General features: G+C 36.3%; 49 protein-coding genes and 2 rRNA genes. 21 read left to right on the forward strand and 30 right to left on the reverse strand.

Annotation, left to right across the window (positions count from 1 at the left end):
- Both L1967_RS17580 and rrf read left to right on the forward strand, forming a co-directional pair.
- Positions 1-112 (forward strand): 23S ribosomal RNA (locus L1967_RS17580); the annotation flags it as partial.
- A 149-nt stretch (positions 113-261) separates the two neighbouring features.
- Positions 262-370 (forward strand): 5S ribosomal RNA (gene rrf, locus L1967_RS17585).
- 283 nt (positions 371-653) lie between these two features.
- Here rrf and L1967_RS17590 read toward each other — a convergent pair.
- The 9 genes from L1967_RS17590 to L1967_RS17630 form a co-directional block, all read right to left on the reverse strand.
- Positions 654-875 carry a DUF6095 family protein gene (locus L1967_RS17590; protein ID WP_249602814.1) on the reverse strand — a complete coding sequence of 74 codons (222 nt, stop codon included), beginning with the start codon at positions 873-875 and terminating at the stop codon, positions 654-656.
- A 78-nt stretch (positions 876-953) separates the two neighbouring features.
- On the reverse strand, positions 954-2,159 hold the full coding sequence (locus L1967_RS17595) for a multidrug effflux MFS transporter (protein WP_249602815.1): 1,206 nt from the start codon (positions 2,157-2,159) through the stop codon (positions 954-956).
- Positions 2,160-2,336: 177 nt separating this feature from the next.
- Complete coding sequence (locus tag L1967_RS17600) at positions 2,337-4,559, reverse strand: NADP-dependent isocitrate dehydrogenase (protein WP_249602816.1); 2,223 nt, start codon at positions 4,557-4,559, stop codon at positions 2,337-2,339.
- Between the two features lie 196 nt (positions 4,560-4,755).
- The gene (rplS, locus tag L1967_RS17605; protein ID WP_013073002.1) at positions 4,756-5,109 is read right to left on the reverse strand and encodes a 50S ribosomal protein L19; all 354 of its coding nucleotides are present in this window, start codon (positions 5,107-5,109) and stop codon (positions 4,756-4,758) included.
- Between the two features lie 118 nt (positions 5,110-5,227).
- Positions 5,228-5,908, reverse strand: a complete 681-nt coding sequence (gene trmD, locus L1967_RS17610) for a tRNA (guanosine(37)-N1)-methyltransferase TrmD (RefSeq protein WP_249602817.1) — start codon at positions 5,906-5,908, stop codon at positions 5,228-5,230.
- A 58-nt stretch (positions 5,909-5,966) separates the two neighbouring features.
- Entirely contained in the window at positions 5,967-6,557 is a 591-nt protein-coding gene (locus L1967_RS17615) for a hypothetical protein (RefSeq protein ID WP_249602818.1), read from the reverse strand.
- 133 nt (positions 6,558-6,690) lie between these two features.
- Positions 6,691-7,785 (reverse strand): DUF748 domain-containing protein, encoded by a 1,095-nt coding sequence (locus L1967_RS17620; RefSeq protein ID WP_249602819.1) that lies wholly within the window; start codon positions 7,783-7,785, stop codon positions 6,691-6,693.
- A gap of 109 nt (positions 7,786-7,894) precedes the next feature.
- Positions 7,895-9,343: a glyceraldehyde-3-phosphate dehydrogenase gene (locus L1967_RS17625; RefSeq protein WP_249602820.1), complete on the reverse strand. Its 1,449-nt coding sequence runs from the start codon at positions 9,341-9,343 to the stop codon at positions 7,895-7,897.
- A 126-nt stretch (positions 9,344-9,469) separates the two neighbouring features.
- Positions 9,470-10,867, reverse strand: a complete 1,398-nt coding sequence (locus tag L1967_RS17630) for a trypsin-like peptidase domain-containing protein (protein WP_249602821.1) — start codon at positions 10,865-10,867, stop codon at positions 9,470-9,472.
- Between the two features lie 138 nt (positions 10,868-11,005).
- Between L1967_RS17630 and dapF the strand changes: the two genes are divergently transcribed.
- From dapF to L1967_RS17650, 4 genes are all read left to right on the forward strand, one after another.
- On the forward strand, positions 11,006-11,797 hold the full coding sequence (gene dapF / locus L1967_RS17635) for a diaminopimelate epimerase (RefSeq protein ID WP_249602822.1): 792 nt from the start codon (positions 11,006-11,008) through the stop codon (positions 11,795-11,797).
- Positions 11,791-12,324 carry a GNAT family N-acetyltransferase gene (locus tag L1967_RS17640; RefSeq protein ID WP_249602823.1) on the forward strand — a complete coding sequence of 178 codons (534 nt, stop codon included), beginning with the start codon at positions 11,791-11,793 and terminating at the stop codon, positions 12,322-12,324. Before dapF ends, L1967_RS17640 begins: the two co-directional genes overlap by 7 nt.
- Positions 12,314-13,357: an endolytic transglycosylase MltG gene (gene mltG, locus L1967_RS17645; protein ID WP_249602824.1), complete on the forward strand. Its 1,044-nt coding sequence runs from the start codon at positions 12,314-12,316 to the stop codon at positions 13,355-13,357. The genes L1967_RS17640 and mltG overlap by 11 nt, the downstream gene beginning before the upstream one ends.
- A gap of 212 nt (positions 13,358-13,569) precedes the next feature.
- Positions 13,570-14,247, forward strand: a complete 678-nt coding sequence (locus L1967_RS17650) for a peptidoglycan-binding protein LysM (protein WP_249602825.1) — start codon at positions 13,570-13,572, stop codon at positions 14,245-14,247.
- A 9-nt stretch (positions 14,248-14,256) separates the two neighbouring features.
- On the opposite strand, the gene L1967_RS17655 is transcribed toward L1967_RS17650, so the two are convergent.
- Genes L1967_RS17655 through dnaA form a run of 3 tightly spaced genes read right to left on the reverse strand, consistent with a single transcriptional unit; the run spans position 14,257 to position 16,934 of the window.
- A complete protein-coding gene (locus L1967_RS17655; RefSeq protein WP_249602826.1) occupies positions 14,257-14,982 on the reverse strand; it encodes an SAM-dependent methyltransferase in 726 nt (241 codons plus the stop codon).
- A complete protein-coding gene (locus L1967_RS17660) occupies positions 14,982-15,452 on the reverse strand; it encodes a low molecular weight protein-tyrosine-phosphatase (protein WP_249602827.1) in 471 nt (156 codons plus the stop codon). Before L1967_RS17660 ends, L1967_RS17655 begins: the two co-directional genes overlap by 1 nt.
- Before the next feature lie 54 nt (positions 15,453-15,506).
- Positions 15,507-16,934 (reverse strand): chromosomal replication initiator protein DnaA, encoded by a 1,428-nt coding sequence (dnaA, locus tag L1967_RS17665; protein WP_228252236.1) that lies wholly within the window; start codon positions 16,932-16,934, stop codon positions 15,507-15,509.
- A gap of 206 nt (positions 16,935-17,140) precedes the next feature.
- On the opposite strand from dnaA, the gene L1967_RS17670 reads away from it, so the two are divergent.
- Positions 17,141-17,533, forward strand: a complete 393-nt coding sequence (locus L1967_RS17670) for an acyl-CoA thioesterase (RefSeq protein ID WP_249602828.1) — start codon at positions 17,141-17,143, stop codon at positions 17,531-17,533.
- A 370-nt stretch (positions 17,534-17,903) separates the two neighbouring features.
- Here the strand turns inward: L1967_RS17670 and L1967_RS17675 are convergent, their stop codons facing one another.
- From L1967_RS17675 to ribD, 3 genes are read right to left on the reverse strand one after another with little or no spacing between them, the layout of a single operon-like run.
- Entirely contained in the window at positions 17,904-18,515 is a 612-nt protein-coding gene (locus tag L1967_RS17675; protein ID WP_249602829.1) for an IMPACT family protein, read from the reverse strand.
- 34 nt (positions 18,516-18,549) lie between these two features.
- A complete protein-coding gene (locus L1967_RS17680) occupies positions 18,550-19,161 on the reverse strand; it encodes an HAD family hydrolase (RefSeq protein ID WP_249602830.1) in 612 nt (203 codons plus the stop codon).
- Complete coding sequence (gene ribD, locus L1967_RS17685) at positions 19,154-20,194, reverse strand: bifunctional diaminohydroxyphosphoribosylaminopyrimidine deaminase/5-amino-6-(5-phosphoribosylamino)uracil reductase RibD (RefSeq protein ID WP_249602860.1); 1,041 nt, start codon at positions 20,192-20,194, stop codon at positions 19,154-19,156. The genes L1967_RS17680 and ribD overlap by 8 nt, the downstream gene beginning before the upstream one ends.
- Before the next feature lie 29 nt (positions 20,195-20,223).
- On the opposite strand from ribD, the gene L1967_RS17690 reads away from it, so the two are divergent.
- The 8 genes from L1967_RS17690 (at position 20,224) to L1967_RS17725 (ending at position 27,490) form a co-directional block, all read left to right on the forward strand.
- The gene (locus tag L1967_RS17690) at positions 20,224-20,709 is read left to right on the forward strand and encodes a GNAT family N-acetyltransferase (protein ID WP_249602831.1); all 486 of its coding nucleotides are present in this window, start codon (positions 20,224-20,226) and stop codon (positions 20,707-20,709) included.
- A gap of 360 nt (positions 20,710-21,069) precedes the next feature.
- On the forward strand, positions 21,070-21,921 hold the full coding sequence (prmC, locus tag L1967_RS17695) for a peptide chain release factor N(5)-glutamine methyltransferase (protein WP_249602832.1): 852 nt from the start codon (positions 21,070-21,072) through the stop codon (positions 21,919-21,921).
- 14 nt (positions 21,922-21,935) lie between these two features.
- On the forward strand, positions 21,936-22,544 hold the full coding sequence (locus tag L1967_RS17700; RefSeq protein WP_249602833.1) for an LOG family protein: 609 nt from the start codon (positions 21,936-21,938) through the stop codon (positions 22,542-22,544).
- Entirely contained in the window at positions 22,544-23,194 is a 651-nt protein-coding gene (locus L1967_RS17705; protein WP_249602834.1) for a VOC family protein, read from the forward strand. The genes L1967_RS17700 and L1967_RS17705 overlap by 1 nt, the downstream gene beginning before the upstream one ends.
- Before the next feature lie 15 nt (positions 23,195-23,209).
- Positions 23,210-23,575 carry a DUF1304 domain-containing protein gene (locus L1967_RS17710; protein ID WP_249602835.1) on the forward strand — a complete coding sequence of 122 codons (366 nt, stop codon included), beginning with the start codon at positions 23,210-23,212 and terminating at the stop codon, positions 23,573-23,575.
- A 22-nt stretch (positions 23,576-23,597) separates the two neighbouring features.
- Positions 23,598-26,036 carry an NAD-dependent DNA ligase LigA gene (gene ligA / locus L1967_RS17715; RefSeq protein WP_249602836.1) on the forward strand — a complete coding sequence of 813 codons (2,439 nt, stop codon included), beginning with the start codon at positions 23,598-23,600 and terminating at the stop codon, positions 26,034-26,036.
- Positions 26,033-26,890 (forward strand): exonuclease domain-containing protein, encoded by an 858-nt coding sequence (locus tag L1967_RS17720; RefSeq protein ID WP_249602837.1) that lies wholly within the window; start codon positions 26,033-26,035, stop codon positions 26,888-26,890. Before ligA ends, L1967_RS17720 begins: the two co-directional genes overlap by 4 nt.
- Positions 26,891-27,073: 183 nt before the next feature.
- On the forward strand, positions 27,074-27,490 hold the full coding sequence (locus tag L1967_RS17725) for a hypothetical protein (protein ID WP_249602838.1): 417 nt from the start codon (positions 27,074-27,076) through the stop codon (positions 27,488-27,490).
- A gap of 513 nt (positions 27,491-28,003) precedes the next feature.
- Here the strand turns inward: L1967_RS17725 and L1967_RS17730 are convergent.
- The 14 genes from L1967_RS17730 to L1967_RS17795 all read right to left on the reverse strand — a co-directional run bounded on the left by L1967_RS17730 (position 28,004) and on the right by L1967_RS17795 (position 42,552).
- Positions 28,004-28,726 carry a LytR/AlgR family response regulator transcription factor gene (locus tag L1967_RS17730; RefSeq protein ID WP_249602839.1) on the reverse strand — a complete coding sequence of 241 codons (723 nt, stop codon included), beginning with the start codon at positions 28,724-28,726 and terminating at the stop codon, positions 28,004-28,006.
- 10 nt (positions 28,727-28,736) lie between these two features.
- A complete protein-coding gene (locus L1967_RS17735) occupies positions 28,737-29,063 on the reverse strand; it encodes an Hpt domain-containing protein (protein WP_249602840.1) in 327 nt (108 codons plus the stop codon).
- Positions 29,064-29,069: 6 nt separating this feature from the next.
- A complete protein-coding gene (locus L1967_RS17740; protein ID WP_249602841.1) occupies positions 29,070-30,116 on the reverse strand; it encodes a sensor histidine kinase in 1,047 nt (348 codons plus the stop codon).
- Position 30,117: 1 nt separating this feature from the next.
- Positions 30,118-31,254: an FIST signal transduction protein gene (locus L1967_RS17745; protein WP_249602842.1), complete on the reverse strand. Its 1,137-nt coding sequence runs from the start codon at positions 31,252-31,254 to the stop codon at positions 30,118-30,120.
- Positions 31,251-33,620 carry a PAS domain S-box protein gene (locus L1967_RS17750; protein WP_249602843.1) on the reverse strand — a complete coding sequence of 790 codons (2,370 nt, stop codon included), beginning with the start codon at positions 33,618-33,620 and terminating at the stop codon, positions 31,251-31,253. The genes L1967_RS17745 and L1967_RS17750 overlap by 4 nt, the downstream gene beginning before the upstream one ends.
- Positions 33,598-34,158 carry a heme NO-binding domain-containing protein gene (locus L1967_RS17755; protein WP_249602844.1) on the reverse strand — a complete coding sequence of 187 codons (561 nt, stop codon included), beginning with the start codon at positions 34,156-34,158 and terminating at the stop codon, positions 33,598-33,600. The genes L1967_RS17750 and L1967_RS17755 overlap by 23 nt, the downstream gene beginning before the upstream one ends.
- Positions 34,159-34,164: 6 nt before the next feature.
- Entirely contained in the window at positions 34,165-34,578 is a 414-nt protein-coding gene (locus L1967_RS17760) for a response regulator (RefSeq protein WP_249602845.1), read from the reverse strand.
- Between the two features lie 196 nt (positions 34,579-34,774).
- The gene (locus tag L1967_RS17765; protein WP_249602846.1) at positions 34,775-36,370 is read right to left on the reverse strand and encodes an MDR family MFS transporter; all 1,596 of its coding nucleotides are present in this window, start codon (positions 36,368-36,370) and stop codon (positions 34,775-34,777) included.
- A gap of 3 nt (positions 36,371-36,373) precedes the next feature.
- Entirely contained in the window at positions 36,374-37,456 is a 1,083-nt protein-coding gene (locus L1967_RS17770) for an HlyD family secretion protein (protein ID WP_249602847.1), read from the reverse strand.
- A 13-nt stretch (positions 37,457-37,469) separates the two neighbouring features.
- The gene (locus L1967_RS17775) at positions 37,470-38,798 is read right to left on the reverse strand and encodes a TolC family protein (RefSeq protein WP_249602848.1); all 1,329 of its coding nucleotides are present in this window, start codon (positions 38,796-38,798) and stop codon (positions 37,470-37,472) included.
- Entirely contained in the window at positions 38,788-39,408 is a 621-nt protein-coding gene (locus tag L1967_RS17780; protein ID WP_249602849.1) for a TetR family transcriptional regulator, read from the reverse strand. The genes L1967_RS17775 and L1967_RS17780 overlap by 11 nt, the downstream gene beginning before the upstream one ends.
- A gap of 104 nt (positions 39,409-39,512) precedes the next feature.
- Positions 39,513-39,929, reverse strand: a complete 417-nt coding sequence (locus L1967_RS17785; RefSeq protein ID WP_249602850.1) for a hypothetical protein — start codon at positions 39,927-39,929, stop codon at positions 39,513-39,515.
- A 144-nt stretch (positions 39,930-40,073) separates the two neighbouring features.
- On the reverse strand, positions 40,074-40,793 hold the full coding sequence (locus L1967_RS17790; protein WP_249602851.1) for an energy transducer TonB: 720 nt from the start codon (positions 40,791-40,793) through the stop codon (positions 40,074-40,076).
- Positions 40,794-41,070: 277 nt separating this feature from the next.
- Positions 41,071-42,552: a S41 family peptidase gene (locus tag L1967_RS17795; protein WP_249602852.1), complete on the reverse strand. Its 1,482-nt coding sequence runs from the start codon at positions 42,550-42,552 to the stop codon at positions 41,071-41,073.
- Between the two features lie 426 nt (positions 42,553-42,978).
- On the opposite strand from L1967_RS17795, the gene L1967_RS17800 reads away from it, so the two are divergent.
- From L1967_RS17800 to L1967_RS17810, 3 genes are read left to right on the forward strand one after another with little or no spacing between them, the layout of a single operon-like run.
- On the forward strand, positions 42,979-46,203 hold the full coding sequence (locus L1967_RS17800) for a hypothetical protein (protein ID WP_249602853.1): 3,225 nt from the start codon (positions 42,979-42,981) through the stop codon (positions 46,201-46,203).
- Positions 46,204-46,223: 20 nt separating this feature from the next.
- Entirely contained in the window at positions 46,224-50,540 is a 4,317-nt protein-coding gene (locus tag L1967_RS17805; RefSeq protein WP_249602854.1) for a DUF6443 domain-containing protein, read from the forward strand.
- A 4-nt stretch (positions 50,541-50,544) separates the two neighbouring features.
- Positions 50,545-50,976: a DUF4265 domain-containing protein gene (locus tag L1967_RS17810; protein WP_249602855.1), complete on the forward strand. Its 432-nt coding sequence runs from the start codon at positions 50,545-50,547 to the stop codon at positions 50,974-50,976.
- 46 nt (positions 50,977-51,022) lie between these two features.
- Here the strand turns inward: L1967_RS17810 and L1967_RS17815 are convergent, their stop codons facing one another.
- On the reverse strand, positions 51,023-51,355 hold the full coding sequence (locus L1967_RS17815; protein ID WP_249602856.1) for a helix-turn-helix domain-containing protein: 333 nt from the start codon (positions 51,353-51,355) through the stop codon (positions 51,023-51,025).
- A gap of 159 nt (positions 51,356-51,514) precedes the next feature.
- On the opposite strand from L1967_RS17815, the gene L1967_RS17820 reads away from it, so the two are divergent.
- The 3 genes from L1967_RS17820 to L1967_RS17830 all read left to right on the forward strand — a co-directional run bounded on the left by L1967_RS17820 (position 51,515) and on the right by L1967_RS17830 (position 54,967).
- Positions 51,515-53,035 (forward strand): hypothetical protein, encoded by a 1,521-nt coding sequence (locus L1967_RS17820; protein WP_249602857.1) that lies wholly within the window; start codon positions 51,515-51,517, stop codon positions 53,033-53,035.
- 118 nt (positions 53,036-53,153) lie between these two features.
- Positions 53,154-54,071: a tyrosine-type recombinase/integrase gene (locus L1967_RS17825; protein ID WP_249602858.1), complete on the forward strand. Its 918-nt coding sequence runs from the start codon at positions 53,154-53,156 to the stop codon at positions 54,069-54,071.
- Between the two features lie 2 nt (positions 54,072-54,073).
- Complete coding sequence (locus tag L1967_RS17830; protein WP_249602859.1) at positions 54,074-54,967, forward strand: tyrosine-type recombinase/integrase; 894 nt, start codon at positions 54,074-54,076, stop codon at positions 54,965-54,967.
- The last annotated feature ends 143 nt before the right edge of the window (positions 54,968-55,110 follow it).

Consider the following 55,110-nt stretch of genomic DNA (forward strand, 5'->3'; position numbering starts at 1 on the left):
AAGATGAGATTTCTTTAAAGGACCGTGGGAGACGACCACGTTGATAGGCTACAGGTGTAAAGGCAGTAATGTCATAGCCGAGTAGTACTAATAATCCGTATAGCTTGATGCAACGTTCCCCATGGGGTGGATAACCTCTTGGGGACGGCCAAATGCTAATTTTTGTAGAAAGGTTTTACAGTATTTTTTATTTCTTAATCATGTCAACCTATTAGACCGCTGATCATCTATAACAGATAGGTGATGCAGTAGGTAACGACTTAAGGTGGTTATAGCGACGGGGCTCACCTCTTCCCATTCCGAACAGAGCAGTTAAGCCCGTTAGCGCAGATGGTACTACTATTTGTGGGAGAGTATGTCGCCGCCTTGCTTTTTAAAACCCTTACCAGAACTGGTAAGGGTTTTTTTCGTTTTTAGAGATTTTGGTTTTGTATAGCATCTGCTCTTTAAAACACTTCCTAAATAATTCAATAGATTATATTGGTACACTCTTTATAGCGATGTCTTATATTTAGAAGGATACTGTAAAGTATCAATGGGTCTGATAGTCATTAAAACAATATAATGAACACATAAATCAAAGCCTCTCAAATCTAATTGAGAGGCTTTTGTTATATAAGTGTTTATTTAATGTTATAGATCTTAAGCTTCGGCTAGTCGAAAATCGCTTTCATAACGATCATAATCCCGCGGAAAATAAGATAAATCGCTGAAAACATGGCTATAATGCCAAGTATTAAAATAGGAATAAATAGTGGCTTATCTTGATTTTGGAAAGAACTGGATATGATCACTGGGCCAGCGATGGCAAGTGGTAAGGATCCAGCTAAATGCTTTATACCTTTAGCTAATACTGTTCGGTTTGTATGTTTCATTGATGGAGTTTATATCGAATACTTACAATGGCAAAATTAAGGATTAGCAGCGGTTTATTTTGATATTTTTGTAAGAAACTAATGTTTGTTCTTTACACTGTATTGAAGTAATAACAGGCTGCTTATACTAAGGGAAACCAATAAAATGATTCCTAAAGGAACTATGCTGTCACTGTGGAATAAACTTACCACGAATGAAGCCAAAGCCCCTAAAATCATTTTCATACTTCCTATTAAAGCTGATGCTCTTCCTGCGCGTTTCGTAAAAGGTGTAAGGGACAATGCTGTGGTATTAGGATTCTGAAAGCCTAATAGAAATAAGATTAGAAATATAAGAATTACAATTATATAAAAGTTGGGTTGAAACGTCCCGGCGATTAAAAATAGAAGTGATAGGATCACCAAGATTATGCTATTGATAAGCGTTATTTTTAGGATGCCGAATTTTTTCAATACAAAACGGTTAATTTGACTGCCTAAAATTAATCCTCCGGCATTTATCCCAAATAGAATTCCGAATTCACTCTGACTTAAATCAAAAATGTTCATAAACAGTTTTGGGGCCGATGAGATATAAGAGAACATTGCGCCAATCGCAAAACTTCCGGCAAAGGCGAAATTCATAAATTTTGGATGAATCAGGATGCTATAGTAATTCTTCAATACACTTTTAGGTGTTAATTGAACTTTAGCATCTGGGGTGATACTTTCTGGTAAGAAACTGGAGACACTTATAAGCATTAATAATGCAAAACTTCCCATAAACAGGAATACGATAGGCCATCCATAAGATTGTATAATAAACCCACCAATTGTGGGGGCTATAATAGGTGCTCCGCCCATAATGAGCATTAAGATAGAAATTGCACCGGCAACTTCTTCTACAGGGAATATATCCCTAACAATTGCTTTAGAAGCCACCATACCGGCCGATGCTCCCAATGCAAGGAAAAACCTTGCAACAATTAGAGAGATTAAATTTGGAGCAAAATAACAGGCCAGTGCCGCGACAATATAAATGATTAAACCAATTTGGAGAGGTCGCTTTCTACCAAACTTATCCATGATAGGTCCATAGGCCATCTGGCCCAGTGAGATCCCGATAAAATAGGAGGTAAGCGTTAATCCTACTCTTGCAACAGTGATATTAAAATCTTGGGCTATATTTTCAAATCCCGGCAGGTAAGAGTCTATGGAAAATGGCCCCAGGGCAATTAACGTTCCTAAAACCAATAAAATAATATATTCCTTTTTCTTGTTTCTTTCTCCAGGGGTATAATTCATTGTGCAAATTTCGGTAAGAAAATAGTTTTTAAACCTATGAGAATAAGGTTTAACCTAAGATTAATAGATTTGATGTTTTATTTTGAACCCTTAAATCTTATGAGTGGGGTAGAATAAAAAAAAGAAAGGTCGAAATTGTACAATTTCGACCTTTCTTTTTTTATTCTTTCTAAAAAATTAATTTCCCAGAATCTTATTTAAAGTTTCACTAGGTAGCATTGCACTGCTTGTTTTTTGATCGTTCATTTTATAATATCCACCGATATCTTGAGGGGATCCCTGTGCGCCATTCAGTTCTTCAATAATTTTGGCTTCATTTGCTTCAAGTTCAGAAGCGATTTTGCCAAAATGCTCTTTTAAATCGGTATCTTTATCCTGATTAGCTAAAGCTTCAGCCCAATAAAGTGCAAGATAGAAATGACTTCCGCGGTTATCAAGTTCATTTACTTTTCTAGACGGAGATTTGCCATTTTCCAAGAACTTTTCTGTAGCCTTATCTAAAGTATCTGCTAAAAGCAAAGCTCTTTCGTTATTATACTTATTTCCTAAATGCTCTAAAGAAACAGCTAAAGCAAGAAACTCGCCTAAAGAATCCCATCTTAAATGCCCTTCTTCAACAAATTGTTGAACGTGTTTAGGGGCCGATCCGCCGGCACCGGTTTCGAAAAGTCCACCACCATTCATTAACGGTACGATAGAAAGCATTTTTGCACTGGTTCCTAATTCTAAAATTGGGAATAAATCAGTTAAATAATCTCTAAGTACGTTACCGGTTACAGAGATGGTATCTTTCCCTTCTTTTACTCTTTTTAGTGTAAATTCAGTTGCTTTTAACGGAGACATGATCTCGATCTGAAGTCCTTCGGTATCGTGTTGTGGAAGATACTTTTGTACTTTTTCAATCAATTGCGCATCATGGGCCCTCTCATTATCTAACCAGAATACAATTGGCATTCCGCTCTCTTTAGCACGAGTTACTGCTAATTTTATCCAATCCTGGATAGGAGCATCTTTTACCTGGCACATTCTCCAGATATCACCCGCTTCAACGTCGTGCTCAATTAAAGTTTCTCCTTTAAGATCTATAACTTTAACGGTACCCGCTTCTGGAATTTCAAAAGTTTTATCGTGAGAACCGTATTCTTCGGCTTTTTGAGCCATAAGCCCTACGTTAGGGACAGTTCCCATTGTCGTAGGATCAAAAGCACCATGTTCTTTACAGAAATCGATAGTTGCCTGATAAATTCCGGCGTAACTACTATCTGGGATTACCGCTTTAGTATCTTGAGTTTTATTGTTTTTATTCCACATTTGGCCAGATGTTCTAATCATTGCTGGCATAGAAGCATCGATAATTACATCACTTGGTACATGTAAGTTGGTAATTCCTTTGTCTGAATTTACCATTGCCATATCAGGGCCGTTTTCAATATCAGCCTGAATAGCATCGCTTATTTCTTTTCTTTTGTCTTCTGGTAGATTTTCGATAGCGCTTAAGATATCTCCAAGTCCGCTGTTTGGATTTCCTCCAGCTTTCTTGATATCTTCACCGTATTTTTCAAATACATCAGCAAAAAATACCTTCACGGCATGTCCAAAAATAATAGGATCTGAAACCTTCATCATGGTCGCTTTCATGTGAAGAGAGAAAAGTACACCTTTATCTTTAGCATCCTGAATTTGCTCTTTTAAGAATTTTTCTAATTGAGCAATATGCATTACTGTACCGTCGATAATTTCACCAGCAAGTAATTTTAAACCTTTTTTAAGAATGGTTTCTTCTCCAGAAGTGGAAGTAAAAACGATATCTACGCTATCATCTTCATTTAAGGTGACCGATTTTTCATTATGGTAAAAATCACCGCTATCCATAGTTGCTACATGAGATTTAGAGTCTGAACTCCATTCTCCCATTGAATGAGGATTTTTCTTTGCGAAATTCTTTACCGCTTTTGGAGCTCTACGATCTGAGTTTCCTTCTCGTAATACCGGGTTTACGGCACTACCTTTTACTTTATCGTATTTTGCTCTAATTTCTTTTTCCTCGTCTGTAGCTGGTTCGTCTGGATATTCAGGAAGTTTGTATCCTTTTTCCTGAAGTTCCTTAATAGCCGCTTTTAACTGCGGAATAGAAGCACTAATATTAGGAAGTTTAATAATATTAGCTTCCGGTTTTTTTGCCAATTCACCAAGTTCAGCAAGCGCATCAGCAACTTTTTGGTTGTCTTCTAAAAATTCAGGAAACTGAGAAAGAATACGCCCTGCAAGAGAAATATCTTTTGTTTCTAAGATTACATCTGCTGCTTTGGTATAGGTTTGTACAATTGGAAGTAATGAGTATGTGGCTAAAGCCGGAGCTTCATCTGTTTTGGTATAAAAAATCTTGGTGTTGTCTGCCATTATTCAATTTTTTTGATTTGTCAATATTCGCAAAAACCCTGCAATGACACAGGGTTTGATGCATTCGCAATATACTATTTTTTAGGCATTTTAGCTAGCGATTTGCGGCTAAAGCCTGTTAAGAAATACTAAAAATAGCGCATAAAAAAACTCCGTTTTAAACGGAGTTTTTAAATTGTATTTTAAAAAGTAAAAATTAAGCTCTTTTTGCTTCTTTAATACGAGCTTTTTTACCAGTAAGTTCTCTAAAGTAGAAAATTCTAGCTCTTCTAACGCTACCTCTTTTGTTGATTTCGATCTTTTGGATCGCAGGAAGGTTTACCGGGAAGATACGCTCTACACCTACAGTTCCACTCATTTTTCTAATAGTGAAAGTTTGTGAGCTACCTGTTCCTCTTTTTTGGATTACAACTCCACGGAAGAACTGAGTACGGGTTTTTTGACCCTCTTTAATTTCGTAATAAACAGTAATAGTATCTCCGGCTGAAAATTCAGGAAGATCTTTCTTAGTAACGAATTCGTCTTGAACGTATTTAATTAACGATTCCATAGTTAAATATTTAAGATACAAGCTAAAACAACGTTCACGGTTCTCGCCAGAGGTTATTTTAGAACGGATGCAAAATTATAAATTTTATTTTTATAATTAGATGTTTTATTAAAGAATTTTAATCTTCGTCTAAAAGATCTGGTCTAAGCTTTTGTGTGCGCTTAAAAGCTTCATTTTCACGCCATTCTTCTATTTTAGGGAAATTACCTGTAGTTAAAATTTCAGGAACTTTCCAGCCCTTATATTCAGCGGGCCTGGTGTACACTGGAGGTGCTAATAAGTTATCCTGAAACGAATCTGTTAAGGCTGAAGTCTCATTCCCCAAAACCCCAGGGATAAGCCTGATTACCGCATCACATAAAATAGCTGCACCTAATTCGCCGCCAGAAAGTACATAATCACCTACTGAAATCTCTTTGGTAATAAAATGATCACGCACGCGCTGATCTACACCTTTATAATGACCACAAAGAATGATGATGTTTTCCATCATCGATATTCTATTTGCCATTTTTTGATTTAAGGTGGCACCATCAGGTGTCATATAAATGACTTCGTCGTAATCTCTTTCAGATTTCAGCTTAGTAATGCATTTATCGATAGGCTCGATCATCATCACCATTCCTGCTCCGCCACCAAATTGATAATCGTCAATTTGTTTGTAGTTATCGGTTACATAATCCCTTAAATTATGTAGATGAATTTCTACGTGTCCTTTTTCTATAGCTCGTTTAAGGATAGAAGCTTCAAACGGACTTTTAAGAATATCAGGAACAACGGTGATAATATCTATTCGCATGGCATTTTAATTTAAGAATGCAATTTTAGGACTGCAAAGATGCGAATAATTGCACAATTTAACTGTTCATTCGGTTTACCTTATTTTTTTCATCCTGAAGAAGGCGGCCAAGACGCTGCTCCTTTTCTAGTGCTTTTTTCTTGTAGTCATCAAAATCTCTTTCTGTATCATCAAGACGTTTTTTTGCTTCTTTGGTAACTGCGTTAGAGTTTTTGAATTTATAAATAAAGAAAAGTAAGGCTAAAATAAGAATGGCAACAATTCCCCACATCATCGCCATGTAGGTTCCTTTGGTTAGAGGCATCCCTAAAAAAACGATGTTGTCTTTCTCTTCAGTAACTTTTTGAAGATTTTGCTGCGTGGTTTTTAATTCCTTTTCTAAATTAGCAATTTCTTCTTCCTGTTGGTCTGCTGTATTTTTGCCAACTGTAATCTGGTCTTTTAATTCCTGGATATAATCGTTGGTGTTGTCTCTTAGATCGATAAGATCGTCATAGTTCACCACTTTATATTCCTGATAATTGTTAGAAGACTCAATTAGTTCCTGAAATTCTTGTTGAATGGGATTTGTTTTAGAAATACTGTCCTGTGCATTACTTTTTAAAGTAAATGCGGTAAAAATTAATAGTGTAATTAGTAGCTTATTCATTTTAATAATGAAGTTTTCGTGTTTGTTAGTACCAACGTAACCTTTAAAATGTTATTTTATTGTATGGGGCTTCGTTTTTTTGGCCTGCAAATTTCTGAAGAAACTAGCTTCAAAACAACCAATATTGATTAAATTAATCTTTTCGCTTAGCGTCTTCAAAATTTATTTCTTCATTCACGCTATTTTTAAACGCATTGATCCACGCATTTTTGAAAATATTAAAAATAGTAGGAAAGAGCCCACTTTTTACATCGTTAAGATCCCCTTCCAGCGGAACTTTGGTTGCTAAAGTATCGGTACCCTGGTTTTTTAGAATAAATTTAAAAACTCCCACAAAGCCTTCCCATAACTTTTTAAATAGTCCGCCCTTATCTTCTTTTCCAAGAAGTTTAGTGTTAATAAACATTGGTTTAATATACCCTTTTAAATACGCATCATTTATGGCAATTTCGCTATAGAGCTCAAAAGTTCCACTTTCAAAATCAACACCGGCATAGCGGCGTGTAAGATCATTAATTCCGGTAGCATTTGCCTTTTGTAAAGAGAAATCAAGATCCATATCGGGTATTTCTTTTAATAAGTTCATGTTTCCGTTAAGTTTTACATTGCCGTCACCAATAGAAACTGCTGTGGCCTGAATGTTTGAGGGCAATTGCTCTTTGGTGTTTATTACATTGCTAAGATTGGTGGCTTTGAGGTCTATTTTTTGCATAAACATATCGATCTGAGGATCAGACGAAAGTTGAACAAAGTTTGCCGTACCATTGTAAATCTGAAGGTGATTAATATCAATAGGCACCAGATCGGTTAAAGCTTTTGTCCAATCTTCTGTATCTGGATTTTCTACTGAAGTGGTATCCTGCTGATCTTCGAAAATGTAGTTAAATTGAGGATGATGCATCTCAATTTCACTTACCACTTTCCCTTTTAAAAGGGATTTCCATTCTATTGAAATGTCTGTTTTTGGAAAATCGAGTAGTGGAGTTTCAGTTTCTGCATTTTCTTTTATTAAAACTAAAGAATCTATGGTGTAAGCACCTCGCCATAATGCCAGATCAATATCTTCTACATGGCCACGATAACCAGGGATGTTATTCAACGTTTTGTTTACATAATTTTTAACGATAAGTGGCAGGAATAGACGAAAAATAATAAGCGCTCCTATAATTGTTACCGGAACGATATAGCGTTTCTTTTTAAGATGTCGTCTTTTTCTTTTAGAATTCATGCCTCATTTTTTACAAAATTGCATAAAGCCCTTAAATCAACGGGTTAAGTTTATCACAAAAAAAGATACCCGCCATTGGCGGGTATCGGGGATTGGAAAAAATACAGGTTTAGTAGTAAGTATATCGCCTAACTTTTGCAATATACTTCGCTAGCCTGATTACCTGGTGGCTATAGCCATACTCGTTATCGTACCATACATATAACACGATGTTTTTTCCGTGATTGGCAACAATAGTTGCTTTACTGTCATAAATAGCGGGAGCTGAAGAACCAATAATGTCTGATGATACCAGCTCGTTATCTATAGAAAACTTAATTTGCTCCACCAAATCACCTTCCAGTGCATATTTTTTTAAGATAGAATTTACGCCTTCGACAGAGGTTTCATTTTCTACTTCTAAATGTAGAATAGCTAAAGAGCCGTTAGGAACAGGAACACGTATGGCATTAGAAGTTAATTTTCCTGCTAATTGCGGGAGACATTTTGCCACTGCTTTACCGGCGCCGGTTTCCGTAATGACCATATTTAAACTGGCTGCTCTGCCACGGCGATATTTACTATGCATATTATCAACCAGATTTTGATCGTTGGTATAGGCATGAATGGTTTCCAAATGCCCGTTAACAATCCCCAGGGATTCGTCTATAGCTTTTAGAACCGGAGTGATCGCGTTTGTGGTACAGCTGGCAGCGGAATAAATATGATGTTCCTCTGGCTTAAATAACGTGTGGTTTGCCCCGTGGACGATATTCGGAATTCCCTTTCCCGGCGCGGTAAGCAAAATTTTTGTAGCTCCTTTTGATTTTAAATGTCTTTGTAGTGCTTCTTTATCTCTAAAAGCACCAGTATTGTCAATAATTAAAGCATCACTGATTCCAAATTTTGTGTAATCGATATCCTCGGGTTTAGAGGCGCTAATTACATGCACGGTGGTATCATTAATAATTAATGCCGATTTTTCAAGATTATAAGAAACTGTTCCGGCAAATTCACCATGAACAGAATCATTCATTAAAAGAGATGCTCTTTTGGCTAAGACTTCTTCAGAAATTGTGTCCCTGGTAACGATTGCTCGTAGCCTAAGCTGGTTGCCTTTTCCGGTTTTAGTCATTAATTCCCGTGCAACCAATCGGCCAATTCTTCCAAAGCCATATAGCACCACATCTTTAGGAGTTACTGCTTCTACTTCTTTGGCTCCTTTTAATTTTTCTGATACAAAAGCCATAGCATTTGTATACTCTTCGTCTTCTAAATGATACTCGTAAGTAAGTTTCCCTATATCTAATTTGGCAGGAGGAAGATCAAGGTCTTTAATCGCTTTGGTAATTTCAACCGAATCGAAGATAGAGATTGGTTTTTGTACAAAAGCACCTGCATATTCATGAAGGTTTAAAATGTCGCTCACATTTTTGTTGATAAGCTGATTTCTAAAAAGGACGAGCTCGATAGATTTATCATACCATAAGTCACTTACGATATTAATAAATTCTACGGTGGCGCGTCTTCGATCTGCCTGAAATGCAAGTTCTCTTTCGTAAACTTTATTTAAGCTCATTTTGTTTAAATGTGTGATTAAATTTAATACAAAAGTATGGATTTCAAACGTTTTCGTAAAACAATTAAGATATAAAAAAACTCCTGTAAACACAGGAGTTTTAAGTGTATTTTTAACTTTTATTTGTTATCTAAAGATTACACGTTGTTTTTGACCGGTTTTATCGATAAAAGTCATAGTTATGCCTTGTCCTCTTTCTAGAGATTTAAAAGCTTCCTCTGCATCCCGAATATCATAGATTTTCTCACCGTTAATTTCAGTAATAATTGCTCCCAAAAATTCTTCTTCAGGATATTGATCACTCAATGTTTTACTGATTTTTACACCATTTTCGGTTTGATAGAATTTCAATTCGTCTTTAGTGGCATTGGTTACTTCTAAACCAATTGGGAGCTGTGTAACACTAAGCTTGGTTAATTTTACGGCAATTTCTTTTTCAACGCCATCTCTTAATACCGTTACATTTACGGTATCATTTGGTCGTTTAGTGTTGATGTAACCGGTAAGATCTGAGAATTTGTTAACGTTAGTATTATCAATTTTTCTAATTACATCTTTCGCTTTGATTCCCGCTTTTTCAGCACCGCTTCCAGAAGTTACTTCACTTACATAAACTCCTTGTGAGGTTCCATATTCTTCAATAAGCTCTGGAGTTCTGTTAAAGTCACTTCCTCTAATACCAAGAATTCCCTGTTGGATATCTCCATATTCCATAATATCCTCAACGATTTTTCTGGCGTTGTTAGAAGGTACAGCAAAAGCATAACCAACATAACTACCGGTCATCGAGGTGATCGCAGTGTTAATTCCTATTAATTCACCATTAATATTTACAAGTGCACCACCACTGTTTCCAGGATTTATCGCAGCATCGGTCTGGATAAATGATTGTCCTGTCGCGTTGGGATTTAAGTTTCTGGATTTTGCACTTACGATACCAGCGGTAACGGTAGATTTTAAGTTAAAAGGGTTACCAACAGCCAATACCCATTCCCCAACTTTTACATTATTGGAGTTTCCAAAAGGGATATATTCCAGTTCTTCTTCAGGTTCAACTTTAATTAATGCAATATCCGAAATGGCATCGGCACCTATAACTTTCGCCTTATACGTTTTGTTATTATTTAAGGTAACTTCTAATTCGTTAGCACCATCAATTACGTGATTGTTGGTCACAATATAGCCATCTGGAGTGATAATGACACCAGATCCGGTTCCACGTAAGGCTTTGCTGGACTCGGTTCTTCCCTGCATTACATCTGCCCAGCTTCTTGGGCCATTGTATACCGCTACATTTTTAACATGCACGACCGCATGAACTGTTTTCTCTGCGGCTGCCGTAAAATCTACATTGGTACCGTACGTTCGATTGGCATCGTAATTTGCTTGAATAAGGCTTTGGGTAGCATCTTGCTTTTCTTGCAAGAAGGAAACATTTTCTTCTTCAAAAAACAGCTTGTAGCTACCTAATGTTAATGCTCCACCAAGGATGGAAACAATAAGTAAACTTGCTAATTTTCTCATCTTCTTCTCAAAAATTTTATTTATTAAACTTTTAATTTATACTAATTAGATTCTATTTTCCTGTTTGTCAGCTAATAGTTAAAAACGTAGAAGTCAGTTCTAAAATTGTATATTTGAGCCGTTAAAATCTGCTAAAATATGAGACTTCAGTTTTTCAAATATCAGGGGACAGGAAACGATTTTGTAATGATCGATAATCGTAATAACATAGTATCCAAAAACGATACCAAATTGATCAACAGACTTTGTGACCGCAAATTTGGCATAGGAGCAGATGGATTGATCCTTTTAGAGCATCCCGATGCTGAAGGTGATGATTTTAAAATGGTGTATTTTAATGCAGATGGTAATGAAAGTACTATGTGCGGTAATGGTGGGCGATGCCTGGTAGCTTTTGCCAAAATGTTGGGAATTATTGAAACCGAAGCGAACTTTACCGCTATTGATGGACCTCATAAAGCTTCTATCGATAAAAACGATATCGTGAATTTACAGATGCAAAATGTATCTGATATTTACCAATCTGGAAACATTGCTTTTTTAGATACCGGATCACCACATCACATAGTTTTTACAGATAACGTAAACGAGCTTGATGTAAAAGAAGAAGGTGCTGCTATACGATATTCTACCGATTATAAGGAAAAAGGAACGAACGTAAATTTTGTAGAAAAGACAGAAGCAGAGGATACTTTTATCGTTAGAACTTACGAGCGGGGAGTAGAAGATGAAACCTTAGCTTGCGGTACTGGTGTTACTGCTGTGGCTATTGCGGCACATCATAGTAATCGTACTAAAGCCAGTGAGGTGAAATTGCAGGTTCCGGGAGGGAGTTTATCGGTAAGTTTTAAAGCTGATGGGAATAATTATCAAGATGTTTGGCTTAAAGGCCCTGCGAAACTTGTTTTTAAAGGCGAGATAGCATGTTAACACTAAAGGGAGAAAAATTATATCTGCGAGCATTAGAGCCTGAAGATCTCGAATTTCTGCACGAGTTAGAAAATAATGAAGAATTTTGGGAAGTAAGTGCGACACAGGCTCCTTTTTCAAAATTTCTATTGAAGAAATATCTGGAAAATTCGCATCTGGATATTTATGAAATAAAACAATTACGCCTGGTTATTTGTAATTTAAAAGATCAGCCTATTGGTTTGATCGATATTTTTGATTTTGAACCAAAAGATCGAAGAGCGGCGATAGGAATTCTTATTGCAAACCCAGAAGAACGCCAAAAAGGCTTTGGAGCTGAAAGTTTATCACTGGTTTGTAAATATTGCTTTAAGCATATGGGATTGCATCAGGTTTATGCCAATATTACGGCAGATAACGAGCGTAGCCTGCGCTTATTCGAAAATCGCGGATTCACACAGGCGGGGTTAAAAAAGGAATGGACGTTTGTAAATGGTCGTTTTAAAGACGAATATTTATATCAACTAATTAATAAGAATGTACATTAAAAAAATAGTAGTAGCCATCGCAGTTTTAGGATTGGTGGCCGTAGGCGGATTTAGTTATTATATCTATCAAACGATATTTGGAATAAACACTGCTTTTTCTTCAAACGAAAAAGTGGTTTTAATTCCAACCAATTCAGATTACTTAGCTGTAATTGATAGTTTGAAGCCACTCATTAAAGACATCAATAGTTTTAATATTGTGGCTGAAAAAAAGCAATATCCTAATAATATAAAAGCAGGAAGGTTTATTCTTAAAAAAGGAATGAACAACAACGAAATTATTAATGTGCTGCGCAGTAAAAATGCGCCTGTAAACGTAACTTTTAATAATCAGGAGCGTATTGAGGATTTAGCAGGACGTGTGGCTACGCAAATTGAAGCAGACAGTCTTAGTTTATTAGAGGCCATGCAGAGTAAGGATTTTCTTGCTGAAAATAATTTTGATGAGGCTACTGCTTTAGGGATGTATATTCCTAATAAATATGAGTTCTTCTGGAATACCTCGGCTGAAGAGTTTAGAGATCGGATGAAGAAAGAATACGATCGTTTTTGGACGAGCAATAGATTAGAAAGGGCCAAAGAGATTGGTTTAACACCAGCGCAGGTAATTACTATAGCTTCTATTGTTCAGAAAGAAACTGCAAAGGTAGACGAACGTCCAAGAGTAGCCGGAGTGTATATGAATAGGTATAAAAATGGTTGGAAACTTGATGCCGATCCTACGGTGATTTATGCCATCAAACAGAAAACACAAAATTTTGATACAATTATAAAAAGAGTTCTTTATAAGGATTTAGAACTGGATTCCCCTTATAATACCTATAAATATGCTGCCATTCCGCCCGGGCCAATCAGTATGCCCGATATTTCTTCTATTGAAGCAGTATTAAATTATGAGGATCATGATTACTTCTATTTTGTAGCCAATGTTGAAAATTTTGGTTATCACAAATTCGCTAAAACCCTTGCCCAGCACAACCGTAACAAGCAGGAATATGTTCGCTGGATTAATAAAAAGGGGATAAAGAGATAGAAAAAGACTAAAACAGGGAAATCGTAATTACTTGATTGTCTTAATGTTACTATTTTTGTGGAGTAGTGGGATGCTTTACGAAAGGTTTAACAGTCTGTTATTCAGATTATTAAAAATTGTTGTACATTTGCATCCGCAAATTTGAAGAGAAATCAATTCTATAAAAATAGGAATAAATATTGATTTAACAAACTCTTCAGAAAAAAAATGTAATGAGTAAGAAAATTGTTAAACTTTCCTGGCTGCCAGTACTTGCTGGATCGGTATTTTTTAGTTTTAGCACAAAGAAAGCAGCAGATTTAGAGATTGAAGGTTTTACTACTCCAAATCTTGAATTAGATTATACGGTATCTCCAGAAACGGTACCGTTAAAAGCTACAGAGGTGCCTTTAAAAGCGCTTCCAAGGTTAGGGAAGTCGTACATTGGGTTTAAAGAGGCTATTGGCTTTAAAGAATCCGGTGGAGACTACAAGAGCATTAATGAGTATGGATACATGGGGAAATACCAGTTTGGTAAAGGAACCCTTAATTTATTAGGGGTATACAACACACAAGAATTCCTTAATAATCCAGAACTCCAGGAGGCCACTTTTTATACCAATGCTTCTCGTAACAAATGGATCTTGATTCGTGATATTAAACGTTTTGTGGGTAAAACCATAAATGGCGTGGAAGTTACAGAATCTGGAATACTGGCAGCTGCGCATCTTGCAGGGCCTGGTAGTGTGAAAAAATATTTAAGAAGCTACGGAGCACAAATGTTTAACGATGCATTTGGAACCAGTATTAAATATTATATGAAACGTTTTGCAGGTTATGATACATCATTCATTAAACCCGTTAAAAATCCAAGAGTAGATTTTTCAAAAATAAACGCTGTTAATTCCTAATTTTAAGAATCAGTCTTTTTGAATGACAAAAATGGTAGGTCTTTTATGAAGGTCTACCTTTTTTTGTTTCCATTCATTTATAGATAGTGTAAGGATAAACTCTGTGGGTAGTGTAAGATCGCATGCAATACATAAACGTGTTGTTGGATGTAAGACTTGGATAAGATCCTCTAAAAGTTTGTTATTGCGATACGGAGTTTCAATAAAAACCTGAGCCATTTTTTTTTCAGAAGAAATACGCTCAAGGGTTTTTAACTCCTGTTTCTTTTCTTTTTTATCGATAGGTAAATAGCCATTAAAACTAAATGCCTGGCCGTTCATGCCGCTACCCATCATGGCGAGTAAAATAGAGGATGGACCAACCAAGGGCACGACCTGAATTCCATTTTGATGCGCTAATTTTACAATTTCAGCACCGGGATCGGCAACACCAGGTACACCAGCTTCACTAATAAGACCAACATCAAGGCCTTCTTTGCAGGCGTCCAGAAAGTTTGGGATTTCGGTAACTTCAGTAAATTTATTTAGGGTTTTAAACTTTAAAATTTGTTGTTTTTTCTGCGGAACAAGTTTTTTTATCGCTCTACGGGCGGTTTTTTCATTTTCAGCAATGTAATGGTCTATTCGCTCTACGTGTTTTTTTACCGTTAATGGCAAAACATCTATTGGATTAGATTCGCCAAGCGTTGTTGGAATTAAATATAGTTTTCCAGAAAATGAAAAGTGCTTTGCCATTAGTATGTTCCGTTTTTTAATTTTTCTACAATTTTTGCCGTAGCTTCATCCAACATTTGGTATACGTTTTCGAAGCCCTGATCACCACCATAATAAGGATCGGGAACATCTACATTTTCACCAGGGAAAATCTCGTTTAAAATAAGCTTTATTTTTTCTTTTTCCGCTTCAGATTCAGCTAGAGCAAGCGCATCACGATAATTAGAATTATCCATCACAAAAATATGGTCAAAATCTTTTAAATCCTGCCTGGTAAGCTGTCGGCCACGTTGGTCGGTAATATCAAGACCGTGTTTCCTCGCGGTAGCAATAGATCTTCGATCGGGTAGATCGTTAATATGATAGTTGCTGGTTCCGGCAGAGTCTACATAAACTTCGTTAGTGTTTACTTTTGCTTTTAAAACTCCTTCAGCAAGAGGGGATCGGCAAATATTGCCAAGGCAAACCATTAGGATTCTTTTCTTTTCCATAGTTTAGCAGCTATTTTAAAGTAAAAAAGCTCTTTAAAAAGAGCTTTTTGAAACTTAAATCGTTAATTTTTTATTGAGATCCTCTACAAATTTCTTGAATTGCTTATCTGTAGAAGCAAGATTATCTACTGTTTTGCAAGCGTGTAATACCGTGGCGTGATCACGACTTCCTATTTGTGAGCCAATACTCGCTAAAGAAGCTTTGGTGAACTTTTTGGCAAAGAACATTGCCAATTGCCTGGCCTGTACAATATGGCGCTTTCTGGTTTTAGATTGTAAGGTCTCTACATCCATCTGAAAGTAATCACTTACTACTTTTTGAATGTAATCGATGCTTACTTCCCGCTTGGTATTTTTAACGTAATTATCTACGATTTTTTTAGCAAGCTCTAAGGTGACATCCTTTTTATTGAAAGAAGAGTGAGCGATCAAAGAAATAATGGCTCCTTCTAATTCACGAATATTCGCTTTAATATTATTCGCTAAAAACTCCACAATCTCTTCCGGCATTTCTACACCATCGCGATAAAGTTTGTTTTTAATAATAGAAACGCGGGTTTCAAAATCAGGGTGCTGCAATTCAGCTGAAAGTCCCCATTTAAATCGAGAAAGTAAACGTTGCTCGATATCCTGCATATCCACTGGAGCTTTATCACTGGTAAGGATTACCTGCTTTCCGTTTTGATGCAGGTGGTTAAAGATGTGGAAAAATACATCCTGAGTTCCTGCTTTACCCGATAATAATTGAATATCATCTACAATTAAAACATCAATAATCTGGTAAAAGTGAATAAAGTCGTTTCTATTGTTCTTTTTAACAGATTCGATATACTGCTGTGTAAATTTTTCCGCAGAAATGTAAAGCACCGTTTTCTCTGGATATTTGTCTTTAATTTCTACCCCGATGGCATGAGCCAAATGTGTTTTTCCAAGACCAACGCCTCCAAAAATAAGAAGCGGATTAAAAGACGTTCCTCCCGGTTTATTCGCAACGGCCAAACCAGCAGATCGTGCTAATCGGTTGGAGTCACCTTCAAGAAAATTCTCGAAGTTATAACTTGGGTTTAATTGCGATTCAATCTTTACATTTCTAATGCCCGGGATCACAAAAGGATTCTTTAATTCCGGGTTTTTATTCTTCACAGGAACATCTACCTCCTGAGAAGTCATATTAGCTCGTTGTGTACTAGGAATTTTTTCGGTAAAAGGTAATTTATTACCGTAGGTGTTTTCCATTTTTATAACGTACACCAATTTTGCTTTTTCTCCTAGTTCTCTAGTTAAACTAACTTTTAAAAGTTTAACATAGTGTTCTTCCAACCACTCGTAGAAAAACTTAGACGGTACCTGTATGCTTAATGCACAATCGGTAAGCTTTACTGCTTGTATTGGCTCGAACCAGGTTTTATAAGCCTGTGGCGAAATGTTATCTTTTATAAAAGCTAGACAGCTATTCCAAACTGATTGCGCAGTTTTCGACATGCTACGTGTGACGTTATTTGTTTGTTATTAGATTGTTTGATTTACTCCTGATAAGAGTGCTCCTTTCCAAAAGAAGGGCAACAAAGATGTGAACAAAATATGTAAAAAAAAAACTGTTTGGGTATTGAATTTTTGGAATATTTTATTCATACTTATAATGACTCAAATCTCAAAATTTATTTTAGTTCAAGTTTTAAAATCCGACAATGAAAGACCATTTATCTATACTAAAAGTACGATATGCAGAAACAGACCAAATGGGTGTTGTGCATCACGGTAATTATGCTCAGTATCTGGAAATTGCACGAATTGACTGGCTTGAAAAAATTGGTATTTCCTATAAAAGTATGGAAAAAAACGGTATTATGCTACCAGTTTATGAAATGAATTTTAAGTTTAAGAAATCGGCTTTTTTTGACGATCAATTAAAGATCCTTACCAGTCTTAGACAGACGCCCGATGTAAAAATAATTTTTGATTATAAAATTTATAATCAGGACGACGAATTGTTAACAACTGCCACCACCGTTTTAGTGTTTATGGATGCCCAAACAAGACGCCCAATTCGATGTCCAAAATATGTGTTGGAGAAGCTTTAAATTAGCTCGTTTTGCTGTTAGGAATTAGATAATTTGACGATGTGTTAATTCGACAATTTGAAAATGAATTAATGTAGTTTTTGAAATGTCATTTGGACATTGTGTTAAATTAGAAATTGAGAAATAAAGAAGAGAATAAGGACTTACGAACCAAGAATCAGGATTATTATTTTAAATGCTGAATATGGTTTATGTTTTTTTGGTCGAAATAAGTTTATTATTAAAATAATGTCATTTCGACCGAAGCGGAGAAATCTTTATTCTCGTTTGAAAGAGATATTCTCGACCCGTGCCTCGCACTGCCAACTGCGACTGTCCACTGCTGCTCACTGTTACTGCCCACCGCTTACTGAGATTACTCAATGAAACCTTATTCCACTTTCTTAATACCTACCTTATAAGTACTGTCGAATTTATCGAATATGGCCTCGGCTTCTTTTTTACGAACAGAAAGATAGATTTTGCAATCTAATTCCAATTTTTGTTCGATAATATTCAGGTTATTTTCTTTGATAAGCCGCATAACGATATTCATTTCGGGATAATCAAAATGAACTTCAAAAACTTCATCGATGGTACGCTCTACGATATTCGAATTCTCTAGCGCCATTTGCGCTGTGGATTTGTAAGCATTTATGAGTCCGCCTACCCCTAATTTCACACCGCCAAAATATCGCACCACCACAATTAAGACATTGGTAACTTCAAAAGACTGAATTTGTCCGTAGATAGGCATTCCGGCCGAGTTAGATGGTTCGCCATCGTCATTGGCGCGATAATAAACATCCTGTTCCTCTTTACCGGTTTGCCAGGCATAACACCAGTGCCGTGCTTTGTGATGTTTCGACTTTAATTCTTCTAGGTGAACATTGGCTTCCTCTTCATTTTTAATAGGGAAAGCATAGCCAAAAAACTTCGAATTTCGGTCTTTAAATAAAACTTCTTTAGAGGCTTTGGTAATGGTTTTATAGGTGTCCTTCATTTTGGCAAACTAAGGATTTTTTGACGGAATCGCCCTAAGAGAATAATTCTTTCTTAGTAGTAAACAAATCAATCACATCTTCTCGTGTGGGTTCAAGATTCCATACATTGATGCCTAAAGCAGCGGCAGCATCGGTATTTTCCTTCGTATCATCTATAAAAAGACATTCTTCAGGTTTTAAATCGTGCTGTTTTAGTACATATTTGTAGATATTGGCATCTGGTTTTCTAAAATTGATTTCGTAAGACAGATAAAACGCATCAAAACATTGCTGAAATTCGTTAAAAAAAGGTACATTTTCTTTAACCCAATCGATATGAATTTCGTTAGTGTTGCTTAAAAGTATAAGCTGGTAATCTTTCGCTGCAGCCAGTTTTTTAATGAATTCTAATCGGTATTCGGGGAAATCGACCAGTATGGCATTCCAGGCTTCAAGAAATTTTTCTTGCTCAATCGCACTAAATTCGTTTTTGTAGGTATTGAAAAATTCTTCTGAAGAAATTAAGCCCTTTTCGTATTCCTGATTGATTGTAATGATAGACTCTGGTAAATTTTTAAGGCCAAATTTCTCTAATTGTTTTGGGGTAGCCGATTTATCTAAATTGATAAAAATATCGCCAAAATCGAAAATGATGGTTTTAATCATTTAAATAGGTCTTTAATAAATTGTCTTCTATTTTTTCTTCGGAAATTAACTTTCCCTGAAATTCAGGTGCTGAAATTCCTTCTTTAAGCTGAATATTTCCGGTAAATACCCGGGCTTCATCCCATAATTCAGCATCGATAAAACTCTGAAGCGTTTGCAAACCACCTTCAATTATGATCGATTGTAAATTTTCCTGAAACAAGATATTTCCAATTTGCTGTGGTAAATTTTTGCTAAAATCAGCTTGCCGATATTCCACGTTTTCCAGTGCTTTTTCCTGAATATCTTCAGCAATAACAATGGTTTTTATACTTCCGTCGAAAATAGCCGATTCCGCCGGGATTTTTCCAGAGCGATCGATCACCACGCGTACAGGATTATTCCCGGCATGCAATCTGGTATTTAGTTTAGGATTATCGTTAATGGCGGTTGTGGTTCCTACAAGAATCGCCTGTTCTTCTGCACGCCATTTGTGCACCAGTTGTTTGGAGTAGCGGTTACTGATCCAGACCGGCGCGCGATCTTCACGTTTTAGCGGAGCGATAAAGCCATCTTCACTTTGCGCCCATTTTAGTATAATATAAGGATGTTTTTTATTGTGAAAAGTAAAGAATCGCTTGTTGAGGTGTTGCGCTTCTTTTTCTAAAACCCCCAGCATTACATCGCAACCAGCTTCCATGAGTTTTTTAATGCCTCGCCCGGCAACCTCAGCAAAAGGATCTACCGTGGCCACCACCACTTTTTTAATGCCTTTGGCGATGATGAGATCGCTACAAGGCGGAGTTTTCCCAAAATGGCTGCAAGGTTCTAAACTTACATAAATGGTAGATTTCTTTAAAAGCTCTGGATTTTTAACCGAATTTACCGCGTTAACCTCGGCGTGAGCTTCACCTGCTTTTTGATGCCAGCCTTCGCCAATGATCTTGTCTTCGTAAACGATAACGCTACCCACCATGGGGTTTGGATAAGTGCTTCCCAGTCCGTTTTCGGCGAGTTGCAAACAGCGTTTTATATATTTTTCGTGTATATTCACAGCCACAAAAATAGGATTAATTCGTAAGAATGAGCACGCTTAAAATAAGGGAAATTCAGCAGCAAGACAATCAGCAGGTTAAAAAAGTTATCCGGGATGTTTTAATAGAAATGGGGGTTCCAAAAGAAGGAACTGCTTACGAAGATAAAGCTTTGGAGGATATGACTGCGGAATACAATGCCGAACGAAAAGCTTATTTTGTTATCGAAGAAGATAGCAAGATCATTGGCTGTTGCGGTATAGGCCCGCTACCAGGATTTGAAACCGAAATTTGCGAATTACAAAAGATGTATTTTTTACCCGAAGCTCGTGGAAGAGGTCTTGGCGCCCAAATGATGGAAACCTGTTTGAAGTTTGCCAAAAATCAGAACTATAAAAAGTGTTATATCGAGACATTGCCTTACATGAAAGATGCCTGCAAATTGTACAAAAAGACCGGCTTTAAGGAATTAGAAAAACCTTTGGGCAGTACAGGACATTATAATTGTACGGTTTGGATGATTAAGGATCTATAGCTAGACATTAGATGTTAGATCGCTTCGCTGTTAGAATTTAGGGAATAGACTTTTTTTATTTTGAATTTTAAATGTTGAATTTTGATTGAGATTGGAATCAAGAACCTAGAAACTAGAGGCAAGAAAGACTATTTAAAATTTAGTTTTAAACATTAAATATTAACAGAAGCTGAATAAGATTTCTCGACTCGTACCTCGCTCGAAATGACAAATTTCTTTCTATGGTCATCTCGACTTTATGGAGAGATCTTTTTGATTTTTGAGATTAGAATCAAGATTCAGGAATCAAGAATTATTTTAAATTTTGAATTAAATGTTCCCCCTTCGGGGGGTAGGGGGATAAAACTGTAAACTACCAAAATGACCACCACGCAACTCAAAAATCAATTCTTAGAAGATCTTGGAGATCACTATCCAAAAGAAGAAATCCTTTCCTTTTTCCATTTATTGGCGGAGCATCATTTGAAGTTAAGTAGGTTACAGATCGCTTTAGAACCTAATAAAGTGCTTAGCGAGACTGAAATTATTGAATTTGAGTTGGCTTTAGGCAAACTCGGTTCTTTTGAACCTATTCAGTATATCATCGGGGAAACCGAATTTTTTAGTCTGAATTTTAAAGTTGCCCCCGGAGTTTTAATTCCGCGACCGGAAACGGAAGAATTAGTCCAGTGGATTTTAGATGAGGTACTGCTTCAGCAAAAATCAGCTGTAAAAATCCTCGATATCGGCACGGGAAGCGGATGTATCCCCATCAGCTTAAAAAAACATTTACCGGAGGCTCAAATTTCAGCCATAGATATTTCAGAAGAAGCGCTAAAAATCGCTAAAATCAATGCTGAAAATAATAAAGTTGCGGTCGATTTTATGCAGCAGGATATTCTTTCCGCAGAAAAATTTCCCCAACAATTCGATATTATAGTGTCTAATCCGCCTTATGTGCGAGAATTAGAGAAAGCTGAAATGCAGCAAAATGTGTTGAGGTACGAGCCAGAAACTGCCCTTTACGTAAAAGACAAAAATCCTTTACTTTTCTATAATAAAATCACGAAATTAGCACAAGAAGGGCTTTCAAAAAATGGATTGTTGTTTTTTGAAATTAATCAATATTTGGCAGAAGAAACGGAAACCATGGTTAAAGCGCATGGTTTTAAAACGGAACTTCGAAAAGATATGTTTGGTAATTTTAGAATGCTGAAAGCCCAAAAACGCTAAAAAAAACTGCTATTTTGGAAGAAAAGAAAACACAAAATTCCCTAAAAAGTATCGCTGTATTTTGTGCCAGCAGCGATGGGGTCGATTCAGAAATCATAGAAACCGCTAAAAAACTGGGAGCCTTTTTGGCTAAAAACAATATTCGTTTGATTTATGGCGGAAGTAAACTTGGTTTAATGGGGCATGTTGCGACCGGGGTTAATGAAAACGGAGGGAAAGCCACTGGTGTAATTCCTGAATTTTTAAAAACCAAAGAAGTGGTGCATACAGGATTGGACAAGTTGATTACCACCCAGGATATGCACGAGCGAAAACTCACTATGCATAAACTAAGTGACGGTTTTATTGCGCTTCCCGGAGGTTTTGGAACTTTCGAGGAGCTTTTTGAAATTATTACCTGGGCGCAACTGGGCTTACATCAAAAACCAATTGGATTGCTAAATATCAATGGTTTTTACGACGATTTGGTAGCCATGCTCCGTAAAATGGTAAAAACAGGTTTATTGAAAAAAGCCAATTACGATTTGCTTATTATTGCTGAAACCATCGAAGAGTTATACGAAAAGATGAAGTTTTTTAAACCACAGCCCACCCCAAAGTGGATTACTAAAAGTCAGACGTAATGAAGATAGAATATTTAGAAGTTTATACTTCGGCGATAAAGGAGCAATTAGGCTTTTATCGTGATGTGCTTGGGTTTTCCATAACCGAAGTGGCTGAAAATAGCTTTAGGCTTTCTACGGGCTTTACTGAAATTTGTTTTAAGCATAAAGAAGATGCAAAACCTTATCATATTGCATTTCATATTCCTGCTCATAATGAAAATCTGGCGTTACAGTGGTTAAAGAAACGCGTAAAGATTGAAAAAAATGACACCGAGGAAATTATCGATTTTAGTAACTGGAAGGCAAAATCGATGTATTTTAAAGATCCCGATGGCAATATCCTGGAATTTATTTCAAGGAAAAACCTATACGAGTGGGGCGATACTGTTTTTAATATCAATTCTATTGTAGGAGTTGCCGAAATTGGTTTGGCGGTAGACATCATTGAACCTTATTATAACTATTTGCATCGACAATTCGATTTAGCTATTTATGATGGTAGTTTAGATCGTTTTTGTGCTATTGGCGATGACGAAGGACTTATCATTGCGGTTAATCGCAATAATAGAGATTGGTTTCCTACCAACCAAACGGCATTTGAAGCCGATTTTAAAATTAATTTCACTCATCAGGGGTCAGCATTTAATTTTACATCTAAAGAGGTATAAGCATTAAAATTAGATATGGGGGCAATAATTGTTATTTTAAAGGTCATTATAGTGATAGAACATTTCTATATCCTTTGGTTTGAAATGTTTGCCTGGGAAACCGTCGGAAAAAAAACTTTTAGATCCCTGCCTGCAGATCTTTTTCCAAAAACTAAGGCTCTAGCGGCTAATCAGGGTTTATATAACGGTTTTTTAGCGGCCGGTTTGGGATGGACTTTTTTTATAGAAGATACCTATTGGCAACACAATATTTCCATCTTTTTTCTATTATGTATAGCCATAGCAGGGATTTATGGCGCCTTAAGTGCCAGTAAAAAAATATTCTTTGTTCAGGCGCTACCGGCCATACTTACGCTTTTATTAATTTTTATAGAACAATAAGCTTCTTTTAATTTCAATATAAATGGATATCGAAAATAAAATATATACCCTTCGGGAAGAATTACAGCATCATAATTATCAATATTACGTATTGGATAATCCTGAAATCAGCGATTATGATTTTGATATGAAGCTGAAAGAGCTTCAGGAATTAGAAGAGAAGCATCCTGAATTTGACGATCCTAACTCGCCAACGCAACGTGTTGGGGGGGCGGTAACCAAGAATTTTGCGACGATTGTCCATGATTATCGTATGTACTCGCTTTCTAACTCGTATTCTAAAGAAGAACTGCAAGATTGGGAAACTCGTATTCGGAAGTTGGTAGACGGTGATATAAAATATACCTGTGAGCTAAAGTACGACGGTGCATCGATGAGTCTTACGTATGAAAATGGCCAATTGGTACAGGCGGTGACTCGTGGTGACGGATTTCAGGGGGATGATGTAACAAATAATGTAAAAACCATTCGGTCGGTACCTTTAAAATTGCGGGGTGATTATCCCGAGAAATTTCATATTCGGGGAGAGATTGTATTGCCTTTTGAAGGTTTTGCAAAATTGAATGCCGAGCGTGTGGAAAATGGAGAAGAGCCTTATGCCAATCCTCGTAATACCGCTTCTGGAAGTTTAAAATTGCAGGATAGTGCTGAGGTATCGAAACGGCCGCTGGATTGTTTACTGTATAATATTGCGGGTGAAAATCTACCAATTTCGTCCCAGTTTGAGAGTTTAGAGAAAGCTAGGGATTGGGGCTTTAAAGTTCCGGCAGAATCAGAACTTAAAAATAACATCGATGAAGTTTTAGACTATATCAATTACTGGGATATTCATCGTCATGATTTGCCTTATGAAACTGATGGTGTGGTGGTAAAAGTGAACGATTTTGGCCAGCAGGAAGAGTTAGGCTATACCGCAAAATCACCGCGATGGGCGATGGCTTATAAATTTAAAGCCGAACAGGAAACGACCAAACTCCATAAAATCACTTATCAGGTTGGTCGAACAGGTGCGATTACCCCGGTTGCTAATTTAGAACCGGTACAACTGGCAGGAACGATTGTAAAACGTGCCTCTTTGCATAATGCCGATCAGATCGAAAAACTGGATATTCGAGAAGGTGATAAAGTTTTTGTAGAAAAAGGTGGAGAAATTATTCCGAAGATCGTTGGAGTAGATTTTAAGCAACGCGATCCAGAATCTGAACCTACAAGTTACGCTACACATTGCCCGGAGTGTGGAACTGAATTACAACGAAATGAAGGCGAAGCGCAACACTTTTGCCCAAATTATGTAGGCTGCCCGCCGCAGATTATCGGTAGGATGGAACATTTTGTTTCCAGAAAAGCGATGGATATTGATGGTCTTGGAAAAGGAACCATCGAAATTTTATATTACAATGGCATTATTAATAATTACTCCGATTTCTATTATCTCACTTACGACGATATTATCGGTCAGGAACGCTGGTTAGATAACGAGGAAGCCGGTATTAAAAAAGATGGCGAACTTCAGGTAAAACTAGGTCAGGCGATCTATGCTTTAAGTCAGGGTTGGGGGAGTATAACCAGGGCAGATTCTGAAAGAATAGGAAATGAAATTGTACAATTAGAGGAGCTTTTTAGTTTAAATATTGCTGAGATTGAAGGTGCCGATGAAAAGAAATTCAAGCGATTTCTAAGTGAATTGAATTCGGCCATGCAGCGTGTAGATGTTTCAGCATATACTTCGATGGAAGATTGTGTTTCAGTAAATTTATTGATCGACCTAAAATTTCCCGATCATCAGGAAAACCAGCCGGCAAAAGAAGCATTAAAAAATGCGGATTATATCGATGAATTGCTTCGTAATGAAAGCTTTCAGCATTACCCGAAATTCGATGATTTTATCACTAAAATTTCAGATCGAAGCCGGATTAGTATTCAGAAGAAAACCACTGAAAATATATTGAATTCCGTAGAGGAATCTAAAAAACGAACTTTCGATAAAGTGTTATTTGCGCTTGGAATTCGTGATGTGGGAGAAGTAAGTGCCCGTAAAATTGCCGAGCATTTTGGGAATATCGACAGTCTTATGGCAGCAAGTACTGAAGAACTTATCGAACTTCGTGATGTTGGAGAGCGCGTTGCTGCAAGTATCACCGAATTTTTTACCGATAAAGAGAATCTTGAAATTGTAAATCGCTTACGTGAAAAAGGCTTACAGTTTGAAATGGAAGAAAAAGAAACCGCTTCGAATAAATTGGATGGCCTAAGTTTTGTGGTTTCGGGGACTTTTTCTATTTCCCGAAATGAACTGAAAAAGCATATTGAAGACAACGGAGGTAAGAATTTAGGCTCTTTGTCTAAAAGTACATCTTACCTGATTGTTGGGGAGAAAATGGGGCCGAGTAAAAAAGTGAAAGCCGAGAAAGAAGGTATAAAAATGATTAGTGAGGAAGAATTTTTTAAAATGATTGAATGATAGAGGATTTTGTGGCTTTTGATTTTGAAACCGCGAGTGGGAAAAATCCCTGTTCGTTGGGAATGGTGGAATATAAAAATGGTATAAAATACCGCGAATTTTATGAATTAATAAATCCTGAAGTCGCTTATTTTAATCCTTTTGCGGTACAAATTCACGGGATTACTTACGAAGATGTACAGCACGAAAAGAATTTTGCCGAGCTCTGGGAAGAAATGCTTCCTTTTATAGAAGGCAAAACTTTGGTCGCGCATAATGCGAAATTCGATAATGCCGTATTGCTTCATTCGTTACAGCGTTACGGTATTGAATTACCACAATATACCAGTTTTTGTACGCTGCAACGATCAAGAAACCTGATACGATTACCCAGTTACAAACTAAGCTCTTTGGCGAATTTTTTTGAAGTACCACAATTTCATCATCACAATGCTTTAGAAGATGCATTTGTTTGCGGTGAATTATTTTTAAAACTAAACCGGGTAGAGGAGGAGTTACAACTACAGGAAAAGCACGGTATAGATTTTCCTTCAAGTTATCTAGACTGGATTGCAGAAAAGCAGGGTCAAAACGTGCAAATTCGGCGCAAAGCGCTGGCAGGTTTTAGTGAGTCATTTAATGGGTTACGATTTGTGATATCGGGGAATTTTCAGAATTTTTCCAGAGCGGAAATGCAGAAAATCATTATGCAGCATGGCGGTCGCATTACAGGGGCGGTTTCAGGGTTAACCAATTATCTGGTTTGTGGTACCGAACCTGGGCAGGCAAAACTAAGCAAAGCTAAATTAACAGGCACCCGGATAGTTTCGGAAAACGACTTGTTGAAAAAGATGAAAATAAGTGACCATTTATAAAATGATAAAATAAAATGGATTACTATTTTTTTAATTTCTTCGTTACTAAATTATATTTAAGTTAATCATCTTGTGTGAGTTGGTTAATTATTTGGTGTTGCGTAAATTTGGCTTCCCCCGTACTATACTCTCTACTTAATTTTTTGGTATTGTTTTTTATAAAAATCCTCACAATAGTACCAAATGAAATTATATTATTCCGGTAATCATACCAAAATTAGACGTTTAGTCCACCGAGCGAATCAATTAATTGTAAGTCCGTTTTACCTTTCTGAACTTAAGAAGTACCTGGTTGCAAAAGGCAAAGAAGATAAGTTTGATTTATTTAAAGGCTTATTGGATAAAGATCAGGAAATTTTGGTTAAAACTTATTTACGCATTTTTTCTGGAACGTGTATAGAACTTAAACATCATGTTATTGCTGTAAATACATTTAGATTAAATAAGTCACATCGCGATTTATTAGCATTGCTTACAGAAAACATGTATAGGGAAATGGATGCGCAACTCGAAATTTCAAATCTTCTAAATTTAAATAGTAAACCAGAAAAGGAAACTTTCTTTAAAGAAATAGGGGCGATCTCTAAAAGTTATATTTAGGTTGTGGATATATAATAAAAGAGAATGCCGGGTAACCACTCCCGGCATTCTCAACCTAACCTAACCAACTAACTAACCAATCTTATAATCAATCCAACTATGTATAATGTATTAGCCTAAACAATTTTTAAAATTCCCTTTTCTTTTATTTTGAAAAGGGAATTATTATTCCAATCCCAATCTTTTCAATAAAGGCAGTAATGCGGTCGCACCAATTCTTTTATCATTTATCTACCAAGGAAGCTTGTATCCCGGACCGTTTAATGCCTGCTCAGTACCAAACCTAGAGACTTAATTAGTAGGGCTCTTAGTCTTTTAGGAACAATGCTGAGCTGTTAACTCAAAAACAAAAAATTATGTAAAACATCACGTAGTTTTCTGATATCATTATCACTTAACTACATGACAAATATAGGGCAGCAATAAAGCTGAAATTAGAAGAAATCGTCGAGGATTTTTAAAGTGTAGATGGGTGGTAAATAAGTGCCGTTGAATTGTAATTTAAAGATCTTTTTACAAAAGATTTAAACGTTTCATGAGTTCTGGGCGGTTAGAACGGCTTACAGGAATTACATCTTTCTCAATTAAAACACTATTATCTTCTATATCAATAATTTTGTCTACGTTTATGATGAAAGATCTGTGAATTTTTAAAAATAGATTCTCGGGTAACTTTTCTTCAATTTTTTTCATTGTAGAATGTACCGTGTAATTTTTTCCTGATGTTTTTATCAAAATATAATCACCTCTTGCTTCTATCAGGTAAATACTGGGGATATCTATTTTTATTAATCTGCGATCAATATTTACGTAAAGATCATTTCCTGATTCTTTAGGGTTTGCTTCTACTTTTTCTGAAGCTATATCTTTTGTGTGCTCCTTTGGGGCAAAGTTTAGTGCCTTTTTAATGGCCTTATCAAATCGTTCCTGGGTGATGGGCTTTACAATGTAATCTACAATACAATCGTATTCAAAAGCCTCGATCGCAAAATTTCTATCTGAAGTTGATAATATTATTTTTGGAGGGTTTTTTACAGTTTGAATAAAATCGAAACCGGTAAAATCTGGCATGTGTATATCTAGAAAGATAAGATCGACCTCATTTTGATTAAGATGTTTGATCGCCTGGATAGCATTAGAAAATTCTGCCTGTATTTCTAGATTATCATTATTGGATGCAAGTTTTTTTAATATTGTTCTTGCTGCTGCTTCGTCATCAACAATTATACACTGCATAGGTTAGATTTTAGGCTTTTTGAATAAACGTGGTCATTGCGTTAAGAATCTCTTCAAATTGGCTAAATAGATCTGCATCAACAACCCCTTCTCGAAGTTTGTCTTCATGATCTATAGCAACCTGATAACTCTTTTCTAAGCCTAAAATACTAATTTTATGTTTAATTTTATGAACATCGTCTCCTGCTCTCATAAAATTATCTGTTTCTAAATGATTTTTGTAGCTTTCTATTTCCTGCGGAAGTTCTAGACGCACTACATCGAGCAGTTGTTCTTCAAATTCTTTGTCGCCACCAGATAGCTGGCTTATGTAAGAGTAGTTAGGTTTCTCTTCCATGTTTATTTATTTAGGTAAAGTAAAGTAGAAAATGGTGCCTTTTGATAACTCACTTTCTAACCAGATTTTACCCCCATAAAAATCAATAATCTTTTTTACGATGGATAAACCAATTCCGGTAGAATTAAAATCATTATCAATCTTTTCAAATATCTGAAAAATTTTCTGAAAATGATCTTTATCGATGCCTTTTCCGTTGTCTTCAATAGAAAATTCCCAATAATTATCATTTTCTCTAACGTCGATTTTAATAATGCCTTCAGGTTTATCAATGCTTTTCACCGCATTTTGAATTAAATTCTGAAATAATTGCTGAAGTCTAAATTTATCACCGTGCACCACGGGAAGCTGATCTGAAATTTCAATTTTTATATGCTCAGATTTGTAAATAATCTGTATGATTTCGTCTACCAGATGTTTTGTGTCTACATCGTAGGTGTCTAAAATTTCCTGATCTATGGTAGAGTAATTAAGAATTCCACCAATCAGGGCATCCATTTTTTCTACACTTTTAAGCACCATGTTTAACTGGGTAATTCCGGTTTCTTCAATTTTTTCGGCGTAATCCTGTTTTAACCAGGTTACTAAACTATTGATACTTCTTAAAGGCGATTTTAGATCGTGAGAAACCATGTGCGCATAATCTGATAGGACCTGATTTTTCTTTTCCAGGTTTAACAAAAGTTCCTTTTGTTCTTCGTGGATTTTAGCTATTTCCCTGGATTGTTCTTCGATATAGGTGGCAAGATCAGAGACATTAAGTTCTTCTTCAGGTTCGTTTTTGCTTGCTGAGTTTTTAATATCTAAAGTGGTAATGACAGCCCTTAAACGGTCTAAGATTTGCTTTTGGCTTTGTGCTTCTAACTTTAATTTTCGGTTAGCACTAAATAATTCGTCTGAGCTTATTTTCATAGCACGTTGGATCATGCTTAGCTGCTCATCGTTGTTTTTATAAGATTCCTCTACCGCATTAAAAAAATCTTTGAACCTATCATCCTTTGCTAATTTTTCAGGAAAATATTTTCTTATTTGTCGGCTTAGTAGAGGATTCATGCTATTCGCTAATTAGGGTTAGTGTCATGGTTTGATTGTGCAGGTTACATTCGGTACTCGTAAAAAATGGCGCTATTTCTCCGTAGGAGTAAAAACCGGCTATAGCAGCTTGTTCTCCTAAAGTTTCAGAAACTTCTTCAATTTCTTCTTCTACGCGTTGGTCCATCACCAGTTTACGGCCAATACAGCTTACCAGTAAAGCAAGTTGTGGCGGTCTGGAATGTTTTTTAAGGGCCATTGCGGCAGCGGTGGCAGCTCCTTCGGTAATGCCATCTACCGTTGCCATCATTAACTGAGCGCTAGAACCTTCAGGAACATCGCCGGCTAAAATCATCGATTTATTTTCGATGTCGATATTCAAAATGGTACGTACCAAACTTTGTTCTTTACCTTCCTCTTTAATATTTAAAGGATAAAATAGTGCGGCTTGTGGAAGCTGATTGGCTTTATTTCCCAGATATTTCGAATAAAGGTCTAAAGCAGGTAGATCATCTAATTCCATCAACACATTCCCTTTTGATTTTGTGATTATTCGTTCTGGCCCAAAAGGTATCCAACCACCAAAACTGGCATAGCTAATGTCTAGACTTTCGCCATACAGGCCAATCATTACAATTTCCCCTTTTTTAGGGTTTTCGTTATAAGAGGCTAAAGTAGTTTCAAACCTGGCGCCATCACCACAAAGCCCACCTGTTAAGCTAATTTTTTGCTTGGTGTATTTTTCAATCCCTTTAATTAAATCACTACCATTCACATAACTTCCTTCAGAAATTATAAAAAAATGTTTTAGATTTTCTTTTTTAAAGTGGCTGGCCAATCCAAAACCAAGGGCTTCTCCATTTTTATTATATTCCAGGATGTTGGCCGTCTTAATTTCAAAAGTAGATTTTTCGAATTCAATTAGAGTTACTGCAATTGAGTTTTCGGTTACCTTTTCAGTTATAATTTCTCCCGCCGAACTGCCAAAAACAAGATGTCTATAGGGGAATTCTTCTCTTATGTCCTCTAAAACTTCAGGGTCCTGTAGCAATTTTCTTTCGGCGAAAATTAAAACCAAAGGATTGTTTAGTTGTTCTTTATGTCCACCTTTGTATTGCCAGGCAGAACCTTTTGTTTTTAGGGCCTGAATTACTTTCATGATTGTTTTTTTAAGCTGAAGAAAAATACGGTTCCCTTGCCAACCTCACTATCTAACCAAATCTCTCCTTCATATAAATCGATTACTTTTTTTACGATACTTAAGCCTACACCTGTAGACTTTTCGTGAGTTCCCAGTGCATTAAAAATCTTGAAAATACGCTGGTGATGTTCTTTTTCTATGCCTATACCGTTATCTTTAATGCTGAAGGTGTAATGTGTTGTATTTTCTGTATAGTCGATTTCTACAAATCCTTTTTCTTTATCAATATAGTTTACCGCATTACTTAAAAGGTTTTGGAATACCTGCTGAATTCTTGTGCGATCACCATAGATTACCGGTAATTTTGTAAGAATATTTATTGTAATATGCTCTGGGACATAAATCAATTCTATAATATCTGATACCAGTTCCTGAAGGTCTAATTCCTGATTTTGAATATTGCCATCTTCAATGCTGGAATATCTTAGGATATTTTCGATAAGATGATCCATCTTTTCTACTTTTCCCTGCATAAGATCCAGGTTCATCATACTTTCTTCGCCAAGCTTTTCCCTAAAGTCTTCTTTTGTCCAGGTTAAAAGTGCAGAGATATTTCGTAAGGGTGATTTTAGATCGTGAGAAACAATATGGGCATATTCATTAAGATGCTCGTTTTGTCGCTCCAGGTTTTTTAGTAACTGTTCTTTTTGAGCTTCTAGCTGTTTCATCTCGGTAATATCCAGATGAATTCCGATAGAGCCAATCATCTTGCCATTTACGTCATAATTGGGTGCTCCGCTCACCAACCAGTATTTCAGTTTGTTGTTTTTGGTTTTTATACGTACCTCGTAGGAGTTAGACATTCCCTTTCTTCGAACTTTATCGTTTTTATTAAAGTCTGCTTTAGATTCAGGAATTAAAAAAACATCAGAGGCGGTTTTTCCAATGAGTTCTTCTTCGGTATAACCACTCATTTCAGTAAAACTTTGATTGGCCATAAGGATTTTATCGTTAAGATCTACCTCTAAAAGGCCTAAGTTCATATTGGCGATTATACTACTATATTTTTCTTTTTGGGCCTTAAGGCTTTCTTTGTAATTTTTTTGGATAGTTACATCATCATAGCTCCAAAGATGGCCTTTGTATCGGCCTTCATGATAAATAGGAATGTAACTGCGTTCATAAATACTTCCGTTAACGAGTTCTAATTCTTCACCAATAATAATTTCTTTTTTTTGTAATAACTCATTAATTCTTTTTACAAATTGTTCTGGATTTTTAAAGTATTTTTTATTCTCTTCTGCAGCATTAGAACAATCGGCGCCTTTTAATACTTCTGGTGTGGCCTGGATACCAAATAGATTACAGAATTTGTTATTTGTGAGTAGGATTTTACGATTTTCATCTTCTAGTAAAATCCCCGTTTGTAGGTTAACAATTAAGGTTGAAAGTCTATTCTCGGACTCTTCAATTTTTTCTTTGGCTATTTTTTCTTTGGTAATATCCTCAACGGTAGCTACCTGATAGAGTATTTTATTGTTTTCATCTCTAATGGCAGCAACTCTTGTTTTGGCCCATAAGGTTTCCCCGCTTTTTTTAATATAGCGTTTGTTGACGATGTAAGAGTCCATTTTACCTTCGATCATTTCCCTTAATTTTTCACTACTATCTTCATCTTCTGGATGGGTGATATCTTTAATGCTAAGGCTATTGAATTCTTCAAAAGAATATCCAAACATATTCACCAAAGCTTTGTTTACCTTAAGGAGTCCTTTAAAATTGGTTCGGGTAAGTGAAATGCCAATGGGGGAGTTGTCAAAAATTAAATCTAGCTGTTTTTTTTGGGATTCTAGCTGTTTTTTAATCTCTATTTCTTCAGTGATATCTCTGGCGACACCTTGGGCAGCTATAGGTTTTCCTTCACGGTCATAGATAATACTCGCATTAATTTGTACGATCTTTTCTATGCCATCTTTAGTGATGATACGTGCTCTATAATCGTTATAACTACCAGTATGGTATAGCTGTTTAAAAGCTGCTGCGGTATAATCTACATCATCTGCATGGACTAATTTTAGTAAGTTTACGACCTCTTTTTCATTGTCGTAACCCAGCATGGTTTTAGCCGCATGATTCATTTTTAAGACATTCCCCTGAATGTCCATAATGATATATGCATCTATGATATTTACAAAAACACCTTCTAATTGTGAGGTTTTTTCGTTAAGAAGTTCTTTAAGACGATTGTTAGACTGGCGCAGTGCCTCAGAGAGATCAAACAATTCTGTTGATTTCTCTTCTAAAATTTTTTCAGCTAGTTTTCTTGCCTTTTTTTCTCTCTCAAGTGCTCTTTCTAAAATTTCAATTTTTTTGGTAGGCTCCATGTTTTTTAGATATCAGGAATCTGACCTTAGTCCCATTATTTTCAATTTTTTCTAATCGTATTTGGGAATTCTGGTCGTAGTGTTCAAACGTTTTTTCCATTAGGGCTTTGGCGAACATGTACATTGCTCTTTCTGAAAAATACAAAATTTCCAGTTCATCTTCGGTCTTTTTTTCAATTTTAAAAGTTGGAAGCTCTGCGCCTGGATATAATTTTCTTACCTGAACATGAATATGATTTTCTATAGAAGAAAGTAATTCTATGGGATCTTTATACAATGCAAAGATCCCAGGATGGATTTTTATGAGCGTATTAAAAAAATAGAGTCCGTAGTGGTAAATAAGATCGTCTAACGGGATCGTTACTTTTTTACTAAGATTTATTAAAAGACTTTGCATTTCGACAAAGTCGTAAGTACCTACAGAAGTATAAACACCTTCAGATTGAAGTTTAGATTCTGTAATAATATGGTCTACTACCTCAATACCAAACTTTTTCTCGACCATATCGAGAAATTCTGTAAATACGATACCTTTCATGATATATTATCCTTTAATTAATTCATTCTGACTCCAATAATCTAAGGCACTACTTAATTTAGATACATAATCTTCGTACTTTAAAGGTTTAATCATGTATCCGGCAATACCAATTTTGTAACACTCTAATAGATCTCTTCGGTTACTGGAAGTGGTTAGGATAATCGTAGGGATGTATTTTAAAATATCATCAGACTTTAATATTTTAAGAAATTCGATACCATTCATTTTTGGCATATTTAAATCTAAAAATATAATGTCTGGAAGGCGATCTTTCTTATTTAAGATCGTAAGGGCTTCTTCACCATTTTTAGCTTCAATGATATGGTGAGGTAGGGATAAGGACGAAATTGTTCTATTCAATTTCATCACTTCGATCATATCGTCCTCTATAAAAAGGATTGTTAGCTTATTTTTCATTGTAATTTTAGTGTCTTATGGGAACAAAATTCATATAATATTAGTGAAAATAAAATAAGATTCGTTTAATTAGGAATTAGTGTCGTTAAACGGTTGGTTTTGATAGTTGATTGGAAAGGGATAATAAAAAGCCATCGGAAAATTGGGGCTTCCGACGGCTTTAAATATGCCACTAGTGGCATTTGGGGTAGCAATTTTAATGAACAGAACTGGTATCTACTTTACCTGATCCTTTTTTAATTAACAAAACAAAAGGAACGCATATTAGAAATAAAATTCCCAGATAAAGAAAAATATCCATATAAGAAAGTACAGTAGCCTGTCGCATAATATTTGCATTTATGAGGGTGTAAGCTTTATCCAAAGATTCGTTAATACTAAATCCTTTTTGAATAAAGCTTTGTTGCAATGCTTGTATTCTTTGCTGTACCTGGAAATCGATCTGGCTTATGTTTGGTATTAAATCTACCCTGTGTTGCTGGGTAAAACGTGAAACAAAAGTGGTTATGATCGCAATCCCAAAAGATCCTCCTAGTTGTCGCATCATTCCTGTAAAAGCTGCACCATCACCAATATCTTTACCTTTTAGCGTAGAGAGTGAAAGCGTAGTAATAGGAACAAATAGCAATCCTAATCCCACACCACGTACGACCAGTGGCCAAAACATATGCTCAGATCCTGTATCTGGCGTCATCAATAAATACATCCATAAACTGTATAAAAAGAATATTCCAAATCCGGCGGCTGCCAGCAATTTTTGTGGTACACCGCGTTCTAACAGTTTACCGATAATAGGCATCATTAAACCAGTGGTAATCGAACTTGGAATTAGTAAAAGCCCGGCATCTGTAGCCGTCCAACCTAAGATAGACTGTGTGTAAATGGGAATAATAAAAGTAGAACCAAAAAGACCAAAGCCAAGTATAAATGTGAGTATGGTACCAATACTTAAGTTTGTGTCTTTTAGCACTCTGAGATTTACGACGGGATATTTATAATTAAGTTCTCGCCAAATAAATAATATCAGTCCAAAAACAGCCATTATCGATAAGGTGACAATAGTCCCATCTTCAAACCAATCGTCTTGCTGGCCATGTTCTAAAACAAACTGTAAAGATCCTATAAAAGTGGCCAGCAATATGATACCCCACCAGTCGACTTGGTTGGCTTTAAGTTTATCACCATATTTAGGACTTTTTACAAAAAGGATCGTAAGGAAAGTCGCAATAATCCCAAGTGGAATATTAATATAAAAAATATACGGCCACGAGAAATTATCTACTAAATAACCGCCCAGTGGTGGTCCTAACGTGGGGCCAACGATAACACCCATCCCGTAAATAGCCTGAGCCATACCACGTTTTGCTGCCGGATAACTTTCAGTAATGATTGTTTGGGCTGTTACCAAAAGGGCACCGCCACCCATTCCCTGGATAAACCTAAAGGCAACCAGCTCCCAGATGTTGGTGGCATTTCCGCAGAGAAAAGAAGAAACGGTAAAGATGATAATCGAAGCAGCAAAATAATTTCGGCGACCAAACTGTTTAGAAAGCCAACTGGTCATTGGGATAATAATAACATTAGCAATAGCATAAGCTGTAATTACCCATGCTATATCTGTTAACGTGGCCCCAAGACTACCGCGCATATCATTTAGCGCAACATTCACTATCGTGGTATCAATAATTTCCAGAAGTGCACATAAAACGGCAGTAATTGTAATAATTACTCTCCTAAAACCATATTCAACCAGACTGTCCTCGTCTTGTATTTGAGCTTTATCTACTGCCATAATTTATTTTAAATGCACGTCTACCAGAACGTTCATTCCAGAGCGTAGACGCTCTAATTTTTCTTTATCATTTTTATCTGAAAATTCAATTTTAACAGGTAATCTTTGTATTGTTTTTACAAAGTTCCCTGTGGCATTATCTGGAGGAAGAAGTGAAAACTTTGCTCCGGTTGCTGGAGAAAAGGCCGTAATTTTACCTTCAAACTCATAATCTGGATAAGCATCAACCTCGATTCCAACTTTTTGGCCAATTCGCATTTTTTCAAGCTGGGTTTCTTTAAAATTAGCAGTGATCCATTTGTCACTGGTATTCACCAGGTAAAATAGTGACTGGCCCGGTTGAATAAACTGTCCTGGCTGAATAGATACACTAGATAATTGCCCATCTATAGGCGCGGTAATTATGGTGTAATCCATATTTAGCAAAGCAGCATCTAAAGCGGCTTTTGCACTTTCTACATTGGCCTGAGCTACGCTAACCTGATTTTCTGAAATTTCTGTTTGTGAAATGGCTGCATTACGCTGGCTGGCCGAAGCTTTTTCCTGGTTCTTCAGGATTTCTAATTGTTGTTCTGCTTCTTGCTTTGCCGCCAGTGCCTGTTCGTACTGTTGCTCTGTAATAGAATGATTAGCAAAAAGATTTTTATAACGCTCAAAGTCTTGTTGAGCTCTCCATAGTTTGATTTCGGCAGATTTGATGTTTCCTCCGGCAGATTTGTATTGAGAGGTAGACGCGGCAGCATTGGCCTTATAGGATCCTATACTTACTTTTGCAACGTTAAGCTGGCTTTCTGCCGCTACTAAATTAGCTTTGGCCTGTTGTAGCTGTACGTTATAGTCACGATTATCGATCACTAAAAGCGTATCGCCTTTTTCTACTTTTTCATTATCACTTACATAAACTTTTTCAATATAACCGCTAACATGGGGAATAATAGGGTTCATATTGGCTTCAATTTGGGCATCATCGGTTTCTTCGTGAGAAAGGGAATGTATAAATTTATAGCCTCCGTATACGATTCCAATCAGTACTAATGCACCTATTATGAAGACAAACTTCTTGTTGCTTTTTTTCTTTTCTTTCATCTTAGTAAAAAGATTAATTGTTTTTGAAATTGAATTTGTTTGTTAAAAGACCTTCGGCTTGTAATAATTGATAGTATTTTAAGCTAATATCGGCCTGGGCGTTGGTTTTATTTATTTTAGACTGAAGTTGATCTACATCGGCTTCTAAAAGATCATTGGTGTCTACAAGTCCATTGTCATATTTGTCTTTAACAATGCGGTAGTTCTCTTCGGCTTGTTCCTGTGATTGTGAGTAAACTTCAAATTGGGTTAAAGCCAGTTGATACTCTTCTTCGGCATTTTTAACCTGAATTTTTACATCATCTTTGGCTTTAGCGATAGTATATTCAAGTTCTTCAGCTTTATGCTGCGCAAGCTTTACATCATTCTTTGCTTTAAAAATTTTCGAAATATCATAGCTTACCCCAACACCTATATTCATGGCATTGGTCACGGTTAACGCATTTTGAATATCTAAAGCGGCATATCCGCCAAGTAATGCGATCGAAGGATAATAGGCAGATTGTGCCATTTTGATATTGTTTTCTGAGGCCTTTTGCCTATAATCCAAGGCTTCTAGATCTGCACGTTTTATTGTGATATTTTCTATAGCAGGTGTCATACCAATGGTTTCTACAGGTAAATTAAAAGTGAAATCATCTGGCATTTTTAAAAATGTCGCCAATTTAAAGTTTAAAATACTTACATTTTTCTGAGCTTCCTTTAGTGTAAGCTTAATATTAGCTTCCTGAAGCTTCGCTTTTAAAAGATCATTTCTGGCTAATAGTCCATTTTCTTCCATCGCACTAAAATCTTTTACACGCTGTTGTGCGCTTTTAAGATTTTCTTTTACAACCGCTACTATTTGTTGCGCTTTATAAAGATTAAGATAAGTACTTATGGTTTGCAATGCGATACGTTCTTTGGTACTTGTCGCTTCAAGACTTGTCGCTTCAAAATTATTTAGACTGGCATCTATCGCGTTTTTTAATTTAAACCCCGAGAATATGGGCACAGAAACGCTAGCCTGGCCTATCATGATCTGGTTAATATCTGGTGTGCCAACCTCCTTAGCTTCTCCTTCAGTAGGATTTGAATTTCCTACTGCAAGTTTCAGGTTTACATCGGGACTAGTGAGATATTGATATTGTCCAGAAAGGGAAACCTCTGGATATTGATTGTTTTTGGTAACCTTCAGTTCTTCTGAAGCTGTTTTAACGGTTGTTTCTGCAAGTTTGGCATCATCACTGTTGTTAAGGGCAATGCTTACTGCTTCTTCAAGGCTTAAAGTTTTGTTCTCTTGAGAAAAACTTTGAAAACCAAAAAGTAAACAACACACTAAGACTAGGGATTTACTCGTCATACGTTAAAAGTGCTTTAATGGTTTTTTGAATATGTTGTGTTAGCGTAGTAGTTACAAATTCATCGAAATTCTCTTCCTGGAAAAGTCCATGAGCTTTAGAATATATCTTTTTGTTGTAGTACAGGTTAAAATAGCTGCCTAAAATGGTAGGGATAATAAGCTCTATATTTACATTTTTACTAAAAACACCTTCTTTTTGCCCTGCTTCAATTAGTTTTTTGAATGTGTCTAAATTTTCCTGCTTTTCTCGAAGATAATTGGAGAAATCGATTTTAGGGTTTTCTCTGGAAAATTCAAAATGGATCAGCTTTTGGATCCTTCGGCCATTATGGATACGTTTAATGATCACTTCAATTAAGGCATCAATCTTTTCCATGAAGGTGCCTCCTTGCTGTATTACCTTGTCTATTTCAATTCTAAAGCTCGAAATCCGGTAAGAGACCAAAGTTTCCAATAGCTTTTCTTTACTTCCGAAGTAATAAGAGATCATGGCAATATTAATACCGGCTTTTTTAGCGATCATTCTAACTGAAGTTCCATCAAAACCATTTTTAGAAAATAATTCTTCTGAAACTTTTAGAATATGTATTTGTTTTTCATTTAAATCCATAAGCTGAATTACAAAAATTCGGTAACAAATTTAAACAAATGTTTAAATCAAACGTTTGTTTAAATTCATTTTAACATATAACGTTATAGATGTAAATGGGGGAGTTAAGATATTTTCTCCTCTTGAAGTTCTCTTATACGCTGAAAAGCTTCATGAAGTGAGCTCACCTGATAAATTTTACGTCGGTAAAACATGCGTTCGAAGATAAGGTTCATCATGCCTGAAGGATGGGGTGTGATGACTGAAAAACTTTTTAAAAAATAAAGATTATTAAAGAATTTTAACCAATCTTGGGAGACGGTATAATACTTGTTTATGCGGTTGGAGATATAATGAGGACGGCAGTCCTCACCCAAAATTCTTTTTGCATCGATAATTACTTTTTCTGCGCATTCCCAGTCAAAAGTAATTCCTTCGTGTATTTCAGAAACCACAATATCTTCTAGGAAATAGAAAATTCCAAAATCATAATCGATAATCTCGATTACCTGATCGACATATTTCGAATCTGAGAGTCTCATGGTATCAATTATATGCACCTTTAAATTACGATTTTTATTTGAATTGATGAAGTTAAAATTTAGTTTCTTTTGATGGAATAAAAAGCAAAAGGCCGGAAAAAATTCGCGGCCCTAAAAGCGTATAATTTATCAATACTTTCTTTTTTAGTTTTGTACTTTAAAGTTTATAGGAATGGTATAGCGAACAGGTACGGGCTTGCCTCGCTGTTTTCCAGGTTCCATTTTAGGTAAAAGTTGTATTACTCTTTTACCTTCTTCTTCAAGAAGTTTATGAGGTCCTCTTGCCTGTACATTTTTAACTTCTCCGTTTTTATCTATTTCAAACATTACCATAACACGGTTTATACCGCTTAGGCCTAAATCTTCGCCTATGCCGGTGTTGAATTTTTTACTGATAAAACGAGAGATTTTCTCACTCATACATGCTTTTCGCTCTTCATTGTCCTTTAAACTTTCGCAACCGGGAAATAAGGGGACATCCTCAATAAATTCAAATGGTACAGGGTCAACCGGTTCATCGTCAGGTACTTCAATAATATCATCTACATCAACAATATCATCCAGGCTGGTTTCCGTTGGTTCAATATTGTCTTCGGGATCGGGAGATTCATCGTCGATAAGTTCAATTACCGGAGGATCTTTAGGTTTTGCTGGTGGTAATTCCTCTTTTACTTTTGTTATGGGTATCGCCTCCTCTTCAGGAATAGTAAAATCATCCCATGGTTCTGTTGTAGCCTGCTGGTGATCATACGTTTTTAAATTGATCATAAAATAAGATAATAGTAAGACGACGATAAGTCCAATTTGTAAAAATAGAACGTTTTTTTTCCTAAGATCTGCCTTCGGGTTTTTCTTCGGTTTCATAATAAAAGAATTTATGTTAATAAAAAAAGTTACAACTTGAACTTATCAGACGTGCTGATTATTAGGGTAGTGGGGATGTTAGCTCAAATCACAACAAGTGTGCCGAAGAATTGAGATTTTGAATTATAGATAAAATATACTTAGTGGAATATTAATATTTGATGATTGTAAGACCTGTTTTTCTTGAGAGCATAGAAAAATTCTTTTTTTCTAAGACATAAAAAAGCGACCGTCTTTCTAGGTACGGCCGCTTTAAATAAGGATCAAATAAATAATCCTATTCCTTTATCATAGGTGTTTTATCAATGTACATTTTTTGGTAAGTAGGCTTAAACATATCACTTTCTCCAATTTTTTCGAATTTTAAATGGTCTTTATTCTTCATCCTGGATTGCATTTGATTTCTATTTAAAATTTCGTCGATAGCTCTTGCCAGATAAGGCTCCTCGGGATCACCTAAAACTCCCATATTTTCAAGGTCTTCAGTTATTATTATATCTGGTATAAGTCCATCTTTAAAATCTGTATATCCATCTTTATTGGCCATTTTCAAAACAAGAGGCTGCATGGCATAAGTATGATCTTCATTCCTATTTTTGTCGTTAAAAGTTGGGCTATCATATAGTGTTATTGATGCCTGAAATTTACCGGTAGTAGTCTTTCCAATATGAACAACATTTATATAGGGTGTTAAGCCGTTAATAATTAATTCACTTGCCGAAGCTGTGGCCTGGGTAGATAAAATATAAATTTCGTTGAGGTTTAAACTATTTATGCTTTGTCCATCACTTAATTCTGAATCAAATTCGTTTATAAGAAAATCTGGAGTATAGGTTTCGTAATATTCCTGGTAGTCTTTATTCCATTGTTCTTTGGCAAAAACCTGACCTTCAAATTGTCCTGTTATCATACTGGCTAAATCTGTAGCTGTATTTACCGACCCTCCACCATTATATCTTAAATCTAAAACCAGATCGGTTACATTTTCACTTTTAAATTCACCAAATGCGGCGTTTAGTTCTTCATCAAAATTAGCTATAAAGCTATTGTACATAAGGTAGCCTATTTTTCTACCCTCAATTTCAAAGACTTTGGTGATAAAAACAGGGTTCATGGTGTAGTAATCATCGGTAAGTGTTGCGGTCTCATCAGTTAAGTAGATCGCATTATTTTCAACATAACCAATATTAATAGTAAAAGAATCTTGTGTTAGTAGTTCATTGAAATTAGATAGTGTTAACTGTTCTCCATCAACTTCAGTAAATATATCACCTCGGGAAAGCCCGGCTTCTGCAGCAGAAGTTCCTGGTAAGATATATTGTATATAACCAAAGATGTTATTGCTACCTTTCAATAAACCTAAGCCAAACTGAATACCGGTAGCACCGCTAATGCCATCGAATTGATTTTCAAGCTCCTCATAGTCGTCCACCAAATAACTAAATTCATCTTGATTGGAAAGTAGAGAATTAAAAAGTGACTCAGGGGAACTAAAATCGTTTAGGAATTTCTTTTGTGCCTCGTCATCGTCGAAATAGTCATCAGCCAGTTCTGGTACATCGGCCTTATAGAGATAAATGTCATTAAGCCCTCGATATATGAAGCTTTTAACCTCAAAGTCAATTCGTTCTTCTTCGGTTAGTTCTTTTTCTTCTTCGGGTGCGGGATCAACCTCTTTTGGAGGATCATTATCTTCAGAGCATGCATTGAAAGAAAATAAGCTTGCTAAGAATAATACTAGTAAAAAGTTCTTTTTCATAGGATATATTGTTATTTTATTATTTGATTATCAGTTATTATGCCAATTGGTTTTGTGAAATATACGTAGATATAGTTACGGTGGATTACTACAAGGTAGATTTTAACGTTAAAATTCTACATTATGTCATGAATATAAACCCCCCATTTTTTAAAATTAATTAGTACTCATAAAAGGTATTTAAGGTGACTATAAGTTGGTCACCCGATTGTCATTTTAATTTCGATTAGGAGCATTATTTTATGTAATGCTTATTAAGTCATAAATGATATTATTAAAGTTTAAATTTGTTTAGTATGATTATATTTAAATTTTAACATAATATCACATCAAAACATTACTATTAGTAAGGTTTTGATGTGATGTAGTCAATAAATTAATATTTAATTTTAACTAGTTTATTTATAATTGTTAAAGTTTCTTTCAATGAGTATTATCAAAAAAACCTTAGCCTTTCTAATAGTAATTTTTTACTGTTTTGCACTTAGGGCACAAGAAGAAAATTCTATAGGTGCCCTACCTGAAATTGCCCCACCCTCTCCTACAGCCTATGAATTTACCAAATACGGTGATATTCCATTAGATGAGTCTACCGGCGTAGCGAACATTACTATTCCTCTTATAGAATATTCAGCAGGCTCTTTAAATCTTCCTATAAGTTTGTCCTATGCTACTACAGGAGTTAAAGTAGATCAAATAGCTTCATGGGTAGGTATGGGATGGAACCTTAATGCTGGGGGGATAATAACTCGATCGGTACGTGGAGTTGCAGATGAAATTGCAAATTCAAAAAATTTTCAATCACTTGATACCACCCAATCATGGTATACTTCCTCAAGATTGAATTATTTATATTTTCTTCGAAGCGTTGTAGATGATGCAGATGCAATTGATTTTGAGCCAGATATTTATAATTTCAAATTTAATGGTATTTCTGGCTCATTCATTTTAGACGAGCAAAGTAATCCAATCTTATTAAAACAGGATCGAAGTTTAAAAGTTGAGTTACTTAATGGAGGTGATTTTAAGTTTATCACTGCTGATGGTACCGAGTATGTTTTTGATGTTAAAGAAACTACTCAACCTCAAAATAGCTGTACAACCGGTAATTTAGAGCCTACGGTTACAAGTGCTTGGTACCTTTCAAAAATTACCGCATTGAGTGGAGATGAAATAACTTTTAGCTATAATACACAGAGTATGTTCTATGCATCCGGTTTTAATCAAACATATACAGCTCCTTATTATTATACGGGAGGGTCCCAAGATTGTACCGCTCCTACTACTGTAGAAAATAATTGCGAGCTTTATAGTTCTGTATCCTCAAAAAAAATAAGTTCAATTTCGAATAATCGAAATTCGAAAACGATTGTTTTTAACACTACGTCAAGAGGGGATATTGAAAATACATCGGTTAAATTATCAGGCATTCAATATAAAAATGGTTCGGTTATAATAAAGGACTATAATTTTTATTACGATCTTATTACAAGTACAAAAAGTTCAACAAACCCCTATTTAAATAATAGTATTTATAAAAAGAGAATATTCTTGAATAGGGTAGAAGATAATACGGGTAGTGAAAGTAAGACTCACCGATTTTATTATAACGCTCCAACAGAATTGCCACCACGTTTTTCATTTGCACAAGACCTCTTAGGTTTTAATAATGGGGAATATAACAACCAAAGTTTATACCCAGATTATGTAGGGAATTTATATTCTATTTCTTATACGGAAGCAGAGCGCTCTGGAAATTTCACGTATACCAAAAACGGTATTTTGGAAAAAGTGGAATATCCCACTGGAGGATATACTGAAATTGAATACGAACCTAATAGTGTAATCACGAGTGAATCTGCCTATGTTTATGACGGGTTTAATATTTCAGTTTCCACTACTGGAAGCGAATATAATGAACATAGTATTTCTCCGCAAATGGGGTCAACACTTGAACTTAATGGAGAGGTGAATATCATTGATGGCTCTGATGCAGTTCATGATAGGGTCTTTTTAAAAGTCTATAATGAGACTACTTCTTCTTATATATTAAATGAAAATGTAGCCGCAGGATCTTTTAATTATAATGTTAATATGAATGCAGAAAACACCTATAAAATATCTTTAGATCTTTCTCCTGTATTATTAGATGATGTTGAAGCTAATGTAAGTGGAAGCTATATTTCAGACAATATTACTCAATCTGTTACTAGTAATTCTGGTATTAGAGTGAAAAAACTCACAGATGTAGCTGGGGCATCTTCAATTCCTATAGTTAAAAGATTCTATTATAATGATATGGCACATTATGATCAGGAGATATTTCCATTATTTGGTTCTGTGAATTTATATGAAATTCAAGAAAAAAGACTGGCATGTGGTGATTACTATGAAGAGTTCACAATAACATCTGGAAACTGGAACCATTTTTATTACTTTAATAATAATATTGGATTCTATGATCAGGTAACCATTAGCTATGGAGGGGATAATTTTCAAAATGGAGGTATTGAAAAAACATTTTTAGCCTCGTATGATGGTTCAAAAACTACTTTTCAAACAGAGGTGATTCCAAATGGTCCATTGTCCAACGTATCTCCGTACAAAGGAGAATTAATAAAAGAAATTAGCTTCAAATCCAATAATGGAACTTTTGAAAAGCTTAAGGAAACGATCTATAACTATGATACTACCAGAGTTGAGCAAATAGATGCCTACCTCGGTAGAAATAAAAGCCCTGCTTTTGTTTGCCCTGCTGGAGATAATAATTTAACTACGATGGCTGAAGGTACAAAGGATTATGAGATGAATCATTATTATGTGCTAAGCGAAAAGAGAAATCTGGTAGGAAAAATAGAAAAGTCATATTTTGGAGCGGGGGATGTTATAAGTACGGTAGAGTATGAATATAACGGAATTAATCATGATTTACCAACTAAGATTACAACCTATCAGAGCGATGATTCCAAAATTACATCTCAGCAAATATGGTATCCAAAAGATATAACTAGCACTACTTCGTTGGGTTTTAATACCCTGAGTTCTCAAGACAAAGCCGTGATTGATAACATGGTTCTTAATAATGTGGTTAGTGGGCCAATACAGAAACAAAAACAGGTGAAGTTAGGAAGTTCTATTTTATCCAATGAAGTTGAACGCTACCTCTTTCTAAATAATTCAGGCCAATTTTTACCAAAGAGCGTCCAAGTTTTAAAAGGAACTTATAATAGTTCTTCTAATGCGTTACAAAACCTATTAACTTATCATGAATATGATAACTATGGGAATCTTATGGAAGTGGCTAAGGAAGGGGGAGCCCATGTGTTATATTTATGGGGATATGATCGTCAATTCCCAATAGCAAAGATTGAAAATACTTCAAAAACAATTCTTCAAAATATCTTAGGTACGTTAACTGATGTAGATGAGACAGATCTTTCAGCGATTAATAATCTTCGAAATAATACTTCCTTTAAAGAATCGATGATCACTACCTATGACTACGATCCATCTGTTGGAATAGTGAGTTTAATAGATCCAGCTGGCTTAGAGATAAGTTTTTTTTATGATTCCAATGGTCGTTTAAAAATGATTAAGGATGATGAAGGAAATATTATAGAAGAATACAATTACCATTATAAAGGGGAATAATTCCAAAATCTTTTAAGATAATGAAAACTAAAATACTTTTATGGGGGATATCCCTACTTGTTTATATGTTTGTTAATCAGAGTTTTGGTCAGGTAGTCGAGAAAGATTCTGTCTCAGCATCTGAAGCTGTTATACAAATACAATCAGCGCAGGCTGTACAACCACCTCCGGGAGGTGGGGGTGGAGGAACGACTTATCCCTGGAATCGGGATAGGGATAATGATGGATACGGAGATCCAAATGATCAGGTAATGAGTGAAACCAAACCAGCGGGTTATGTTGCCAATGCTTCCGATTGTAATGACAATGATTCATCAATCCACCCAGGAGCTACAGAAATAGCAGATGGTAAAGATAATGATTGTGATGGTTTAATAGATGAAGGTGTTCCTTCAGCTTTGAGTAATGAGGACTTTGAGAACAATCTAGGGGATTGGCAACAAGCTACTAATGATGATATAGATTGGACGCGCCTTTCTGGAAGCACGCCCTCATCAAATACAGGGCCTGCTAGCGCGATATCAGGGAGTTATTATTTATATCTTGAAGCAACAAGTAATACAAGTAAAAGAGGGATCATAAGTAGTCCTTTTTATACGATTCCGCAAGGTTATGAAATGCGGTTCAATTATCACATGTATGGAGCTGATATGGGAAGTTTAACTGTTGAAATTAGTTCAAATGGAACAAGTTGGGCTTTATTATGGTCAAAGTCAGGTGATCAAGGTAATGCATGGCGTGAAGCTATTATTGATTTGTCCTCCTATGGAGGGAACACAAGATATATCCGTTTTAATGGACTTACCGGATCTAATTATCGAAGTGATATTGCGATCGATAATATAGTGTTTGCAAGTGCTACCAGTGGTGGCGGAGCTGTTGATTTTAGTGATGAAAATTATGTGTATACGAGAACTTATCGCCAAGCACATACTACGTCATTGGATCAAAGTCAGTTAACCCCTTCTAAAGCAACAGAATCGATTACCTATTTTGATGGACTTGGTCGTCCTATGCAACAAATAGGAATAAAGCAAGGAGGAGCAGGTTATAATGACATTATTAGCCATATTGGCTATGATGCTAGTGGCCGTCAAGATAAAGACTATCTGCCTTATATTGAAGATGCAGGCGAATCAGGTGCCTATCGAGGTGATGTGAGGTCAGAAACAAAACAATATTATAAAACGAATTTTGCTCCAGATTTTTCGGCATCAACATCTTATTCAGATGCAAATCCATATAGCGAAAAGGTATATGAGCCTTCTCCGCTTAATAGGATCATCGAACAAGGTGCTCCTGGAGATGATTGGAAAATTGGTTCAGGAAATACGGTACGTACAGATTATGCTAGTAATGAAACAAATGAGGTACGTTTATATAGGGTAACATTGAGTAGTAGTTATGTACCCAGTTTATCGACTCCTGGCTATTACTCAGCAGGCGCACTATATAAGACCGTGGTTAAAGATGAGAACTGGAGCAGTGGGAATTTGCATACTACCGAGGAGTTTAAGGACAAACAGGGACGGGTGGTGCTTAGGCGTACCTATGGCCCTGCGGATAAGAACATGGATGGTGATGCCACGGACTCTGGGGAGTCAGAGGCTGTTCATGACACTTATTATATTTATGATGATTATGGGAATTTATCCTATGTACTTCCTCCAAAATCAGAGGCAACAGTTAACCAGCCTTCTTCCGGGGAACTCGCCGGGCTTTGTTATCAGTACCGCTATGATAAGCGCAACCGCCTTATTGAAAAACGGCTTCCCGGTAAGGACGTTGAATATATGGTCTATAATAACCTTGACCAGTTAGCCATGAGTCAGGCCTCGGATATGCGCTCAGAGAACTCTGGAAAAGAAAAGGATGAATGGTTGTTTACTAAATATGATGCCTTTGGGCGTATAGTTTATACTGGTAAAATAGATAACGATGGGGAGCGATCTTCCATGGAAGGGATCTTTTCTGGGGCTGCCTATCATTATGAAAAACGCCAGGGAGCTACTAATGTAGGCGGAAAAACGATCTATTATAGCAACCAGGCCAAACCCAGTGGTATCAATGAATTGTATACGGTAAACTATTACGACAATTACGATTATAACCCTTCTTTGAGTTTACCCTCAAGCAGCCAGGGACAAACGATAGTTCAGGGGGGTAGTAAAGTCCAGGGACTGGCCACCGGGAGCCTCACCCGTGTACTGAATACCAATCACTGGATCGAGGTGATCAATGGCTACGATGCCAAAGGGCGCCTAATCTATACCAAAGAACAGAACCCATACCTGGGCACTACCCAAACTACTGAGCATTTGCTGGATGCCTTTACCGGGGAAGTGGAAAAGACAAAAACCACCCACGTCAAGACCGGTACGGGAGCCATTACCATTACGGTAGAAGATTTCTATCAATACGACGATCTGGGAAGGATGACCTTACATACCCAAAAGGTCAATGGCGGCAATGAAGAACGGATTGCTGCAAATACCTATGATGAATTGGGGCAATTGAAAAGCAAGGAAGTGGGCAACCGTAAAGGCTATACCGCCCTTCAAGAAGTGGACTATGCCTATAATGTACGGGGCTGGTTGAAAGGTATCAATAATATTGGCAGTACCAGCAAGCTATTCAATATGTCCCTGTATTACCATGACGGGAACAGTACCGATCTTTACAATGGGAATATCAGCGAGGTACGCTGGCGTACCAAGAACACCGACAATGCCCAAAAGAGCTATAAGTACTACTATGATGCCCTCAACAGGATTACCAAAGCCTATGGGGGGACCGGCAGTGGTGATAATGGCGATAAGTTTAACCTGGGATCCTCTTCCATTCCAACGACCTATGATCTCAATGGGAATATCACCCATTTGTTCCGTAGGGGCGCTATCGTGGCCAGTCCCAGCCTGTCAAACAACAACCATTTTGGGAGCATGGATAATTTGATCTATAAGTACCAGGGCACCTCGAACAAGCTGCAACGTATCGAAGAGAACAGCGGTAATGATAATTACGGATTTTTGGATCATTCTACGGCCACTACGGAATATACGTATGATCTGAATGGCAATTTGAAAACCGATGCCAATAAGGATATTACCAGCATTACTTACAATCACCTGAACCTGCCCACAAGTATTATCTTTAATGGGAGCAGTTCTCAGAAAATTGAGTATTTTTATGATGCCAATGGGGTAAAATTAAAGAAACGGGTGAACGATAATGGCAGTATAACCGAGACCTTGTATGCGGGCAATTTTATGTACCGTGGGGGCAGCTTTGACTTTTATTTTCACCCGGAAGGCTATGTTTCTAAAGAAAATGGCAGTTATAAATATGTCTACCAGTACAAGGATCATTTAGGGAATATTAGAGTGTCTTATGATAACAGTGGATCAGTATCGAGCCCGAATGCTTCTATTGTTGAGGAACATAATTATTATCCTTTTGGCTTACAGCACAAAGGTTACAATAATGTGGTAAATGGCACAGAACATCCTTATAAATATAATGGTAAAGAACTTGAAGAGGAATTAGGCTTAGGTTGGTATGATTACCAAGCAAGGAGATATGACCCAGCTTTAGGACGTTGGCACGTTGTTGATCCTGCGGCAGATTTAATGAGACGTCATTCGCCTTATAATTATGCTTTTGATAACCCTATTAGGTACATTGACCCTGATGGAATGCTTCCTGAAGATATTATAATTAGAGGAGAAAATGGATCTAGTTTAACTATTGTTACTGATTTAATTGATGTTGATGTTAATGCAGGTGGAATTGTAGGAGATTTAGGCGGTAACTACTCTTTTGATGGAGAGGATATTTTAGTAGCAGGATTAGATATTGTAGGTATTGTTGATCCCTCGGGAGTTGCAGATGTAGCAGCGGCCAGTATTGAAGCGAAGAATGGAAATTATGGCAGTGCGATATTAAGTGGTTTAGGTGTAGTGCCTTATTTAGGAGATGTTGGAAAAGTGGGCAAAATACCTAAACACTTAAAAACTATTAATAAAGCAGTAGATGCTGTTAAAGCGGAAAAGAGAGCTGCTAAATTGAGTAAAGTAGGTAGGGAAGGTAAAAACTTCACAAAGGCTGGAAAAGAAGCTGTTATTGATGTAAATAAAGCCAAAAATAATGGTAAAGTTATATGTGAGAATTGTGGAACAAATACACTTCCTGCAACGCAGTCAAAGAAAGGTGTAACACCTTCTAAAAAAGAACGACAAGTAGACCATATAGACCCGAAATCCAAAGGAGGTAGTGGGACGCCTGATAATGGTCAGGTGCTATGTAGAGATTGTAATATTAAAAAGAGCAATAATTAAAGACGTGAAATCAAAAGTAACATTAGTATATAAGGATTTAGAAGATAATATCGCAGAAGAAACTGTATGGGCTAAACCTTTAGAGAATGGACTATACCAAATTGATAATATTCCATTTTACGCACCTAATTTATCTAATAAAGATATAATTGCGGTTGAAAATGATGAAGGAGTCTTGTATTTTGATGATTTGATAAAATCTTCAGGACATTCTACGGTACAAATAATCTTTTTTGATGATAGTAAATCTAAGTGGTTACTTCAGAAATTAGAAGAAGTAGGGTGTAAATGGGAAGGTATGAAAGAACAACCGTACTATACTGTAGACATACCTTTGGATGTGGATTATAACATTGTGAAAGATATACTAAACAAAGAAACTGAAATAGGTATTTTAGACTATAAAGAATCTTGTTTAGCTGAAAATCATAGTTAGATTTACTATTTTAGATTACCGAACCACCTTTAGCGAGGTGGTTTTTTTATGCGTAAGCTTTTTTAGCATTGGCATCCCTGATGGCAAGGTCGAGGAATTTTAAGACCATTGCCTTATCCTCTTTGTCCATATCCTGAATAGCCTGGAAACGCTTTAAAAGCTCCTTGTCCTTTATAGCTATAAAATCATCGCTCAACAAAGCATCTGCGGAAATACCCAACGCATCAGCGAGAGCCTTTAAGACATCGGCTGGCGGAATGCTCGTACCCAGTTCATAACGGGAAAGGCTTTTGTTGTTCACGCCTGAAATCTCTGCAAGCTCTGCTTGGGAAAAGTTCTTTTGCTGTCTGTACAATCGTATACGTTCTGCTATAGTCATAATCGAGAAATACTTATTAAAAACACCTATAAAAAGTGAATATTAGACAAATATAGGTAAGATAAAATAAACAAATCCATAAAGTGTCTTGTGTTGTTTTCTTGTAATTGTTACTTTTGGGACAAATCCGAGAATGAAAATTTTTAAACTTTTTTGAAAATGGCACTCAACAATTCCAATCCAAACAACTACGAATACGTCACCAATCATTTAGAAATCCACGTATTGGGTGGTATAAAGCTGAACAAGTTGGACAGTCTGCGGGTAACATTGAGCATACAAAAGCCAGAGCAATACAACGTAGTTAGGCAAAGCATCGATTTATACAACGACAATCAAATAGAAAAGTTAGTAAGAAAAATAGCTGAACGGTTAGAAATTGGAACGAGCGTAGTACGCAGGACATTGCAGGAACTTACAAAGGAACTGGAGAACTACAGATTTTTGTTAGTGGAAAAAGAAACCATTGCCAACCAACCATTTTACAAAGAGCTATCAGCAACGGAAATCAAAGAAGCTGAAACCTTTTTAAAGTCCAAAGACCTGTTAAAAAAGACCAATAAGCTCATTGGCCAAAGTGGAGTTATTGGCGAGGAAAATAACAGGCTTACAATGTATCTAATCTTCACAAGCAGAAAGACAAACAACCCTTTGCATTGCATCAGCTTGGGCAGTTCCGGAGCAGGAAAAACACACTTACAATCTTCGATAGCATTATTAATGCCAGAAGAAGATGTTATTGAAGTAACCAACCTATCAGCAAATGCACTCTACTACTTTGCACAAAAAGAACTCTGCCATAAAATCATCATCATCGAGGATATGGATGGTGCAATGAGCGTACTCTATCCACTTCGTGAAATCGCCAGTAAAAAGCGCATCACAAAAACAGTCGTTCATAAAAATGCTAAAGGCGAAACCAAAACCATACATCTAACGGTCGAAGGTCCAGTTTGCATCGCAGGAGCAACTACACAGGAAAGCATTTACGAGGACAATAGCAATAGAAGCTTTTTACTCTATATCGATGAAAGTGAGGAACAGGACAAGAAAATAATGCAGTACCAAAGATTGATTAGCGCAGGAAAAGTAAACGAAGATGAAGAACACAAAGCGAGGGAATTACTTAAAAATGTTCAGAGAGTTCTAAAACCTATAAAAGTGATAAATCCTTTTGCAGAATTTTTAGAGCTTCCACAGTCTGTATTTAAACCAAGACGAACCAACTCACATTATCTACAATTTATTGAAGCGATTACATTTTACAAGCAATACCGACGTTCAACCCAGTACGATAAAGACACAGGAGAAGAATATATAGAAACCACCATTGAAGATATAGAAGAAGCCAACGAACTGATTATTGATGTTTTGCTACGCAAAAGCGACACGTTAACAGGAGCTTGCAGAAATCATTTAGAGAACTTGAAAGACTATTTAATCAAGAATAATCAAACCACATTTACAAACGCTGAAATCCGTAGAAGATTACGAGTAAAGGAAACTACTTTAAGACGTTACAATACTCAATTACTGGAAGAAAATTACATCCAAAGAGTAAAGGCAAAAACCAAAAGCTATGCTTATGAAATCGTGGAAATGGGCGAATACGAAAACCTTAAAAAGCAGATAGATAAAGCATTACGAAACTGTATCGACAATATCAAAGTAGCATCCTAACTCGCCATATCGCCACCAAGTCGCCACCAATAAAATGGCGAGATTAAAACAAAGACAATCAGTTAATTAACTACAACTCGCCTCGTCTTCCCAAAAATGCAACCGACCTAAAATAAAAATGAAGAAATCAGCACTAAAAAACCCAAGTTACAAAGCCTTATTACTGTCTTTTAAAGACTGGTTGGACGTATTGGGATTTAGTGAGGGAATGCGGAAAAACTATCCAAACCATTTATGCGAGTTCTTTTACTGGCTGGAGTGCCACGGGCACACCGAAATAAACATCATCAACAAGGACATCGTAAAACAATACTACAACTATCTAAAACAACGACCGAACAAGTCAAGAAGCGGAGCGTTATCGGCAAGTTCCCTTAACCACCATCAACAGGCATTGCACAAGTTCAGGGATTATCTGTCCAAGCATCACAAGAAGCCTTTTAAAATGCATATCAAAAGAGAAAAGGTAGAAGATGAAAAACTGAAATACTGCACCACAGAAGAAGTAAAACAACTTTTTAAAGCTACCAAATACAGCCACGAACTACCGAGATTTAGAGCAAGACAAAAAGCATTATTGGTGTGTTTGTACAGCTTGGGAATGCGAAGAAATGAAGTGATTAACCTGATGCTAAACGATATTCTTTGGGATAAGGAACGTGTATTTATTAGAAAGGGGAAGAACTACAAAGAGCGTTTTGTACCCATCAACCATTACAATCTGCGAATGCTCGAAGATTACGTTTTTGATGCACGGTTGGACTTTAAACAAGCATCGGAAAGCGACTATGTTTTTGTGAGCAGACGAAGCACCAAAATAAGCGGTTGCACCATAGAAAACGATTTAAAAATGATTATCAAAGCCAGTAATAGTGAAGAACTGAAATACAGGAATATTACGCCTCATATGTTGCGCCACTCAATCGCTACGCACTTTTTAAGGGCGGGAATGAAGATAGAAGATATACAACAGTTTTTAGGACACGCATCACTCGAAAGCACACAGATTTACACGCATATCTTAAAAGACGATTAGTTATGAACTATGAGAAATATTTAGAGCAGAACAATTACAGCAAGACCACTATCGAGCATTATCTAAAAAGGTTTAAAGAATTTACAGCTTGGTCAAAAAAATATGGTATCAAGGCAACTGAAATCGATTACAAGACCTGTTTGAAATACGTGAAATATTTACAGCAAAAGAGAATACAGGTACAGACGATAAACAACCATATCGTAACGTTGAGAAACTATTTTGATTACTTGATTGAAGCCAACAAAAGAGCGGAAAACCCAATCGAAGAAGTATCGGTAAAGGGAACGGTAAAACGAGTAATGCACAACCTTTTGGATGCTGACGAATTAGAGGATTTATATTACAGTTTTGAAACCGACAGTTTTAATAAATACAGCAACTACAAGGCAAGGTTAAGTGCCAAACGTAACAAAATCATCACAGGATTAATCGTCTATCAAGGCTTGAACACGACCAATCTAAAAAGTCTTTTGTTGGAACATTTACAGCTCTACAAAGGCAAAATCTATGTGCCGAGTACCAGACGGAACAACGCCAGGGAAATGGAACTTAAACCTTGGCAGGTAATGAATTTATTGGAATACATCAATGAAATCAGACCAGAAATAGCGAAGTACAATCAAATCCACAGCGATGAACTGTTGATACCGCAAAACCACTTTAATGACTTGGTGCAAAGAGGTATCGTAAAACGGTTGAAAGCCATAAACCAAAAAGCAGGAAATATCAACCATCTGCGGGCATCGGTAATCGTAAACTGGCTGAAACAATTTAATATGAGAAAGGTTCAATATTTAGCTGGCCATAAATACATCAGTTCAACGGAAAGCTACAAGCAGAACAATCTTGAAAGCCTGCACGAAGCCGTGAACGAGTTCCATCCATTAAGCTGAAAAACCTGCATTGAGCGAAGCCGAAATATCCCCAGGGCAAAAAGTCCACGCCGCTCGTACCCTCACGGCTCGCCCTGTCCTTTTTGCCCTTCCGCGCGCCACCGCCCTTGCAGGTTTTTGTGCGCCACCACTAAAGCAGCCCA

Origin of the sequence: Zunongwangia pacifica (assembly GCF_023499215.1) — a bacterium.
GTDB classification, from domain to species: Bacteria; Bacteroidota; Bacteroidia; order Flavobacteriales; family Flavobacteriaceae; genus Zunongwangia; species Zunongwangia pacifica.

What these genes read in the sequence shown, in the direction of transcription:
- L1967_RS17590 (WP_249602814.1), bottom strand. Translation starts at nt 875, where the DNA reads ATGAAACATACAAACCGAACAGTATTAGCTAAAGGTATAAAGCATTTA.
- L1967_RS17595 (WP_249602815.1), bottom strand. Translation starts at nt 2,159, where the DNA reads ATGAATTATACCCCTGGAGAAAGAAACAAGAAAAAGGAATATATTATT.
- L1967_RS17600 (WP_249602816.1), bottom strand. Translation starts at nt 4,559, where the DNA reads ATGGCAGACAACACCAAGATTTTTTATACCAAAACAGATGAAGCTCCG.
- rplS (WP_013073002.1), bottom strand. Translation starts at nt 5,109, where the DNA reads ATGGAATCGTTAATTAAATACGTTCAAGACGAATTCGTTACTAAGAAA.
- trmD (WP_249602817.1), bottom strand. Translation starts at nt 5,908, where the DNA reads ATGCGAATAGATATTATCACCGTTGTTCCTGATATTCTTAAAAGTCCG.
- L1967_RS17615 (WP_249602818.1), bottom strand. Translation starts at nt 6,557, where the DNA reads ATGAATAAGCTACTAATTACACTATTAATTTTTACCGCATTTACTTTA.
- L1967_RS17620 (WP_249602819.1), bottom strand. Translation starts at nt 7,785, where the DNA reads ATGAATTCTAAAAGAAAAAGACGACATCTTAAAAAGAAACGCTATATC.
- L1967_RS17625 (WP_249602820.1), bottom strand. Translation starts at nt 9,343, where the DNA reads ATGAGCTTAAATAAAGTTTACGAAAGAGAACTTGCATTTCAGGCAGAT.
- L1967_RS17630 (WP_249602821.1), bottom strand. Translation starts at nt 10,867, where the DNA reads ATGAGAAAATTAGCAAGTTTACTTATTGTTTCCATCCTTGGTGGAGCA.
- dapF (WP_249602822.1), top strand. Translation starts at nt 11,006, where the DNA reads ATGAGACTTCAGTTTTTCAAATATCAGGGGACAGGAAACGATTTTGTA.
- L1967_RS17640 (WP_249602823.1), top strand. Translation starts at nt 11,791, where the DNA reads ATGTTAACACTAAAGGGAGAAAAATTATATCTGCGAGCATTAGAGCCT.
- mltG (WP_249602824.1), top strand. Translation starts at nt 12,314, where the DNA reads ATGTACATTAAAAAAATAGTAGTAGCCATCGCAGTTTTAGGATTGGTG.
- L1967_RS17650 (WP_249602825.1), top strand. Translation starts at nt 13,570, where the DNA reads ATGAGTAAGAAAATTGTTAAACTTTCCTGGCTGCCAGTACTTGCTGGA.
- L1967_RS17655 (WP_249602826.1), bottom strand. Translation starts at nt 14,982, where the DNA reads ATGGCAAAGCACTTTTCATTTTCTGGAAAACTATATTTAATTCCAACA.
- L1967_RS17660 (WP_249602827.1), bottom strand. Translation starts at nt 15,452, where the DNA reads ATGGAAAAGAAAAGAATCCTAATGGTTTGCCTTGGCAATATTTGCCGA.
- dnaA (WP_228252236.1), bottom strand. Translation starts at nt 16,934, where the DNA reads ATGTCGAAAACTGCGCAATCAGTTTGGAATAGCTGTCTAGCTTTTATA.
- L1967_RS17670 (WP_249602828.1), top strand. Translation starts at nt 17,141, where the DNA reads ATGAAAGACCATTTATCTATACTAAAAGTACGATATGCAGAAACAGAC.
- L1967_RS17675 (WP_249602829.1), bottom strand. Translation starts at nt 18,515, where the DNA reads ATGAAGGACACCTATAAAACCATTACCAAAGCCTCTAAAGAAGTTTTA.
- L1967_RS17680 (WP_249602830.1), bottom strand. Translation starts at nt 19,161, where the DNA reads ATGATTAAAACCATCATTTTCGATTTTGGCGATATTTTTATCAATTTA.
- L1967_RS17690 (WP_249602831.1), top strand. Translation starts at nt 20,224, where the DNA reads ATGAGCACGCTTAAAATAAGGGAAATTCAGCAGCAAGACAATCAGCAG.
- prmC (WP_249602832.1), top strand. Translation starts at nt 21,070, where the DNA reads ATGACCACCACGCAACTCAAAAATCAATTCTTAGAAGATCTTGGAGAT.
- L1967_RS17705 (WP_249602834.1), top strand. Translation starts at nt 22,544, where the DNA reads ATGAAGATAGAATATTTAGAAGTTTATACTTCGGCGATAAAGGAGCAA.
- L1967_RS17710 (WP_249602835.1), top strand. Translation starts at nt 23,210, where the DNA reads ATGGGGGCAATAATTGTTATTTTAAAGGTCATTATAGTGATAGAACAT.
- ligA (WP_249602836.1), top strand. Translation starts at nt 23,598, where the DNA reads ATGGATATCGAAAATAAAATATATACCCTTCGGGAAGAATTACAGCAT.
- L1967_RS17720 (WP_249602837.1), top strand. Translation starts at nt 26,033, where the DNA reads ATGATAGAGGATTTTGTGGCTTTTGATTTTGAAACCGCGAGTGGGAAA.
- L1967_RS17725 (WP_249602838.1), top strand. Translation starts at nt 27,074, where the DNA reads ATGAAATTATATTATTCCGGTAATCATACCAAAATTAGACGTTTAGTC.
- L1967_RS17730 (WP_249602839.1), bottom strand. Translation starts at nt 28,726, where the DNA reads ATGCAGTGTATAATTGTTGATGACGAAGCAGCAGCAAGAACAATATTA.
- L1967_RS17735 (WP_249602840.1), bottom strand. Translation starts at nt 29,063, where the DNA reads ATGGAAGAGAAACCTAACTACTCTTACATAAGCCAGCTATCTGGTGGC.
- L1967_RS17740 (WP_249602841.1), bottom strand. Translation starts at nt 30,116, where the DNA reads ATGAATCCTCTACTAAGCCGACAAATAAGAAAATATTTTCCTGAAAAA.
- L1967_RS17745 (WP_249602842.1), bottom strand. Translation starts at nt 31,254, where the DNA reads ATGAAAGTAATTCAGGCCCTAAAAACAAAAGGTTCTGCCTGGCAATAC.
- L1967_RS17750 (WP_249602843.1), bottom strand. Translation starts at nt 33,620, where the DNA reads ATGGAGCCTACCAAAAAAATTGAAATTTTAGAAAGAGCACTTGAGAGA.
- L1967_RS17755 (WP_249602844.1), bottom strand. Translation starts at nt 34,158, where the DNA reads ATGAAAGGTATCGTATTTACAGAATTTCTCGATATGGTCGAGAAAAAG.
- L1967_RS17760 (WP_249602845.1), bottom strand. Translation starts at nt 34,578, where the DNA reads ATGAAAAATAAGCTAACAATCCTTTTTATAGAGGACGATATGATCGAA.
- L1967_RS17765 (WP_249602846.1), bottom strand. Translation starts at nt 36,370, where the DNA reads ATGGCAGTAGATAAAGCTCAAATACAAGACGAGGACAGTCTGGTTGAA.
- L1967_RS17770 (WP_249602847.1), bottom strand. Translation starts at nt 37,456, where the DNA reads ATGAAAGAAAAGAAAAAAAGCAACAAGAAGTTTGTCTTCATAATAGGT.
- L1967_RS17775 (WP_249602848.1), bottom strand. Translation starts at nt 38,798, where the DNA reads ATGACGAGTAAATCCCTAGTCTTAGTGTGTTGTTTACTTTTTGGTTTT.
- L1967_RS17780 (WP_249602849.1), bottom strand. Translation starts at nt 39,408, where the DNA reads ATGGATTTAAATGAAAAACAAATACATATTCTAAAAGTTTCAGAAGAA.
- L1967_RS17785 (WP_249602850.1), bottom strand. Translation starts at nt 39,929, where the DNA reads ATGAGACTCTCAGATTCGAAATATGTCGATCAGGTAATCGAGATTATC.
- L1967_RS17790 (WP_249602851.1), bottom strand. Translation starts at nt 40,793, where the DNA reads ATGAAACCGAAGAAAAACCCGAAGGCAGATCTTAGGAAAAAAAACGTT.
- L1967_RS17795 (WP_249602852.1), bottom strand. Translation starts at nt 42,552, where the DNA reads ATGAAAAAGAACTTTTTACTAGTATTATTCTTAGCAAGCTTATTTTCT.
- L1967_RS17800 (WP_249602853.1), top strand. Translation starts at nt 42,979, where the DNA reads ATGAGTATTATCAAAAAAACCTTAGCCTTTCTAATAGTAATTTTTTAC.
- L1967_RS17805 (WP_249602854.1), top strand. Translation starts at nt 46,224, where the DNA reads ATGAAAACTAAAATACTTTTATGGGGGATATCCCTACTTGTTTATATG.
- L1967_RS17815 (WP_249602856.1), bottom strand. Translation starts at nt 51,355, where the DNA reads ATGACTATAGCAGAACGTATACGATTGTACAGACAGCAAAAGAACTTT.
- L1967_RS17820 (WP_249602857.1), top strand. Translation starts at nt 51,515, where the DNA reads ATGGCACTCAACAATTCCAATCCAAACAACTACGAATACGTCACCAAT.
- L1967_RS17825 (WP_249602858.1), top strand. Translation starts at nt 53,154, where the DNA reads ATGAAGAAATCAGCACTAAAAAACCCAAGTTACAAAGCCTTATTACTG.
- L1967_RS17830 (WP_249602859.1), top strand. Translation starts at nt 54,074, where the DNA reads ATGAACTATGAGAAATATTTAGAGCAGAACAATTACAGCAAGACCACT.